This is a genomic window from Vibrio cyclitrophicus, assembly GCF_024347435.1.
Classification (GTDB): Bacteria; Pseudomonadota; Gammaproteobacteria; order Enterobacterales; family Vibrionaceae; genus Vibrio; species Vibrio cyclitrophicus.
In genome coordinates, this window is the sequence record NZ_AP025481.1 from 57,672 (window position 1) to 115,342 (window position 57,671).

The following is a 57,671-nucleotide window of genomic DNA, read 5'->3' on the forward strand; positions in this document are numbered from 1 at the left end:
ATGGATGAGCGCACCTGCTTGGTTCAAGAAAGTCGCAGTAAACGAGATGCCAAATTTCACTGGTGTGATCGCAAGGCCTTTCTTCAAAATAGGGCTTTGCTTGTTGAACTCGGCAATGTTTTTACGACGTGCGTGATAGTCACTGCTGCGTTCAAGCTGTTCAGTTATCTCAGGTAAAAAGTTGTCTTCAACGGTTTGGTAGTAATGGGTCACGTTACGGCCTTCTTCGCCGTAGTAGTTCGCCTTACGTACTTCCAAAGGATCTTTTTTCAGGTAACGCGCAATCTCGTCCATGATGTGTTCGATGGTCATCATGCCTTGCGGACCACCAAAGCCACGGTAAGCGGTATTCGATGCCGTGTTGGTTTTGCATCGATGACCGACCACAGTTGCATCACCTAAGTAATAGGCGTTGTCTGAGTGGAACATTGCTCGGTCGACGATAGAACTTGATAAATCTGGCGAGTAACCACAGTTACCTGCAACGGTAATGTCGGCACCTTGAATCATACCATTGTCGTCAAAACCGACCGTATATTGGTTGTAGAACGGGTGGCGTTTACCGGTTTGCTGCATGTCTTCATTGCGCAGCAAACGCATTTTGGTTGGTCGGCCTGTAAGGTGGGCAATAACCGCAGCCATACATGCTGGAGAGGCCGCTTGAGTCTCTTTACCACCGAAACCACCACCCATACGACGCATATCAATCACGACTTTGTGCATCGGCACGCCAATCACTTCCGCAACCAACTTTTGAACTTCGGTCGGGTTTTGAGTCGAGGTGTACACGATCATGCCGCCGTCTTCGGTTGGCATCACGCTACTGATTTGAGTTTCTAGGTAGAAGTGCTCTTGGCCGCCGATCTCTAGATCACCTGAGATCACATGTTTCGCTTTTGCCAGCGCGGCTTTCGAGTCACCACGTTGTTGAGTGTGGCTTTCTGTTACGAAGTGCTCTTTCTCTAGCGCTTCTTTTACATCAAGAATGGCGGGTAGCTCTTCGTATTCAATAATGGCTGCATGTGCGGCTTTGCGTGCCGTCTCTAAATCGTTGGCTGCCACGGCAATCACAGGTTGGCCGTAGTATTCTACTTTGCCATCAGCGAGCAGTGGGTCACCCGGTAGGATGGCACCGATATCCAGTTCACCCGGTACGTCCTTGGCTTGAATGGCAATCGCCACGCCTTCGAATTCGTAACACGGAGATAGGTCTATTTTGGTGATGTTGCCGTGCGCTTGCGTGCTCAGGCGTGCGTATACGTGCAGCTGATTCGGGAACTCTAGGCGATCATCAATGTACACCGCTTCGCCTGTGACTTGCTTGGCTGCACTGTCGTGTTTAACGCTTTTACCTACGCCAGTTTTTAGGTCTTGTTTTGCAATGGTAACCATCTCTTCGTGGGTCATCGCATTGCTCTTGTGACCAGAGGAATTTGATTTAGACATAAGACGTTACCCTTGTTTCGATTTGGTTGTTTTTGTTCTGTCGTTCAATGAAGTAACGGCGCAACATATTGGCCGCCGACAATGAACGGTATTCTTGGCTGGCACGGAAATCAGATAGCGGCTCAAAGTCGTTATACAGTTCCTGCATCGCTAACTTAATATTAGCGTCTGTCCACGGTTTACCTAATAACGTATTTTCACAACGCGCCGCGCGCTTAGGTGTTGCAGCCATACCACCGAAGGCGATACGAGCGTAAGAAACCTTGCCATCTTCGATTTGAATATCAAACGCACCACACACCGCAGAGATGTCATCGTCTAAACGTTTAGACAGTTTGTAAGCTCGAAAGCTGTCGTTGCTTGTTTTAGGAATGATGATCTGTTCAATGAACTCACTCTCTTTCTGCGCTGTCACTTTGTAGCTGATGAAGTAATCTTCAATCGGCATTGTGCGAGACTCGTCACCGCAACGAAGTTTGATCTTCGCGTTCAGGGCAATCAGCAGAGGAGGGGTGTCACCGATAGGTGAAGCATTGGCTACATTGCCGCCGATGGTGCCTTGGTTGCGTACTTGCAGTGAAGCAAAGCGATGCAACAGTTCACCAAAATCTGGGTAGTGCTTTTTCAGTAGTGAGTAAGAATCACTGATAGGCAGGTTGGCACCAATGATTAAATCGGTGTCGGTCTCTTCACATACCTTCATGTCTTCAACAAGGTTCACGCTGATCAGTGTTTCAATCTCGCGATGGAATTGCGTCACTTCCAGTGCTAAATCCGTACCGCCAGCAACCAGCTTAGCGTTCGGATGCGCTTGAAAAAGCTTGGCCAGTTCATCGGTGCTTTTCGGGGAAAAAGCGGTGAGGTGACCAAGGCGTAAGTTGGCTTCGGTGTCTTGAATACTTTCTAGCTTCTTGATGGTGTTGCGTTCAAGCTCAGCAAATTGGTCGATCAAAGGCTGGTCTGTTGAAAGTGACATCGCAGCATCAACAATTGGTCGGTAGCCAGTACAGCGACATAAGTTACCCGCCAGTGATTCCATGACGTCTTCTTTACTTGCATCGGGTTTGTTCTTGCCTAGTGCAAACATCGACATGATGAAGCCCGGTGTGCAGTAACCACACTGTGAACCGTGAAAATCTACCACCGCCTTCTGTACTGGGTGCAAAGAGCGATCTCGGTTTTGTAGATCTTCTACCGTGATCAGTTGCTTGCCATGCAGCGCTGAAACGAAAGTTAGGCAAGAGTTCACCGAGCGGTATTGCAGCTGTCCATTAACCACTTCACCCAGAACTACCGTACATGCACCACAGTCACCCGACCCACAACCTTCTTTTGTACCCGTTTTATTAACTTTGGTACGAAGGTAGTTGAGCACTGTCATATTTGGCGACAGATTATCTTCACGTCTTATTTCCTGATTGAGCAAAAAAGTAATCAAGAGACCTCCTTGTAAATCGACATATTTCCATGTGTATTCTTTTTGACTTCTAGGTCAATAATTATCCATCCTGACCTAAGGGTCAACTATTTATTTACAAAAACGCAACAATATGGCGCTTTGGTGGATTGTGTACAATTTAATTTCTATTGTAGTGACTTGTTTTATATGGACTTGACTGGTTATTTAGAAGTTTTTTTGTGAAGGTTGGGTTTTGACTATGTATACAAATTAAGAGGAGTTTTTGTGATGTGAAGTATCGTTACTATTCAACTTTTCTGAAGTGTTGAGGTAATCGAGAGCAAAATTTCCGGGCAAAGCTGCGTTGATTTTATAAGGTAAAAAGAGGGATTCAGGTATAAAGAAGAGAAGTGAACACAATTGGTTCACTTCTGTCGATTTATAAAAATTGTTGTTTAAAGGACTATGATTTCTTCTTAAGCAGATCGGAGAATACCACATGTAGATCACTAGAAGCTGTGCTGCTGTCTAGGTTGAGTTTAGAACGAATATGGCTTAGATGTTCTTGCATTAACTCGACGGCTTGTTGTTCGTTGCCTGACTCTATTGCATCCAGTAAGCCGGAGTGTTCGTCTAAAGAACAGTTTGAGTGGTTGCCCGTTTCGTATTGAGCGATCAGCAGTGAGGTTTGCGATACTAAACTGCGTTGGAAAGCCAGCAGTGGAGCGTTTTCGGCCATTTCAGCCAGTTTGATGTGGAACTCTCCAGACAAACGTAAGCCAGAGCCGTAATCACCTTGGTCGAAAGCACAGTTCTCTTTCGCGACCAATTTTCTGCACTCTTCGATTTGAGCTTTGGTCGCGTTTTTAACGGCTAGCTCGGTGATAGCAATTTCCATTACTTCACGTGCTTTAAATATCTGTTTGGCTTCGTCTACTGTTGGAGCCGCAATCACAGCTCCTCGGTTAGGGCGGATCACCACAACTTGCTCCAAAGAGAGTCGTAGTAAGGCACGACGGATAATAGTACGGCTAACGCCAAAGATTTCTGCGAGGGCTTCTTCGCTTAATTTGGTGGCTGGTGGCAGCCTTTGTTCTAGTATCGCGTCGAAGATATGGCAGTAAACAACATCGTCTTGAGTCTGGCCTGATACTTTTGTATTTATACCTTTGGAGACAGAGTTTTTGAGAGCTGTCATAGAGATAAGGGCCCTTGTTTAGTCGAGTAGGGTGGGTTGAGCATGATTCGTGAGTGTTACCTTACATTGTATACACTTATCTATACAATGCCACTGGCTGAAAGTGCGATGTACGCTTATTTGTTAACGACTTATAACATTCAGTTTCGTACAAATCGGTGCAATATTGAACTATGTACTTTTTAAAAAGTGAGTTTTGGTTTAAAGCTTAGTGCGCATCTGGTCGAAGCTAAGTGTGTATGTAATTAAAGCTAAATGCGCGTTCTGTTTAAAGCTATACTCGATTATCGCCGCAGCTGTATGCCACGATCTGACTGATTTCGCTCAGGCTACGACCTGACTGTTGCTGCCATTCGTTGAAGGCTTTACTCGCTGCCAGTTGTGCTCGCTTGGTGTTACGACCGCTATCAACCACGTCTGTGCTGCGTAGGTGTGCTTCAACATCTGATGACAAGATGAAGGTATCTTTACCCATTTGGCGCAGAGTGTAGGCTCCAGTATTACCACCTAATCGCTTGCCGTGTTTTTTCAGGTAATCCCACAGCTCGGTGATACGTTCTGATGGCCAGTCGGCAACCATTTGCGAGAAGGAATCCGCTTCACGCTTGGCATTGTGGATCATCATGGCGTTGGCAGGTATGGTCATTACCTTGGTGAGGTGGCGAATAATGCGCGGGTCTTGCGCTTTCTGTTCCCACATCTCATTCGGCAGCATCAGCATCTTTTCAATATCGAACTCAAAGAATACTTCTTCAAATTGTGGCCACTTCTTTCTCACCACATTCCACGAAATACCACACTGGAAGACCTTTTCGGTAAAAGCGGCCAGCCAACGGTCATCAGTGATTTGTGATAACTCGGCTTGTGAAAGGGGCGCACGGACAATCTTTTCGAGTTCGGCCGCTCCGCCTTTACGGTGAGCCGCACGTTGATAAATGGTGTCGAATTTTTCTTGGGTCATTGAAGGTTCCAAACTAAAGCGATTCTTTATGATATGGGGACTAATTTCTATATGAAAAGGAGCTTAAGCTTCTGTCGCCAATTGAGCGAGAAAACCACGCATGTAGTCGGTGCGCTTGTTGGCTTCTAATTTGGCAGATTCTGTATTCATTGTTTCAGCCAGCTTGAATAGCTTCACGTAAAAGTGGTCGACGCTGTAATGTTTGTCATCCAAGTCACGTTGCTTCGCAAACGGGTCTTGGTGGTTATAGAGTTCTGCGTTAAAGCTCTGGCCCACATACAGGCAGCGAGCAATACCAATCGCACCGAGAGAATCTAGTCGATCGGCATCTTGGACGATTTGAGCTTCCAAGGTTTCTGGAGTGATGTTGGCACTGTAGCTGTGCGTGACAATAGCATGATGGACCTCATCCAAATAGGACGCAGGATAGTCGATAGATTTGAGGAAAGAAATCGCCTTGTCTGCTGCCATTTGCGAGCTTTGGGCTCTGTCCGGGTGGTTCTTAGGAAAGGTGAAGCAATCATGAAGGTAAGCGGCGGGTAGAACGACTTCAAGCTTGGCCTGTTCTTGGACACACAACGCCTTAGCGGTTTTGACTACGCGCTTGATGTGGCTGATGTCGTGAGCTGCATCTTGTGTCATCTCTCGCTGTGCAAAATCAAGCAGTTGGTCTTCAAACTTTTCCTTCACGCGTCTCTTTCTCCATATGTAGATGTTAGCAATCTGGCTTATTACTTAGGATATATTCCACCTCGACTGTAACAGTTTCAAGCGCGAGTTTTTATCTTTTATAAAAGGAGTACCCACAAAAAAACCGACTTTGTGAGTCGGCTTGATAGAGAGGCTTGTCTATGTATTTTAGGACGAGACAGGTAAAGCGTTATCAACGGTAATCAGAACTTAAGCAGCGGCTTGTTGAAGCTGTGCTAACACATGATGCAGGGAAGGGCTGATCGTGTGACCAAGGGCTTTGACTTCTTCGCAAGGCTCAACCAGATCTGGGATCTGGAAACTGATCATGTTTGCAGCCATCGACGCGCGAATACCGTTGTTTGAATCTTCAAACGCTAGGCAGGTTTCAGGTGCAACACCGAGGCGTTCTGCCGCTAGCAGGTAGATCTCTGGATGAGGCTTACCGTGAGTTACTTCGCAGCCTGTGCTTAACGAGGTGAAGTAAGAATCTAGGCCAGCCAACTCAAGCTTCTTTTTTGCAATATCAAGCTGAGTCGAGGTCGCCACCGCGATTGGAATGTCGTTTGATTTGAGCCATTCAAGAAGCTCAATCACGCCGTCTTTTACAGGGATCGCTTGGTTCTTAACAATCGCACTATAACGAGTTCGCCATTCGTTGTTTAACGCAGGATAATCTAAGCCTTCACCGTAACCATTTCTAAAGATCTGTTCGATGGTTTTTGCGTTACAGCCAATAATGCCTAGGTAGACATCTTGCAAAAACGGAACACCTTGCGCGTGACATGCTTCTTCAAAAACCTGCATACAAAGTCGCTCGGTGTCGAGCAGTAGTCCATCCATATCAAAAATAGCAGCTTGAAAATTCATATCCGTGGTTCTTTATCTATTGTCGTCGTGAGAATGAGTATTTTGACATAGTGTCTAAGGATAGGCGAGTCAGCGTTGAGTTAGAATCGGAAGTATTGGGTGTGCAATATGCTTCTGAATGACTTGAAATCTCATTAATTCAAGCTGAAATAATATCGTTCAGTTATGAGCCTAATCTTTTATAGGTCATCGAGATCTAACAGATACAATTATGACTGTTATACATAACAAATCGAGGTCGGGTGTTTGTTTTACTATTACATTTCATAAACTTACAGGCTTGTTAGCGTGACCATAATCTTATAAAAAACAATTTGCGGTAGCCTTCAATGATAGTGTGACCAAGCAATAAGTAAATGGCTGAGCTTAGAGACAAAATATCATTAGTCCATATTTTTAGCAGGGTTGCTTATGTTGTATTTTGAGTTTCTATTTTTATTAGTCGTACTTTATATCGGGTCTCGGTATGGTGGTATTGGCTTAGGTGTTGTTTCTGGTATTGGTTTGGTTATCGAGGTGTTTGTCTTCAAGATGCCACCAACGTCTCCACCTGTCACTGTCATGTTGATCATCCTCGCAGTTGTGACTTGTGCTTCGATTTTAGAAGCGGCGGGAGGCTTGAAATACATGCTGCAAGTTGCGGAAAGGGTACTGAGAAAGAACCCGAAACGCGTCACCTTGATAGCACCGTTCGTGACTTACTCGATGACTTTCTTATTGGGTACTGGCCACGCGGTTTACTCTATTATGCCAATCATCGGCGATGTGGCATTGAAGAACGGTATTCGTCCTGAGCGTCCAATGGCAGCTGCGTCGGTAGCATCTCAGTTGGCGATTACGGCATCACCAATCTCTGCGGCTGTGGTGTACTACCTCGCGCAGCTATCTGATATTCAACACTCTATTACTCTGCTTTCTATTTTGATGGTGACGGTTCCTGCAACATTGTTTGGTACGTTCTTGCTTTCTTTGTATAGCTTAAAACGCGGTAAAGAATTGAGCGACGATCCTGAATACCAAGCACGCCTAAAAGATCCTGAGTGGAAAAAACGCATTGAAAGCACCACCGCGACCTCTTTGGATGAAGTTCTGCCAACTTCGGCTCGTAATGCGGTTTTGATTTTCCTATTGTCGATTGTCGTGATTGTCATCGTGGCAATGGTGCCAGAGATCCGAACCATCGTAGACGGCGACAAGCCAATCAAGATGTCAGTGATCATCCAGATGATGATGCTCTGTTTCGGCGGTATCATTTTGCTGGCAACTAAAACTGATCCGCGTGATGTGCCAAACGGCGTGGTATTCAAATCGGGTATGGTGGCGGCGATTGCTATCTTCGGTATCGCATGGATGTCGGATACTTACTTCCAATATGCAATGCCTCAATTTAAGTCGGGCATCGTGGAAATGGTGACTAACTACCCATGGACGTTCGCACTAGCGCTATTCATTGTATCGGTTGTGGTGAACTCTCAAGCAGCAACTGCACGTATGATGCTACCTGTTGGCCTTGGCTTAGGGCTAGACCCAGCACTGCTTATCGGCTTGATGCCAGCAGTTTACGGCTACTTCTTTATCCCGAACTACCCATCAGACATCGCAACAGTGAACTTCGATGTCTCTGGCACAACCAAGATTGGTAAGTGGTACTTCAACCACTCATTCATGTCGGTTGGTTTAATCGGTGTAGTAGGCGCATGTTGTTTAGGCTACGCATTGGCTCAGATTTTTATCGCTTAATTAAACTAGCGATAACGAGATAAGAAACGAAAAACAGCGCCTATTGAGGCGCTGTTTTTGTTTAATCTGTCTTGGGCATTAGCTTTGATACGAGCTCTAAACCAATATTAACGTGGCTCAAAAGCCAAAGACTGAATCGCTTCTTCAATGGTCAGGAAGTGGATCTTCATCAGACACACTTCTGCCTTCTGGAACTCGTGATTTCGAATAAGTTTAGTCACGCTTTCAACCGAATATTGGTTTGCTCGTTTCGCTAGAGACAGTTGATTTGAGTTTGATTGAAGCGAGTAGCTATCGCCTTCAGAATCAATGAGATAATCATCTTCGCCCAAGATCATGTCTGAGCATTCTGCCTGAAAATCGTTCTCGGATGCGACGTAAATAAGCTCATCGTCACCGTCGAGTTTTACCAAAGATGGCCAACTGATCATTACTGCCTCTAAATCATGGATGTTGAAATTTGAGTACCGACTATAAACACTTTCCGCTGTTGGATCACCTATTCCTCCTAACGATTTAAAACGTTACTTACTTAGAGAACGACCCAACGGCGCGAAATAACCTTGGAGTGCTTGATAAATCTCTTTGCGATGCGTGAGGTCTGGATAGAGAGGGAGCATATCCGTTTTGGTCGTACCATCGACTAAATAAGAGTTTTCGATCTCTGAGCAAGATTCTATGGTAGCTTCAAAGGCGCGCGCCATCATCTCTGTAGGTAGTGAGAAGTAACGGGTAGACATTGCTTTGTCTGCAATAACACTACGTGCAACGTAATCGTGTTTATCCAGGTTGTTGTCGCTTAGCAGGGTAGCATCGAAGAGAGACATCAAATACTCGTTTAATGGATGAGGCCGTACTTTTCTATCGTGCAACCAACAATCGGTGGCAAACAAGATCTGCTTACGAGGACCTGAGGTATCGCCAATCTCAAATGCTTTCTCAGCTATATAGTGATCAAAGGCATGCCAGAACTCATGCGCTAGCGCACCAGCGCCGGCGTTCTTGGCTAGGGCGAGTTCTCTTTGATTTGGGGCGTAGTGTGCTTGTACACCTTTTCTACCACCACTGCCGAATGCTAAACCTAACGTGCCTCGAAGGCCAATTGCTTCAGGTGGTAGAGCCAAGATATAGGCCAAATCTGCTAAAGAATCGAATATCAGATTTGCAGCCAATTCTTTCTCTTCTTTCGTCACCCAAGCTCCGACACGAATGCTGCCCATACCAAAGGTCTGTTTGATGTCCATAAAAGACACCTGATCGCCATGTCGGTAGTCTGGGCCTTTACGAGTCTTGTATTTAAAGTGGGTTAGCTTCAAAGGGGGCCTTGGAAACAGAAATAGGGTTGAATGAGATGCTATTTTGGGGTTGCATGATGTTTAGTTGCACCCTTTTGGAGCCACTTTGAGCTGCATCTCTTGTGATTAAAGGAAGTTAGCACTTTTGACTGCAAATTACCGATCAAAATGAGTTAGATTAAATTCAAAAGCCTCCCATGAGGTTGGGTTACCTTCGCGAGTCAGAGGAAACAAAGACTCGTGTGGTTTTGCATAACTTAAACGATGCAGTCTTTGAGTGACGTGGTAGCTATCCAATCCTGATATTGTGACCAAGTCTAACGCTTCTAAATCGAGGTAGCCATCCGGCATCATGGCGCGCTTTGGTGCGTGAATCGTAATAACTTCACCAATCAACATCTGAGTTTGATTACTTTCTATTGTAATTTTCTCTTTGAAGGTTAAGCCTATTTTCAGTGGGCTTTCCAAGACAAACGGGGCTGGAAATACATCGTCGTAATATGGCGTGAGACCGACCGCATTGAATTCTGAGATTGGTTTAGGATAGCGAGCCGAAGTTTGATGCGCTTTTCTAACAAATTCTGCACCAATGCTATTAATGGTGAAGTGCTTCGTTTCTAGAATATTCTCTAATGTGTGGCGTCTACTTTCACTGGGGCGCACGATAAAGCCAAACAATGGTGGATTCGATCCTAAATGAACGACCGAGCTGATAACCGCAAGGTTATCTAAGCCTTCTTTATCGCAGGTACCAATAAGGTTAGCGCTTTTGAACCCCGACAGAGAGTTAATCAAGCGAGTCCGATGCCTTTGATCCATTGTTTGCAGATCATGCTTTGCAAGGGTGACGTCCTTCATGTTTTCTCTAGTTTTCATTTTTATCACAACTTTGCTCACTAACGGATCAATATGTACGCAGCACTACTCTCTATCGATCAACAGGTTTTCATTAAATAGCGATTTAGAGTGACGCTAGTGACAATTACGCGAGGTCATTACTCGTTATGTGGTGTTTCTCTTTCCGCAGCGATAACTCTTTGCATAGATTTACGCACTTTGACTTCTCTTTACATCCCAGAAACTAAAGTAAAGTTATAGTCTATGAGAGTGCAGAAAAATGAAAACAGTTCGTAATGTCATTTGGGTAATGGTTGCCACGATGTCAGTATTTTGGTTTGCGATGGAACCGCAACTCTTCGCTTCAAATAACGTATTTGAATGGCGCTCGGCCATGATTCAGTATTCGGGTATTTTGTCTCTGATGTTGATGTCGATAGCCATGCTGTTAGCGATGCGTTTTCCTATGATCGAGAATTGGCTTAACGGTATGGACAAAGCGTATCGCGTGCATAAGTGGCTTGGTATCGGTGGGGTGTCTCTAGGTGTCGCGCATTGGCTGTGGTACCAAGTCCCTAAGTGGTTGGTTATGTCTGGAGTGCTGGAGAAACCGATTCATCATGACGGTTTAGGCCCTCAAGGTGTTTTGTCTGGTTGGGAAGCTTGGGCCAATGAATTACGTGGTTTTGCTCAGAACATCGGGGAGTGGGGGTTCTATTTATTGCTTGTTTTACTTGTTGCCTCGTTATGGGCGGCAATCAAGTACAAACCATTTAAACTGTCACATCGCCTTATGTCGTTGGCGTATCTATTGCTCGCCTTTCATTCGGTGTTACTTATCAAACGAGCGTATTGGGGTGAGCCTATTTATTACCTAACTTTGGCTTTTGCTGTGATGGGTTCTATTGCGGCGGTATACAGCTTATTAGGTTTTGTTGGGCGTCGTAATCGCCATTCTTCCACTGTAGTTTCGACTCGCTATTTCCCCCAAGCATCAGTAATGGAATTGATATTAAAGCCGAATGTATCTTGGCAAGGCCATAAAGCTGGACAGTTCGCGTATTTATGCTTTGGCAATGAAGACCCGCATCCATTTACCATCGTTTCAGGTAGTGAAGAGTCAGAACTCCGTTTCTTGATCAAAGAGCTAGGCGATTTTACTACAGATTTGTATGGTCGAGTTAATATTGGTGACAGTGTCACAATTGAGGGGCCTTATGGGCGTCTTGAGTTTGACCTAAGTAAGCCACAAATTTGGGTTGCTGGTGGAGTCGGGATCGCTTCATTTTTTGCGACACTAGAAGCTCTCAAAATAAAGACGAGTCATCCTCGGATTGAATTGTTTTATTGCACTCGCGGCGTTGATGAAAACTTAGTCGATGAACTATGGCATCTCGCACATCAAGTAGGCGTGAAGTTGAACGTGATAGATACTGCTCATTCACCACGGTTAAACGCAGAGCAAATTTTGAACCGATGTGGTGATCTAAATGATTACGAACTCTATTTCTGTGGGCCTGAGTTATTCTCAAAATCACTGAAAAAAGAGCTCGATGCGTATCAATTTAATATTGAAAAAAATTACCATGAAGAATTATTTGTGATGCGTTGATCAGATGAAATACGCGTCTTTAATTCGGAGTAAGATAGCTTCTTGGGGCTGAGGCTGATAACAGCAGCCACGCGGAAAGTCTAAAAATGTACGAACTCGCTCAATTTGCTATTGCAGCAGTTTGCTATTGAGCGATACCATATAAGGCTATTTATTTGGTAAAGATTCAATTATGTCAGATGAAAAACTCGCACTAGAGTGGATGCGTCAACAAGCTCATAAAGTTGACCCATATGTTATCAATCCGTCGTTTGATGAATGTGTTGAGCTGCTCGACCCTGCTTTCAAGAAAGGCAAGAGTGTTGCTCAGCTAAAATATCTGCTATCAGAAGCGGATCGCCGAGCAGGTGCTGCCGAGCGTAAACATGCCGCCTTAAAGTATGCCAAAGAGAAAAGTCCAAATGCAGGTCAAATCTTGCGCCTGCAAAGCAAACTTCAACAAGTCCAATTAGCATTAAAGCTAGCGACTGGCGATAACAATATGACTATCTCGCAGTTCTGTTCTGAATACGATGTCTCTAAACGTGACGGTAATACGGCATGGAATGAAAAGCTAGTTGAGCAGGGTAAAAGAAAGTAACGGCTTCAACGAATCTATACCTTTTTCAACCACGGCTAGAAAGGCTAACCTAGCTTCGAAAACATCTCCCACTGTTGGTGAGAATGTTCTGCATTTAAAAAGCCTGAAAATTTCACCTCAGGCTTTGCCTCTGCTTTTCCTAATTGATGTTCACTTAATTGTTACCTTCGCTTCAATGGAAGACTTTAATACGCTTAGGCTCAATCATAGGCTCGTTTTTATTCGTTGAGCTATGTGCGCGATACACTATTTTTAGCCCATTAATCAATTTCACTTGTGACAAAGTTATCAGAATCATGCATTTTCGGTAACGTTCCCGAAATTATCGATCTATCATCCACCCAGATACAAAAGTGAAGTAATCAACACGACTGATTTCTATTTCTTCTTCGATATAGAGCTTATACATCAAAATTATAAGCCGAAATGCGCTTACGAATTATTTTGGGAACGTTTGCAAATAATCCAAAACAATTAACGTGAGAACATAAGAATGAAACTACACACTTTAGCGGTTGCTGTAACAATGGGGCTAATGACTACATCGGTATTAGCAAGTGAAGACGTTGCAGCATTAGAGCAACGTATTAATGAATTAGAACAAAGAGTTGCACAAACGGAGCAGGTTTCTACCGAAGCCAATGAAAAGGCTTCTTCGTTTGAGTTTCACGGCTATGCGCGCTCTGGGTTATTGATCAACGACGACCTAAACGGCGCGACAGGTACTGGTCCTTACATGACAGCGGCGGGTGCGATTGGTGCGCCTATTGGACGACTTGGTGTGGAAGATGATCATTACGTTGAAGCGAACTTGATTCACAAGCGTTTTGCGGATGATGGTTCTAGTGCCTTGTTTCGTATCATGTTAGCCGACAGTACTGAAACAAATAACGAATGGACAGCCAGTGAAAGCCAGTTGAATGTACGACAAGTGTATTCAGAACTGAACCGTCTGAGCATGTTCTCTGAATCCGAAGCGTTTTCTGAAGCAACGTTTTGGGCGGGTAAACGATTCGATCGTGACAATTTTGATATTCACTTTTTCGATTCGGATATTGTCTTCTTATCAGGTACTGGTGCGGGCGTTTACGACGTTCAGATGAGCGAAAACTGGAAAGCGAATTTCTCTATTTATGGCCGAGATTTTGGTGAGATTGATAGTTCATCGACAGATGTAGAAAACTACATTGCAACGATGAATAACCGTATTGGCCAATGGCAAGTTATGTTGAGTGGCATGACTTCAGCAGACAACGATAGTCGCCTAAATGGTGCTGCTGAAAGCGGTGTACATGCAATGTTTACGTACCATGGAGACAACTTCTTTGGTTTGAGCGAAGGCTTCTCTAAAACGGGCATGTTAGTGGGTAGCGGCCTAGGTGCAGAGCTAAAAGGCATCGGTTCCAATGGTGACCTGCTGGATGACGCAAAAGCCGTTCGCCTGTTTAGCTACGGCGTCACTCGTATTGGCGACAACTGGCGTTTAGCGCCTGCATTGATGGCAGAGCATAGCCAAGACCGTCTGAAGAAGAATGACGAGTTCACATGGGCTTCTTTAAACTTTCGATTAGCTCAAGAGCTCTCAGAAAACTTTGAGATGGTTTACGAAGGTTCATTGCAGTACATGGATTTAGACAACTCGACAGAGCAAGCGAGCGGAGGTTTCTACAAAGCGACAGTTGCACCAACACTGAAGCTTTCAACCAGCACTGGTTTTTTTGACCGACCAGAACTACGTTTCGCTGTAAGCTATGTAGATTGGAGTGAAGACCTGAATGGTTACTCGATCAGCACTGAGGCAGATGCAGCAACGATGGGAGAGGGCGGCGAGGTTCTGTTTGCACTGCAGATGGAAACTTGGTTCTAATTGCTTGATATATCGTTGAGATAGAGATCGTCAATCATGATGTGATATTTGCATCATTAAATGCCAACCTTATCATTTTAACTTGTAGGTTGGCATTTTGGCATCTGTGTTTAGATGTTTGACTAGTTAATACTCTGGCTCTTTTTGCTAGCTGTTGAACTGATTAACTAGCAAGATTCTCGGTCAATGGTGGTGAAGGTCAGCACCATTTTACTCATTTCAAAGCCTTTTTTCTCAATACGGTCGAGCAACAGTTTGGCTCCATTTTCTCCCGCTTTATCAAACGCATAGTTAAACGTAGACAGCGTTGGTGTGCATACGGAAGCGAGTTCATCGTCACCCACACCGAGCACCAATACATCTTTCCCTGGAATGAACCCTGCTTCCTGAATCGCTCTGATCGCACCGATTGCGATACGGTCAGTGGCACAGAACAGGCCGTCGAGCTTCTTGTGCTCTTTGAGAGACTGCTTAGCCAGCTGGTAGCCGGAATCTATGGTGAAGTCGCCTCGCGCGTGAAATTGCAGTGTGAGGTCGTTGAATTGGAGCGATTGAGTAAATCCTTCCGATCTCATCTTGTCGACCGCGATGTCATCGCCTTGAACGCCAATGAACCCCATATTCTTACAACCTTTCGCGATTAGGCGATTACCCGCTTCGAACCCTACACGTGCATCATCGTGCACAATGCTTGGGATGTTAAACATAGATCCGTCTTGACCAACCAATACCACCGGCACAGCAGAGCTTTGAATGGCTTTAACTAATTGCTTGTCTAGATGAGTCGCGTATAGGATGATGCCTTCTACTCGCTTTTGGTTAAATATCTGAATATATTCAAGTTCTTTGTGGTGTGTTTGGTGTGTGCTCGCTAATAAAACATGCTTGCCCGCTTGCTCTAAGACTGCGGTTAAACCGTCGACACCTTGAGAGGTAGCGTGGGAAGAAACCCTAGGGACAATCACACCAACGAGATTGGTTTTCTGAGATTTCAAGTCTTTAGCGACTTGGTTTGGGAGATAGCCACACTCTTCGACCGCTTTACGCACCTTCACTTTGGTCGCGTCTTTTACACCATATTCATCGTTGATTACTCTAGAAACCGTCGACTTGGAAACTCCAGCGAGACGAGCAACATCATGAAGACTAGCCATTATTCATTATCCATTTGTAATTTTAGTTTTGGGATTGTTTGCAAACCTGGAATAACATTTCCTGTTTGTAAGGCGATTTTAACCTTGTCACTTCATCCTAGGGAGATAATTTAAAGATCATTCTCACATTATGGAGCCATTATCTTTGATCATTTGTTATTTATAGGCAAAAATTTGTTTTGCAAACGTTCCCGAAAATTCAAAAGCTCAAATGATAATCCAATGGGGTATGTAATGAATTATCCAAAAATAGCAAAAGAGCTGCTTTCTCTATTAGGTGGTAAAAGTAATATCACCGCACTTGCACACTGTGCGACTCGTCTGCGTCTTGCGGTTGCAGACCAAGACAAAATTGATGAACAGGCGATTGATAACCTAGAAGGGGTTAAGGGCCAGTTTAAAGTGGCAGGTCAATATCAGATCATCTTTGGCTCAGGCATCGTAAACCAAGTTTATGCTGAGTTGGCTAAGCTGACTGAAATGACGGAAATGTCGACCAACGATGTAGCGTCTGCAGGTGCTGACAACCAAAATATCCTGCAACGCGCAGTGAAAGGTCTGTCTGATATTTTTGTACCAATCATTCCGGCGATTGTTGCTGGTGGTCTTTTGATGGGTATCTACAACTTATTGACGGCTCAAGGCTTGTTCATTGATGGCAAATCTTTAATCGACGCTAATCCGGGTTTGACCGACTTAGCAAACATGATCAATACATTTGCTAATGCTCCTTTTGTCTACCTACCTATTTTATTAGCATTTTCAGCGAGTAAGAAGTTTGGTGGTAACCCATACCTTGGCGCGGCTCTAGGTATGTTGATGGTTCACCCAGACTTGCTTAACGGCTGGGGCTTCGGTGGCGCATCGGTTTCGGGCAGTATTCCAGTTTGGAACATTTTAGGTTTCGAAATCGAGAAAGTGGGCTATCAAGGTTCAGTACTGCCCGTTCTTGTTTCTGCGTTTATTCTAGCGAAAGTTGAGCTTGGCCTACGTAAAGTTATTCCTTCGGTTCTGGATAACTTGCTAACGCCGCTACTGGCTATTTTCGTGACTGGCCTTCTGACATTTACGGTTGTGGGTCCATTTACACGTGATATCGGTTTCTTACTGGGTGACGGTCTTAACTGGCTATACAACAGCGCTGGCTTCATTGGTGGTGCGGTATTTGGTTTAATTTATGCGCCGTTCGTTATTACTGGTATGCACCATAGCTTTATTGCTATTGAAACTCAGCTGCTTGCGGATATCGCAACGACTGGCGGTACGTTCATCTTCCCTATCGCGGCGATGTCTAACGTGTCACAAGGTGCAGCGGCACTGGCGGTTGGTTTCATGAGTAAAGATAAGAAAATGAAAGGTATCGCGATTCCTTCTGGTGTGACCGGTTTGCTTGGTATTACTGAACCTGCAATGTTCGGTGTGAACTTGAAGCTTCGCTATCCATTCATTGCTGCGGTCTGTGCAGCTGCGGTTTCAAGCGCGTTTATCACTATGTTCAATGTGAAAGCACAAGCACTGGGTGCGGCGGGTATTCCGGGCATCATCTCAATATCACCAGAAAAAATTGGCTACTACGTGGTAGGTATGATTATCGCGTTCGTGACTGCCTTTGCTCTGACCGTTGTTTTAGGTCTGCGTGAGCGCAGCAAGCAAAACATTAAAGCAACAGCTTAACGTTTCTCCCTAGAAGTGAAGCCCCCTTTTTCACTTCATTTCCTAAGCTTTGGGGTGCTAGCTAGGTGATTTGGCTTAGCTAGCCTTTTTATATTTTTATATGACAGCGTGAAGTGTCACCTTGCTTTCGGTTGCTACTGCTTTCGATGGCCATCGCTTTCGGTTGTCATGATTTTCAGTTTTAAGGTAAGAAAGATGAATCAAGTTTGGGTAACTGGAGACGCTGTCGTCGACCTCATTCCGGAGACTGACTCGACATTATTGAAATGTCCGGGCGGTGCGCCTGCCAATGTCGCGGTAGCGATTTCTCGCCTTTTAGGCAAAAGCGCATTTTTCGGCCGAGTGGGTAACGACCCGTTTGGCACTTTTATGGAAGTGAATCTGCAAAAGGAAGGTGTGAATACCGAGCGTTTGGTGAAGGACCCTGAACAACGCACATCAACCGTGGTGGTAGATCTTGATGACCAAGGCGAGCGCAGTTTTACGTTTATGGTTAAGCCAAGTGCCGACCAGTTTATGTCTGTTGAAGACATTCCCGAATTTAAGAAAAACGAGTGGTTACACGTCTGCTCAATCTCTTTAGCTAATGAACCAAGCCGAAGCAGTACCTTTGAAGCTATCCGACGCATGAAAGCCGCGGGCGGTTACATCAGTTTCGATCCAAACCTTCGTGATGAAGTATGGCAAAACCCATCTGAAATTAAGTCTGTGGTCATGAAAGCGGTTGAATTGGCTGATGTGGTTAAATTCTCAGAAGAAGAGCTGGATTTCTTAACCGATTCAACTTCTATCGAACAAGGTTTAGCTAACATTGCAGATCTTAACAACAGGCTTGTTTTGGTTACGCAGGGCGCGAAAGGCGTTTGGCGAGTATTTGAAAACCAAGGTGTGTTGATTTCAGGTTGCTCAGTGACGCCTGTGGATACCACGGGTGCAGGCGATGCTTTTGTTGGCGGTTTGCTTGCAAAGCTTTCTCAACATGAAGAGTGGAATAATCAACGAGTCGTTGATTCTGCAATTCAGTGGGCGAATGGTTGCGGTGCATTGGCAATCACGCAAAAAGGCGCGATGACCGCACTTCCCACGCAAGAGGCTCTCACTCAGTTTATTCAAAAAGACTCTTCAAATACGAATGCCGTAGAGGAGAGTGTATGAGTTTGAATTCGAACTGGACAGTAGAGCAAAGGTACTGTCGCGTAGAGCAGATTTCTCAAGACAGTATGGATGCGATGGTAAAACAGCGTAAGCAAGATTCTGGATACCCTAGTTACCATATTGCTCCCAAATTTGGCTTGCTGAATGACCCAAATGGTTTGTGTTACTTCAACGGCGAGCATCATATTTTTTACCAATGGACGCCGGTTGGCCCTGTTCATGGCATGAAGTATTGGTATCACCTGTCTACAAAAGATTTTGTTCACTTCGAAGACCATGGCATTGGACTGCATCCAGATCAAGACTACGATTCTCATGGGGTTTATTCTGGTGGAGCTCTCGTTGAAAACGACGAAGCTATTTTATTCTTCACGGGAAATCATCGTGATGAAAACTGGGAAAGGTCCTCAACTCAGTGTGTTGCAAAGATGTCCGTCAAAGGGCAAATAGAAAAGCATGGTGTGGTTATCGAAAATGAACACTACACAGAACATTTCCGCGACCCAAAAGTGTGGAAGGACGGTGACGATTACTTGATGGTTGTTGGGGCTCAGACCCAAGAAAAACGTGGTTCAATGGCGCTGTACAGAAGTCGTGATCTCATGAACTGGCAGCATAAAGGTTCTATTCAAACTCGTTACAACAATCTTGGCTATATGTGGGAATGCCCTGACTTTTTCGAGATAGATACCCAGTCAGTGATGTTGTTTTCTCCACAAGGTGTCTCTAGCGATAATCCGTACGATTTTAAAAATATTTACTCAGTGGCTTACATTGTTGGTGATTGTTTGAATTTAGATTCGATGGAATTTGAAAACCATCAAGATATCGCGCAGCCTGATTACGGATTTGATTTTTACGCACCTCAGACTTACTTAGACGATTCCGGTCGCCGGATCTTGATTGCTTGGGTAGGCCTTCCTGATATCGACGCTCCATCTGTAGCGCACCAATGGGCGGGTATGTTGTCATTACCTCGTGAGTTGAAAATCCAAGATGGTTATCTTGTTCAATCTGCTTTACCTGAATCGAAAGCGCTGCAGGGTGAGGCTGTGGTGGTTGAGAACACTCTTGAACTGAATACAACCAGCTTCATGATTGAGATCGAAACAGGTGCGGACAAGTTTGAGTTTACGCTTGCCAACGCCGCGGGCGAGAATATCGTGTTCAGTGCCACAGAGACGGAATTCATGCTTGATCGCAGTAAGATGTCTCAACTTTACGCGGAAGAGTTTGGCTGTGTGAGAAAAGCGCCGAGGTTAAGTGTTGAGCAAACTATCGAAGTTTATGTCGATAAATCGGTGATCGAAATTTTTATCAATGGCGGTAAACATACAATGACCAGTCGTTTCTTCATCGATGATTTGAAGTTGTTGTCGATTGCCGGTGACATGGAAGCCGTTTATCACTCGATGAGTTCAATTAAAGGGTTGGATGAATAGTCCTCTTTCATTTCAGTTACAAAAGCCGCTGTTTACCAGCGGCCTTTTTAAGCTTGTGAACTTCATATTTTAAGCGAGTTGACCGGCTTCATCCTCTTCAACCACATCGGTTTCCAAGCTTGCTTCTGCTAACCATTTTTGTATTGAAGGGCTGTTAAGCACGCGTTGTTGATACTGTGATGCCTTTTCGGAAAGTTGTATTCCATAGGTTTCTACACGTAAAGCCACAGGTGCAAACATCGCATCGGCAATCGACCATTCACCAAACAACCATTCCTCTGGGTATTGTTCCATTTGTGCAGACCATATTGCATCGATACGAGCGATGTCTTTCAGTGCATCTTCACTCAAAACGAGCTTTCTTTTAGCTCGGCAGTTCATCGGCATTTCATTTCTGACGGCAAAAAACCCAGAATGCATCTCTGCAGAAATTGCTCGGGCATGGGCGCGATCTGCAACTGAATTAGGCCATGCCGCGCCGTTCAAATGTGCGTCGTTGACGTATTCAAGAATGGCCAACGAATCCCAGACGGCAATATCACCATCGACTAAGGTTGGAACTTTGGCCGTTGGTGTAACGGCAGCCAACGTATCGTAGAAATCAGAGGTAAAAAGTTTAAGCTTGATGATGTCTGTATTCAGGTTGTAGTTATCAAATATCAGCCATGCTCGTAATGACCAAGTTGAGTAATTCTGGTTTCCAATATAAAGCTGCATAGGTGCTTCCTTGCGTTTGGTGAGTATGTTTTGAGCTTAGGGGATTGTATTGCGGAGCACTAACGGATAATTTTGATGGAATACATTAATAAAAGCGATGGGTGGTGAGTTCAATATGGATATTGATGCGTTGCGAGGCTTTCTCGCTTTTGTGGAAACCAGCAGCTTCACGCGAGCCGCGAAACAGATCAACCGCACCCAATCGGCATTCAGTGCTCAGATGCGTAAGTTGGAAGAAGAACTTAATGTAACTCTTTTTCAAAAAGAAGGACGCAATCTTGTGCTCACTGAAGCGGGCTTAGCGCTACGTTCTCACGCGGAGCAATTAGTTGCCCTCCACAATTCGGCCCTGAAACAGGTAAAGCGATATGGGGACAAACAGCCGCTTCGGTTAGGTTGCCCAGAAGATTACAACGACACCATTCTTCCGAAAGTGATTCGACTGTTGCAGCAAGCAGAACCCACCTGTTCTATTCAAGTATTCAGCCTACCAAGTATTACGCTCAGAGAGTGGCTAGATGATGGCCGATTAGATGCAGCGATTGTCACCCGAGCGCCTGACAGCGAAGAGGGATATTGGCTGACTCATGATGTCGGAGTTTGGATTAGTAGCCCTGAGTTTGCGTTTGATGACGTTAGGCCAGTTCCATTGGCGCTGTTTCAGACTGATTGTAAGTATCACGCGGCGGCGGTGAACGGTTTAACCAAGCAAGGTACGTCTTACCAACTGTTGGCATGCAGTAATACTGCTTCGGCGCAGCGTGCGATCGTGAAGGCCGGTTTAGCTATTGGGGCGATGGGTAAGCTCAGTGTTACCCCTGATTTGAAGATCCTTGAAGACATGCCTCCACTGCCTTCGGTGGACATTGTGCTTATTCTCGCCAGTAAACCTCACCCAGTATTGGATAAAGAAGTGCTCAATCAACTTGTCGAGTTGGGAACTAATTAGATTTCTTCTTTGATGGCCTGACATGCCGAGATAAGACCCGACTATTTTCTTGCTTTACCTCAGTCAGTTTTCGCCATGACCATAAACGTACCCGTGCCTCTTTTGCGCTGGTTTCGAGATCTATGACAGGATTGAGGTAAGGAGAGTTAGGTTCAAATTTATGCATCATCATTTCCATCGGCGTCATCTTCCAGGGCTCAAATAATAATGGCGTCGGAACCTCTGAGAGTTCTGGAACCCATTTTCGAATAAAATCACCATCGGGGTCGTGTTCTTGTGCTTGCTTCGTTGGGTTATAAATTCTTATGGTATTGATTCCAGTTACTCCAGCTTGCATTTGAAACTGCGGATAATGAATACCGGGTTCGAAATCGAGGAAGAGTTGCGCTAAATGAGTCACGCCATTTCGCCAGTCCATATTCATGTGGTGAGTGAGAAAGCTCACTAACATCGAACGCATCCGAAAGTTGATATACCCCGTGTGATGCAAACAACGCATGCAGGCATCGACCAATGGCACTCCCGTTAAACCGAGTTTCCATGCTTTTAATCGTGTTGGGTCGTTTACCGTTTCATTGTACAACAGCGCCTCATAGGCGAAATTTACACAGCGAAATTCCATGTCACATTCCGATTCAAACTTCTGTATGAAATGACAGTGCCAATGAAGCCTTGAAGAGAGAGCGATGAGGCTACGACGAAAGCCTGCGACCTGCCAGTGTTCCAACAGATGTTGATAAACTTCACGCAGCGAAATGTTACCCCAAGCCAAATACGGGGACAGGCGAGTGCAAGCATGTCTCGATGCTTCTGGGCTTGAGATACTACGGTAGTAATCGCGACCTCGTCGCTGAAAGAAGTCATGCAAGGTTGCCCATGCCAACGTACTGCCGCCCGTTTGTATACCATTGCTTTTGGTTAACCAGGCTTCTGGAGGCACTATTGCTAACCCAAGCTCATTAGCATCCAGAGTATGCAATGATTCTGTTGTCAATTTGGTTTGGATTATGGGGGCGCGCATGACACTGTTCCAGTGTTTATCCCAACCGATTCGGTCTTTCGCCCCTCTGACGACAGCGCCCTGAGCAGACTCTTGCCAACAGATGTTGTGTTCTTGAAACCAGTCAGAAATTTGCTTGTCACGATCGAAAGTACAATTTAAGCCTACCTCTTGATGGGAGAATACATTTTGGATGTGGTAACGAGATTGGACCGCTTCGAAGCAGTCGATAGCGTTACCATAGAGTATTGATACTTGATGTCCATGCTCGCTCAATGACAGGTTCATGCATTGGAGCGATTGCCAAATAAATCTCCAGTGCCGTTCTGAATAATGCGCATTGTCTAACAGCATGGGCTCAAAGATGTAAAGTAATACCGTTGGGTGTTGCTCTGATAAAGCCTGCTGCAATGGCTCGTGATCGGTAAGGCGTAAATCTCGTTTTAGCCACACTATGTTAATTGTTTGCATCTGAACCCTCTGTCGTTTTGAAGCATTACGTAGCAGAGGTCAAAATTTCTCACTAGATGTGCAATTTTTTATTGCAAAGAAAAGCCACAAATAAGAGTGTCGGGTACTTATTGTTTATTAATAATCCCTAAGCTCTTCAGTTTTCGATAAATAGTGTTGCGGCTGATGCCGAGTATTCGTGATGTCTTGCTGATATTTCCTTGGTTGGCTTGATAGGTTTGTAGCAAAGTATCTTCAACGGTGCTTTTTAAATCTGACTTTGGCGTACTTTCGATGGTGTTAAGCGCCATGGGCTTATGATGATTATCTTCTGTCAGCGATGTCAGCTGTTGAGCAAGATGGCTCGGTACATGTTCTAGTGTGAGTTGTGCTTCCTCACCGGCGAGTAGGGCAGCGACTTTAAGTAAGTTGTCTAACTCGCGGATATTGCCAGGCCAAGAATAGGCGCATAACAAACTCATCAAATGTGGGCAGATTGCTTGTTGGTTTTCAGCGTATTTATTATGAATGTTTTCGATTAAGGCTTGTTTGTCTTGTCTGTGTTGTAGGCTTGGTAAAGTGAAGGCTAAGCCGTTCAAGCGATAATAAAGATCTTGTCGAAATTCTCCGGTTGTGACTAGCTGCTCTAAGTTTTTATGAGTCGCGGCGATGATCTGACAATCTACTTGATAGCTTTGGTTTGAACCCACAGGCACTACAGATTTGTCTTGCAGAACATGCAGCAATCGACACTGAGCTTCCAAAGGCATGTCGGCAATTTCATCTAGAAACAGGATTCCCTTATCTGCTTGGCGGATCTTACCTTGGAATCCTTTGTGGCTTGCGCCAGTAAACGCGCCTGGTGCGTAACCAAACAGTTCGGATTCGATAAGATCTTTCGGTAGCGCACCGCAATTCACTGCAACTAAGGGCGACGATTTACGCTGGCTTTGCTTGTGTAATGCTTTAACAAATTCGCCTTTTCCAACGCCCGTCTCTCCTAAGATTAGGAGGCTGATCCCTTTGTCGATTACCTTATTGGCTTGCTGCCAAGCATGTTCAATTTGTTGCTCGCCATGGTGCAAATCGCACGATGCCGAAATAGAGCGAGTGCGTTTTGCGGTTGGCTGCTTGAGATGCTGTTTTTCAAATACGAATGGCGTATCTAATGAGGTTCGGTTGAAAAGAGTGTCGATGCATTCACCAACGATCGAGGTTTGATCCAGTAGTTGAGAGGCAACCTGATTGTGCGCTAGTACTTCGCCAGCTTCGTTTGCTATCACAATTCCTTGCCAACCACTGTGCAGCAACGATTTCTCACATGCGAGGTCAATACGAGTCGAGCCTTGTGGGATATGGCTCAAAAGTTGGTTTTCAATAAGCTGAACCATATTTTGTACCAGCAATTGCACCGAACTGTCGTGCTGTTGCTGCTCGCTGGTAATGTCTAATACGCCAACCATTTGACCTTGATGATTGAACACCGGACTTGCTGAACAACTGATAAATCGATGCTGGTGGATGAAGTGCTGTTCGCCAATGATAGTTACTGGCTTGGCTTCTACAATCGCAGTACCTATTGCGTTAGTGCCTTTAAGTTGTTCCTGCCAACACGCTCCTGAGCTGAGTGCTATAGAAGTTAGTTTCTCTTTAAACCGCTCTTGTCCCCAGCTCGCCAGAATCACCCCTTCTATATCCGTCAGAATTAAGCGGCTGTCAGTACGAGCAAACATCTGATTGAACAAAGGCAGGGCATTACGTTCGACAATGTGGATCAAGTCAGATGATTGGTGACGTCGCTGCTTAAGAATGGATTGCGGCAGGCGAATGTCTTCGGGAAGTCGTCTCTGTTTTAGGCCTGCTTCTGTGCTGCGATGCCAAGAGGATGAAAGCCAATCTGATGTGTTTGCTTGTTGAAGGTGCATGACTGTTCCATGTCGTAACAGTGAGGGTGTACCAAATTGGAACAGTTGAACACTGGAGTGGTCTCCATACGTCCGTTCAATGCCAACTCACTTTAGGTTGTAAACGTTTGGTAATCATAGTTTTACATTTTGTTAACAACAAGGTTTGAAGTTCTGGCGTGTGATTTGCGTTGTTACTGTTGTAAAGAAAACATGAAGTATCAGTGTTTTAAACAGGAAGTATAAATATGGTGACTCTCTTCTCACGAGAAAGCGCCGTGTATTTTCAACAACACAAGTTCAATAAAACAAATACAACATTGAATAATAAAATCAAAGAAGGATCGAACTATGATTTACGCACAGCCGGGTAGTGATAACGCAGTGGTGAACTTTAAAGCTCAATACGATAACTTTATTGGTGGTGAGTGGGTTAAGCCTGTGAGTGGCGAATATTTTGATAATATTTCTCCTGTTAACGGTCAGGCTTACTGTCAAGTGGCACGTTCAACAGAGGCGGATATTAGCTTAGCATTGGATGCCGCGCATGCTGCTCGTGCAAGTTGGGCTGCGACTAGCGTGATGGAACGCTCAAACATCCTGCTTAAAATTGCCGATCGTATTGAAGCGAACCTAGAAGAAATTGCAGTCGCGGAGACGTGGGAAAACGGCAAGCCAGTTCGTGAAACGCTAGCGGCAGATATTCCTTTGGTTGTTGACCACTTTCGCTACTTTGCAGGTTGTATTCGAGCGCAAGAAGGCTGTGCAGCAGAGTTAGATTCAAACACAGCAAGCTACCACTTCCCAGAACCGATTGGTGTGGTGGGGCAGATTATTCCTTGGAACTTCCCGATTCTAATGGCGGCTTGGAAGTTAGCACCTGCGCTAGCGGCGGGTTGTTGTGTCGTGATGAAGCCAGCTGAGCAAACACCCACATCAATTTTGGTGATGATGGAGAAGATCGCCGATCTTCTACCTGCAGGTGTGGTCAACATTGTTAATGGTTTTGGTAGCGAAGCGGGTCAAGCACTGGCAACCAGTGATCGTTTGGCTAAATTGGCGTTTACTGGCTCAACTGAAGTTGGACATCATATTCTGAAATGTGCGGCTGAAAGCTTGATTCCTTCAACGGTTGAGCTTGGTGGTAAATCTCCAAATATCTATTTCCCAGATATCTTCAATCATGAAGACGATTACCTAGATAAGTGTGTCGAAGGCATGCTGCTTGCGTTCTTCAACCAAGGTGAAGTATGTACGTGTCCGTCGCGTGTTCTTATCCATGAATCGGTGTACGACAAGTTCATCGCCAAGGTGATCGAGCGTGCGCAAACCATCAAGCAAGGTAACCCATTGGATACCGATACTCAGGTGGGTGCGCAAGCTTCAAAAGAGCAGTTTGATAAGATTCTGAGCTATCTTGAGATAGGTCGCCAAGAGGGCGCTAAAGTGCTAACTGGTGGTGAAATTGCGCAACAACCTGATGATTTGGGGGACGGTTATTATATTCAACCAACCATGCTCGAAGGCAACAACAAGATGCGTGTCTTCCAAGAAGAGATCTTCGGCCCTGTTATCGCGGTAACCACTTTTAAAGACGAAGCGGAAGCACTAGAAATTGCCAATGATACCGAATATGGCTTGGGTGCAGGTGTGTGGACTCGAGATGCAAATCTAGCGTATCGCATGGGACGCAACATCGAAGCAGGTCGTATTTGGGTGAACTGCTACCACGCTTACCCAGCACACGCGGCGTTTGGTGGTTACAAGAAGTCGGGTATCGGTCGTGAGACGCACAAGATGATGCTCGATCATTACCAAAATACGAAGAATCTGTTGATTAGCTACGATACTAATCCGTTGGGCTTCTTCTAATACTGGTTTGTTTTAAAAGTATGAGAATGAATCATGGGTACAAAGAATAATTAACAACGCAGTTGGCTTATATTAAGAAAAACAAAAAGTGAAAGCAAAACGCCTAACTCATTTGAGTTGGGCGTTTTTATGCTTGAATCGTTCTAGCTTTGCGAAAAGAAGATCTCTGGCTTGTGGACAGGGCCATAGTTGCCTTCTAACTGAGTGAGCTCCAAACCTTGCTTTCCGATCAGAGTACCGACCAACTGGCGGTTAAACGGGTAGCTGTCGGGGTTGTTAATATATTCTTCAACATCAATCCATTTAGCTTCTGCAATTTCATCAGTGTCTTGAATCGAAATCTCTTGGGTTTGCGCGATAAGGTGACAAATAAAGTAGAGGTTCGATTTACCGAATTGATACGGGTGCCTTGTCGCCATGCCAACCACAGAAACGAATGTGGCTTCGATACCTGTCTCTTCCAATGTTTCTCGAATTACTGATTCTTCAATGCCTTCGCCCAACTCAATATGACCGCCAGGTAACTTGTAGCCAGTCATACCGTGCTCTTTGATCATCAGCACTTGGTTGTGTTCGTTAGTGATCAATGCGCCTGCACCCAAAGTGTGGGTGGGGATGAAAGGCACAAACTCTACAATCTCAGATTTATGGATCAGCGTAATCTCGTCTTCTAGACAGTTGTGAAATACAAAGCCAAGTTCAGTCGCCACCGGAATAAGGTGCGACAATGAAATAGGCAAGCTAATCCAAATGATGCCTTTGTTGTTCTGATTTGAAAATTCGGTGATCTCGCTGAGTTCGGCATTGAATGAATCAGCATCGTGAGGGGCTGTTGCTGGGTCAATGATGATGCCGTTAAATTTGTCGAGCGTAAATTCCACGGGTGATCCTTTATTATTTTTGATTTATTGGGAGTCGAGTATAGGTGGAGCTTATCTTATCTCAAGAGCTTATAAAACCTGCTCTGATTGTAGTATTTTTAAGAACACGGCAGTGGTGGAAAAGTGATGGAGAGTTTAAAGCGGGCGGCTTGAAAAAATTGCGCTAGAAACAAAAACTGCGCTTGGAAGCTAAAGCGCAGTTTTAGAGTCGGGTCTATTTGGGTTCGACGCTAACGAATATAGTTTGCATCAATACTCACGTACCAGTGCTGAAGCTTGCCGTCAGATTTTTTGATCCATAAATCGTTGGTGTAGCTCTCGATCTTGCCGTTAACCGTTAAATTGAACGTGTTTTCGTCGAATTCGCCAAGCTTCACGAACTGGTCTGTGGTAACTAAAAACGGGTCCATGTCGTCCACGCCAACCACATCTGAAATCACATAGTAGTGGTATGTCAGCGGCTTGCTCGCGTCATTCGGGTTGCTGCGGTACGCCACAAGCTTGAATGGTTCCGTTAATGGAACATCAAGCGTTTGCTTGTCCATGGTCGCTGGAATCGGGATAAACAGCCAAGCGGTAAACAGACCGCTCAATAAAACCATCAGGAAGAAAAGAGTCTTAATTGCTTTCATAGCAACCTTCAAAATAGGTGATGTTGAAGACGCTATGGTAACAGGTTTGATTTGCTGATTGTAAGAGTATGAATAAGTGAAGGCGACACCTGTCTGTTAGGAAGTTTGAATGAATTGACACACTGTTCATAAACCTTGGTTTACATTTATTTGTGCGAGTAATGAACAGTCATAAAAAAGCCCACACCTTACGGTTGCAAGGTGTGGGTTAAATAACGGTGATTACTTGTTTAGGTAAGCGGCATGGAACTCAATATGTTCATCAATAAAGCTAGAGATGAAGTAGTAGCTGTGGTCGTAACCTGGCTGCATACGTAGCTCTAAATCGGCATTGGTTACCTTAGCCGCTTCGACTAATTGCTCAGGCTTAAGCTGCTCAATCAGGAAGTTATCGGCTTCACCTTGGTCAACCAACATTGGCAGCTTAGTGCCTTTGGTTTTTAGAAGCTCAGAGGCATCGTATTGCTTCCATTCTTCAATATCTAAGCCTAGATATTGGTTGAATGCTTTTTGTCCCCAAGGGCATTGCATTGGGTTGGTGATTGGGCTGAATGCCGAGATAGAACGGTAGCTATCTTCGTTTTTGATACCAATCGTTAGGGCACCGTGTCCGCCCATGCTGTGACCAGAAATCGATTTCACCGAAGTCACAGGGAAGAAAGATTCAATCAATGCTGGAAGCTCTGTTACCACGTAATCGTACATGTGGTAATGGCTGTCCCATGGTGCTTGAGTGGCATTCACATAGAAGCCTGCACCTTGGCCGAGATCGTAGCTTTCATTGTCGGCAACACCTTCGCCACGTGGGCTTGTGTCTGGGGCAACAATGGCAATGCCTTGCTCAGCCGTAGCTTTGAACGCGCCGGCTTTTTGCATGAAGTTTTCATCGGTACAGGTTAAGCCTGATAACCAATACAAAACAGGAACTGGGTTTTCTTTGCTTGCGTTAGGCGGCAAGAAAATCGCAAAACGCATGTTGCAGTCAAGCGTTGCAGAAAAGTGGGTGTATTGTTTGTGCCAACCACCAGCAACCTTTGCTTGGCTAATGTTTTCGATTGTCATCTATTGTGCTCCGTTAGGTTGATGGTTTTGGGGAATAACATGTCTATATTATCTAAAGTTTCACCACCCACCGGGCAGGAGGTGGTGAAGACAGTTTCGCTCTGATGGTTAAGTCAGAACTGTGGTCTCGACACCTAAGTGCCGAGACCGAGGGGTGTTACTTATCCATGTGTAGAACAGTACGGATAGATTCACCTTTGTGCATTAGGTCGAATGCTTCGTTTACGTCTTGCAGACCCATTGTGTGAGTGATGAACTCTTGAAGACCAAACTCACCTGCCATGTAACGGTTAACGATTTCTGGAAGCTCAGAGCGGCCTTTAACACCACCGAAAGCAGAACCACGCCATACACGACCAGTTACTAGTTGGAATGGACGAGTTGAGATCTCTTGACCTGCACCCGCAACACCAATGATTACTGATTCGCCCCAACCTTTGTGGCAGCACTCAAGTGCTTGACGCATTACGTTTACGTTACCGATACACTCGAAAGAGTACTCAACACCACCGTCTGTCATCTCAACGATAACGTCTTGGATTGGCTTGTCGAATTTAGTTGGGTTGATGCAGTCGGTCGCGCCAAGCTGTTTAGCTAGCTCGAATTTGCTCTCGTTGATATCAACACCGATGATGCGGTCAGCACCAGCCATGCGAGCACCAATGATTGCAGAAAGACCGATACCACCAAGGCCGAATACAGCAACGTTGTCGCCTTTTTCAACTTTAGCTGTGTTCAGTACCGCGCCCATACCCGTTGTTACACCACAACCTAGAAGACAAACTTCTTCAAGTGGTGCTTCTTTGCTTACTTTCGCTAGAGAGATTTCTGGAAGTACCGTGTACTCAGAGAAAGTCGAGCAACCCATGTAATGGAAGATTGTTTCGCCATTGATAGAGAAGCGGCTTGTACCGTCTGGCATTAGGCCTTTGCCTTGCGTTTCACGAACCGCTTGGCACAGGTTAGTTTTACCAGATTTACAGAACTTACATTCGCCACATTCAGCTGTGTAAAGTGGGATAACGTGGTCGCCAATCTCAACACTTGTAACGCCTTCGCCGATCATCTCAACGATACCGCCACCTTCGTGACCAAGGATTGAAGGGAAGATACCTTCTGGATCGTCACCTGATAATGTGAATGCGTCAGTGTGACAAACACCAGTAGCAACGATGCGAACTAGAACCTCACCAGCTTTAGGAAGTTGTACATCAACTTCTTCCATTTTTAGTGGCTCGCCAGCTGCCCATGCAACCATTGCTTTTGATTTGATATGAGTTTGACCAGGTTTAATTTCGATTGTCATTGGATGCTTCCTATATATGTCAGTACAGCGGATAACTGTGCAATTAGCTTCAACCCGTTAAGAGTAGTTGAGCTTAATTGTTTCCGCTCTCTCGTTTTGTTGGAGCTAGTATAGGTGTGAGTGCATGTTTTGATAATCCTCTTAAATAGAAAATGATTATTACGTATTTGTAATAGTTAGTATGAAGATCTGCTCTGTGTTCCCAGTAATTACTTTATTCAGATCGAGTCGGGTTTTGATGGAGGGCTACTTATCCAAATAGTCTGAATGCATAGTTATCATTGATGTTTTAGTGGTTGTGTTATGCCAGCTTATATATTAATAACTGATTCCTACGATAGAGTTATCAATACTTATAATCGTTACTAACTAATTGAATTTTAAGGATTGAAGCAAGGTCGCATAAGTGCTCTGTCTGCAACGTTTTGTAAGATATCCGAAACAATAATGTCATTTTTCTCACCTAATCTCCTCGCCAAATTTTTAGTTCTAACTTTTTGGGAAGAGAAAATGAAAAAGAGTACATTGACCGTACTGTCAGGCTTGATAGCAGCCACACTGGTTGGTTGCAATTCGAATTCGCCAAGTGATAGTTCACCAGGTGATGACAACGGTAATCTAGAGAGCGCAGTACAAGTCGCATTCATGCCAGATATCCACTTCCATGATGTTTACGGTAAATTTGAAGACGGTTCGTTCGCAGGACTCTACAACTCGGATAGTCGTGAGTATGCGACAATTCGAACGATGGAATCTCAAATGAACTCTACTCGTCTTTTCAATGAAAACTACTTTGCGATGATAGCGGCACTTGATGATGTGGTTGCGCGTGGTGTGAAGTATGTGGCCTTGCCAGGTGACTTTAGTGATGACGGGCAGCCAGTCCATATGCGTGGTTTGGTTAGTATTTTTGACCATTACCGTGATACACACGGCCTTGAATTTTTCGCAGCACCTGGTAACCACGATCCAGTGCGTCCATTTACAATTCCCGCAGGTAAATCTGATTACCTAGGAGAAGGTGGTAAAGAACAACGCATCTTCAGCCTTGGTAAAGAAGAGTGTGTTGGTTATGACGATGAGTGGACAACTATTCCAGGCCAAGGTGACAGCTTAGACACGATTTGTACTGAAGAAGTACGTGAGTGGGGCTATGAAGAGATCATGAGTATCCTTGGTACTCACGGCTTCTACCCTCAACAAGATTACCTCTACTTTGAAACCCCTTACAGCACCGACCAAGCTCGAACTAATTACAGCTATGATTTAGCGAAAGAAGAAGCGGCCTTTGATAAACGCATGTATGAGATCTGTTACGAAGGCACAGGTGGCAGTTACAAAGAAAATGGTTACACAAGTTGTTCTGAAGTGCCGGATACCAGTTACTTAGTAGAGCCAGTGAAAGGACTTTGGTTGTTGGCGATCGACGCGAACGTTTATCGCCCGAAAGAAAACTCGTCTGATAATTCTGTCGATGGTGGCACGTTTGACGGTTCAAGCAACGCTGGTTACAACATGATGCTGACTCACAAAGAGCATGTGATCGATTGGATCTCTGATGTGGTAAAGGCGGCGAAAGAGCAGAACAAGACGCTGGTTTCCTTCTCGCACTTCCCGATGACCGATTTCTATAACGGCGCTTCTGAAGAGATTGAAGACTTGTTTGGTGAAGGTAGCCACCAACTTGCACGTGAGCCTGACGACAATACCAGCCGCGCATTGGCAGCGACTGGCTTAAATATCCACGTTGGCGGTCACATGCACTTTAACGATACAGGTAAGAAGAGCTTCAATATTGATGGCGTTCAGCACACCCTTTTTAATATCCAAGCACCATCGCTAGCGGGTTATGTTCCTGCATATAAGCTCTTAAATATTCGCCCAGATAATCAGATCGAAGTTGAGACAGTAATTATCGACCAAGTGGCACGTTACAACGAGTTATTCAGTCACTATGAAGAAGAGCATGAGTACCTTACTCAAGCTGCAGTCGGAGACCCAGAAGCACAAGCGAAAATCTGGAACAAAGACATTTTGGATTCAGAAAACTACTACGAACTGACTGATTGGCACATCCGTGAACTAACGCGTCTGCGTTTCCTTCCGGGTGACTGGCCGCTAGAGATGCGCGCTATGATCATGGAAATGAACGGTGAAGAGATGATGATTATGTCTCAGCTACAAACCAACTTCACGGTCTGTCAGCTAGCGAACAAACTCGGCTACGACGTAGGTACTTGTGTTGAAAATGGTGTGGATGACTACGAGCAATTCCAACGAGATTGGGAGACAGCTAAGGTTGTTGCTCAAAAGCTGGCTTCTTTAGAAGGACTAGAATTAGCTGATTTTGCAGAGTGGAGCGGTGAGCTACTAGCGACAGATTTCTACCGACTACGTAATGCAGACGAACTGGCATTCCGTGATATCGGTGAAACACAACTTCGCCAATACGAGTTGCTAAGCCGAGAGCTTTCAGAATTTGATGGTACGGTGGATTCTGAACTGGGTGACCTTGGCCAATATACCGTGGGAGAGGTATTCCGCTCTCGTTTTGGTAGCTTGTTTGTCATTCTTGAAAAATTCGCAACAGGCCAAGCGAGTGACCACTTCTTGATTGATATCGACCAGCAAACACTGACCGATCTGAAAGGTGAAGTGAAGCGCGATATTCTTAGAGGCTCTACGACAGTAAACTAAACGTTGCAGCTTTGCTTTTTTAAAGACTAAGTGTCTTGATATCTCGATTAAAAAGAGCCTGTTAGCCATGAGTTAGCGGGTTCTTTTGTTTTTAAATGAATGAGTGGGTTGGGACTTATTCATTGGTTTTCTGGTTAAGCTCTCTTAGGGTATGTCATAATAATTACTTACTGAAAAACACATGAATTAGACATAAAACTACAATATTCTAGCCGCCGAATTTAATGTTGTGGACCTAAACATGCTTTTATCTCTCCCACCGCCAGTGATGCTGTCACTCGCCATCGTGCTTGAAGTTGTCGCGACTTCTCTATTGCCTAAAACGCAACAGCTTACTTATTTACCGGCTACTGCCGCAGTATTGGCTAGCTACGGCTGTGCCTTTTATCTGTTGTCTTTAACAGTGCAAACCATGTCTTTGGGTGTGGCGTATGCGATTTGGTGTGGGGCAGGGATCGTGCTGGTCGCAGCTCTGTCTTGGCTGGTCTACGGACAAAAACTCGATATCTTCGCGATCATTGGCATCGCTTTGATTTTATCTGGCGTAGTGATTATCAACCTGTTTTCATCGTCTGTGAGCCACTGAGCAAGGTCTAGCTCGCGTTTCTTGTGTTTTGAGCATGGATCGAACCATTTGGTGGAGCGTTGCATACCTCTCCCTTTCTAAGGTAAATAGTACTCGATTACATGTCAGTGGATTCCTGTATCAGCGTCAGCTTTTTGGGGTTAAAATGCCTTTTGGTATATGCGATAAAGTTGTAAATACTTCCGGCCTTGCTGCAGTGACTCCCCAACTTAAACTAAAAGACTTACTATGAATTTTGATATCAATGCACTGAAACACCACCAACTGGTCGAAGATGGTCAACTAGAGGGGTGTTACATTCATCAGCCTGTTAAAGGCAGTCAACAAGATGACAAAGCCGTGTTAGCAGAGCGTGTAGCGCTGGAAAATATGGGATATAAGGTGGTGCAAGTTCAAGCGAAAGGCGGGACAACAACGTTTGCCGAGGCGATGCAAAAGTTTGCGAAGAAGACGGGGCACCAGACCAAAGAGTAAGCGAATGGGGTAGGGGGTTATAAAACTCGCTTACCCCTATCGAACCTCTCAATCGGTGTTATTCATGTTGACAAAGCTCTGTCCAACAATGGTTTAGGTCAAAAATCAAACCGATACTGCTTATCCACGATGGCACCCCCTCCAAGCATGCATCGAAAAGAGTCGATAATCATGATGAGGAGCACACCATGCTTGTTGTGCTCAGAGCAGGCTTTCAGTGGGGTGCGTCTAGTGCTAATGCTATTTGTAGCTCTGTGCATCATCATCTTCAAGATTGGTGTTACAGCTTATCAACCGTCATATGCGCTCGCATGGGAATTGTTCTAGATAATGGTTCTATTGCGTGAATATCTAAATTTGCCACAGATGCGTATTTTTCTTTTATCTTCCTGACATTAAAAGGAGTACATAGCTGATCTTCATAGCGAGTTGGACGTATAGGCCAACTAAAAAGGAAGAAAATAATATGGCTACAGTCTATGTAAGCATCGGAAGCAACATTAACCGCGAACATCACATCACAGAATCTCTTAAGGCATTAAGTCACCTCTTTGCACCCCTACACATTTCTAATTTCTACGATTGCGAGCCTGTTGGTTTTGAAGGGGATAATTTCCTAAATCTAGTCGTTGGATTCGAATGTGACTTCTCTGTCGCAGAACTGGTTAAGGTTCTACATCAAATTGAAATAGAGAATGATCGTAAGCGTCAGACTAAAGCGTATGCTTCACGTACGATGGATATCGATATACTTCTTTATGGCAATCAAGTGGGCATGATCGACGGGGTAGAACTGCCTAGAGGCGAAATCACCGAATACGCTTTTGTGCTCAGGCCGTTAGTCGATATTGCCGCGCAAACACTTCACCCCACTCTAGACATTTCGTTTCAACAGATCTGGAAAAATTTTGACCAGTTAAGTCAGAAAACTAAACCCATCCCTTTTGATCTCAGTTTCATTAAGCCCTTGCAACGACTGCAAAATGAATGACTGAAATTGTAATCGCTCGCGTTCTAATGATCTTTTCTTAAAACATGCACGTAACTGACTTCACTTTCTAAGGATTGGACACTGTTATGAATCACAACGCTATCATTACCATCACAAATCTCAGATTAAGAACCTTCATCGGCTTTAACGAAGAAGAAAAAACCAAGCAGCAAGACATCGTCATCAATGCAGAAATCCATTACCCCGCTAATAAACTTTGTCTCTCTGATGATGTGGACAATGCTCTCAACTACAAAAATATCTGCAAAAAAATTATTCAACACGTCGAATCAGGAAGATTTCTGCTTCTTGAAAAGTTAACAAGCGACGTACTCGGCATTTGTATCGACCATCCATGGGTTCAATACGCTCAAGTGAGAATTGACAAGCCTCATGCTCTGCGTTTTGCCGACTCTGTTTCGCTCACCCTGAGCTATGAAGCAGATAACGACAATAATTCATAAGGAGTGAGTCATGTTAAATACGGAAGCCGAAAAAGTAAGAGAAGCTTTGCTCGAAAAAGGACTTGAAACCCCGATGATACCGAGCGAAATGAATCCTGATCAGAAGTACAACCGCATTAAAGGACTTTTAACGGAAGTTGTCAGTACGCTTGGGTTGGATCTAACCGATGACAGTCTCGCTGAAACACCCCATCGCATTGCAAAGATGTACGTTCATGAGATATTTTCAGGTCTAGATTATGATAACTTTCCAAAAATCAGTGTGATAGACAACAAAATGTCGGTTGATGAAATGGTCAAGGTATCGAATATAGATTTAACTTCGACGTGCGAACATCACTTCATTACCATCGATGGTTTAGCAGAAGTGGCCTATATCCCTGAAAACAAGATTCTTGGGCTGTCTAAAATAAACCGCATTGTACGATTCTTTGCTCAGCGCCCTCAGGTCCAAGAGCGCCTTACCCAGCAAATTTTGGTCGCGATACAGACTCTAGTTGAAACAGAAAACGTGGCCGTGACGATTAAAGCAACCCATTATTGCGTTAAATCTAGAGGTGTCATGGACGCCAACTCTGAAACTTCAACAACCGCTCTCGGTGGTATCTTCAAAACTAACCCTCAAACCAGAGCTGAGTTTTTACGATGAGTGAAACCATACTAATAACTGGCGTTGGAAAACGTCTAGGCTTCGCTTTGGCGCAGCAACTTCTAGCGGAAGGGTACAAAGTGGTTGGCACCTACCGCAGCCACTATCCCCAATTACAGCTATTGCGAGACAACGGGGCAGACTTGCAACAGGTAGACTTTTATCAACAAAGTAGCTTAGAGGGCTTTCTTGACTACGTTAGTCAAGAATACAAGGTAATTCGAGCTATCATACACAACGCTTCCGACTGGAAGCCTGAGAACAAGAAAGATCCAAGTGAAAATGCATCACAAATCATGCACCAGATGATGACGATTCACGCCACCGCGCCTTATCTGATCAACTTAACACTCAAAGACCAACTGATGTCTGACGATCACACTTCAGACATCATTCACATCAGTGACTACGTTGCGGAAAAAGGCAGTAAAAAACACATTGCCTACGCTGCTAGTAAAGCAGCGCTCAACAACCTGACGCTATCGTTTTCTGCAATGCTGGCTCCCAAGGTGAAAGTAAATACCGTTTCTCCAGCTATGATTAAGTTTAATGAAAATGACGATGAGGCGTACAAAACCAAAGCTCTGAAAAAAGCTCTGATTCCGGCCGAGGCAGGCTTTGAAGAAGTGATAGATGGTATTAAGTTTGTTCTGGCTAGTCATTATATGACAGGAAGGACTTTGCACCTTGATGGCGGCAGGCATTTGAAGTGACCCCTTTGTAGTAAGAGCTTGTGGAAGCACAGTCAATGGAACTATCTAAACCGCTTCTGATCCAATTATTGTTAGTGCTAATTTTTATTTATAGGCTGTTAATTCAGGCATTCAATCCCAGAGCTAATATGAAGATGAATAGGGTACTACGCTCACTTTATCCTTATACGGTGTATTCGAATAATTAGGATAATTATAAGCGAGCGTATGACTACTCATCTTCGTTCTTAACAAGAACCACATGTTTGGGCTGGTGACTTTTGTATTGCTAGTGGCTACATCCCATAGCGGAACTTTTTACCTATATTGACCATATCGCGATGCACTGGAGCTAGTGCATTAGCGTAGGCAGCTAGTAGCTTCATGGTATATTCGCTGCGGTCATGCAGATGCAGGTCGGTACATTCGTGTTCAGTTGTCAGAATATCTTCGCAGTTACGAAACATCAGATGATCAGGCAGAAAACACACATGATTGTTTTTATTACCCGTCATCCGTAATTCACTGATCGGGTAGACACCATTTACGCTCGCTGAAACGCTCACCAGCAGCGCTGCTTTATGAGCCAGTTCCTGGTCAGTGGTCAGCATCAAAAAGTTCTTTAATGCCGGCGTTGCCATTCCATGCCATTCTGGGGTAATAAAAATGAACGCGTCCGATTTCTTAAGGATTTGAGCGACAGGTTTCCATTGTTTCCACTCCTCACTGTCTTGCCATATTCCTTCATTCCAAAACGGTAGATTCAGTTGGTGTAAATCGAGAACAGTTGCCTTATCAAAATGAGGCTCAGCCAGTGTTTGTAGGTAATAGGCAACATTTAGGCTCTGAGAATGCGCTCTTTGACTTCCTGATACGATTGTAATATTCATATTAATTCCTTTTTACGGTCTGAAATTGTGTTAGTTGATTGGTTTGATGGTGAGCGAGGCGTAGCCAGCACAATTGAAAATAGAATTACAGAGGCACCAAGTAATTGGGGCCAAGTCAGTGTTTGATTTAGGATTAGATATCCAAGAAAACAGGCAGAAACACTGCTTAGAAATCCGAGAAAAGAGACGGTCACCGGAGGCAGTTTCTCGATACCGCGAAACCACAGAAAGTAACCCAAAACGGCACCAATCAGGCTTAGGTATCCATAGCCTAGGTAGTTGATTGACGTAAGTTGGTTTGGAACGCCTTCTAGCCAAAGCGAGACTGGTAGCAAAATGATGCCGCCAAATAACAATTGCCAACCTGTAAACCCAAGCATCGTCATGCCCGTAGGACGTCCCCATTTTTTTGTCAGCACCACGCCTAAAGCCATGCTCAGCGTTCCAAGTATGGCGGTAGCCACACCTTCAATATTGATTTCGGCTGAGCTGTTAAGCACTAGCAGGCCTACGCCGAGAATTCCCAACACACTAGCGGTCAGTCGTTGTGAAGAGAAGTTGGCACTCAATAGGTACCAACTCATGATCATTACAATCACCGGCTGAATAGACATCACCATCGATGCCATGCCACCCGGTAGGTAGGTTGCCGCGAAAAATAAGCAATAGAAAAATAGCCCGATGTTCAGAAAACCTAGCACTGCCATACGGAGCCACCACAATCCAGTTAGCCCCGTTCGGCTAATAAGCACAAGCAATATACCAGCAGGAAGCGAACGGATTGTTGAAGCAATAAGCGGACTTTCTGGAGGTAGCGCTTCCGTTGTGACTATATAGGTACTGCCCCAGATAATAGGTGCAATTGCGGTTAACGCTATTGTCTTAACTTGTTGAATCCTGTTCATAACTCTCCTTAACTGACTGGTTATTACTTTAATAAAAGTATCTTTTACAAAAGATACTTTTATTAAAGTAATGGAAGCCTAATCTTTAATCAAGTATATTTTTGAAAAGATATTTACTTGAGAGATAAAAATGACATCAGATAAAGTTGATAAAATTCTTGCTCAATGGCTTGCAGTCAGGCCGGATCTGGATTGCTCAGCAATGGGTGTTGTCGGGCGATTACGTCGAACCAGTGGTATATGGAAGAAGAATTTGGAGTCGGTTTTTCAAGAACATGGGCTGAGTAGTATTGAGTTTGATATTTTGGCTACTATGCGCCGCAGCGATACTGTGGTCACTCCTACTGAGCTGTATCAAACTCTGATGCTTTCGTCTGGTGCGGTCAGTACACGTATTGAACAGTTGGTAAAACGTGGTTTTGTCCAACGTATTGCCAGTGAAGAAGACAGACGCAGCTGTAAAGTTACCCTGACTCAAAAGGGAGTTGAGTTGGTGGACACAGCATTAAATGCACATGTTGCTAATATGGATAACATGCTGAGCGTACTTAGTAGCCAAGAACAAGATCAGTTGGCAAGTTTGTTGAGAAAGATACTGTTGGAAAGGCAATAACGAACAGTCGCTTTTTAGGTTTTCAATATTCCTTTACTCGTTTACTGGCTGTTAATGATGGCTTGCGATACTAAAAATTAACCGGAACGCTGTAATTAGAGCTGAAGAGCTAGCAAGTTTCTGTCCAGAATCTTCTCAGGTTGAACTTTTACCGTGGCACTTTCTAGCTCAAAAGTGCCCAACTCTGCGTTACGTTGTCTACTCCCACTTATTCCAGATAGTGGAGTCTGACTTACAAATAGTAACCTCATTAAGTGGATATATTCCCCAAGATTACCTCCGACTAAGCAACCAACTTCAGCCCGCTACTGCGAAGTTAGTAAGTATAAATTCTGTTTATAGTAAATGTAATCACCACCAACTATTTAGACCAAAACCGAACCTATAGAATAGTGGAACACACTTATATGGACCGTTTTCATTAATGGCCAAGTCGACGGGTTCTGTTTGTCATTTTGGTTGCAACTCCCTTTTCTATTTCGAAACACACCAACTCTGTCCTGGACACCTAATCAATTGTTAAATGAGTGATGACACGTTAAATGCGGATATGAATCGGGGCATCGAAAATCTACAAGTGAAATTGGTCTAAGTTAAACGAAATCCAAGACAATATTGAGTTTTGTGGCTGAGTTGAATGACAAGAAAGGTTCGGGCGCCACTTAATTACTAATTACGTGAACGCTCTAGCTTTTATTGCGGATGGTTCAAGTGTGGGCTTGTTGCATGTGTGCAATACGCCGAAAAATTCTCTCGAAACATCCTAAGGAATCTATAAAATGAAGATGACGCAAGTCGCTCTCAATGTTGTGGTTGCATGTGCCACTCTCTCCCCCTTTTGGGTCAATAGTGCTGGCTTAAGCATGTCTCAAATAGCGACAACCAAAAGCGTTGCAACAGCAGGGGCCGCCAACGTTACAAACAGTTCTGACTCTTCTGCAACAATCTCAAACGCCGCTGCACTTTCTGGCATTGAAGATCGCTCGTATGTTTCGGGCGCTCAGTATATCAATGTATTCAACCAGTTCACTCGTGATGATTCAGGAGAAAGCACTGAAGTCTCAAAGGGATTAATCGCACCTCACGCCTCTTATGCTAAAAGAGTGAATAAGAAAGCGGTACTTGGAATTAGTCTTCATTCCGCGGGTGGCTTAGGTGCTGAATATAGCAATGGTGTCGGCGCTAATCCAATCAATGCCATTTCAGAGAATGCTATTGCTGTCGTCGATATTACAACTGGTGTTTCATATCAAGTTACAGACAAGCTCTCCCTTGGCGGTTCTTTGATTCTTCAATACATGAAGATAGACGTCGTTGGTGGCGTGAACACTCAATGGGAAGAACTTGCTACCGGTGACAGTGTTGCTCCTTCTTTTGCTCTGAGCTCTTACTACACGTTGAGCGACAATACACACTTGGGTCTGCAATATCGCCATAAAACAGACCATGAAATTGATATTGAAACGTCGCTAGATGTGAATCCAACCGCGAATTTGTCTTGGGTTACTAGTATCGACTTGGGGCTTAAGCATGCTCTTTCCAAACAAACCGATGTAATGGTTAACGCTAAGTTTGAAAACTGGGAAGATTATGATGACAAATATACATGGACCTATTCTATAGGCGTTGGCGCGGCGCATAAGATGGATAAATTTACGATTTATGGTGGCGCTAGCTACGACTCTTCTCCAGTGAACGAGAATGAGCGAGACGTACTACTGCCCGTTGACCAGCAATGGCGCATTGGGTTTGGTAGTGAGTATGAGCTTGAATCTGGCAACAAGTTAGGTTTAGCGTATCAATATCAAAACAATGGAACAGCGGATATCACAGCCGACAACGTGACGCTCCAGCCAACAGGAAGTTATGAAGATAACCATATTCACTTTGTGACCCTCTCTTATCGTCACTGATTCGTTAAATAAGCCTAAATACCGAGAGGTATACTTTAAAATCACCCAGAACCAAAGCAGAAGAATATAAGAGTAGAGAGCAGAAGAAGGCTTTGGTTAATCACTAAAATGTGTCGATATTTGTCGGTGGTCGTGGATTTGAGCTATTCAGAGGTATGAACTATAAATCCTGTTTATAGTAAATGTAACCACCACCGACTATTTAGCCAGAAACTGAACCTATAGAATGGTGATACACACTTATGGACGCTTCTCACTAATTAGCCACAATGGATGGGCTGACTATAAGGTTCACTCATGCAAGCACCTCACAATTGTCACGTAATGGCCAAGCCGACCGGCTCTGTCTGTAATCTTGATTGCAGTTACTGTTTCTATCTTGAAAAACACCAACTCTATCCTGAACGTCAAACAAACTGGCGAATGAGTGATGACACGCTAAGTTCCTATATAAAGCAGACCATTGAAGCTCAAAGCAACAACCATGTTCAATTTACTTGGCAGGGCGGTGAACCAACAATGATGGGGCTCGCGTTTTTTGAAAAAGCCATGCAGTTATGTGAACAGTACGGAAAGGGAAAAAAACTTGAACACACCTTTCAAACCAACGGTATTTTGCTTAACGATGCTTGGTGTGAGTTTTTCAAAAAACATCACTTTTTAGTCGGTGTGTCCATTGATGGGCCACAAGATCTACATGATGCTTACCGAGTCACCCGCTCGGGTAAACAAACACATGCTCAAGTTATGCAAGGTATCGAATTGTTAAAAAAGCATGGTGTTGAGTTTAATACGCTTACCGTCGTCAATAATGAAAATGTAAAGCATCCAAAGCGGGTGTATCAGCATTTGAAAGAGATTGGTTCAACGTATATTCAGTTTATTCCGTTGGTCGAACGAGCGAAGCAAACATGTTCTGAAACGGATTTAAAACTTGTCTTACCCGATGAGCCTTTAGCGGAAGTGACGTCATGGTCGGTGCCTTCGCAAGCCTATGGCGAATTTCTTTGTGATATTTTTGATGTATGGGTACGCAAAGATGTGGGCTCCATTTTTGTGAATATGTTTGATAGTACGTTGAGTGCTTGGTGCGGACAGCAGTCTGGAATGTGTCATTTTACTGAACGTTGTGGTCATGCTTTTGCTCTTGAGGCGAACGGGGACTTATACAATTGCGACCATTATGTATACCCTGAACATCGTTTGGGCAATATTCATCATAAATCGATTTCTGAATGCAATAACAGCCAGCAAGCCATTGAATTCGGTCTACAAAAACAAACAACATTGACTCCCGACTGTAAAAAATGCCCATTTCAGTTTGCCTGCAATGGAGGGTGTCCAAAACATCGTTTTGAACGCAGTTCAAGCGGACATCCAGGGCATAACTATTTTTGCCAAGGCTATAAAAAATTCTTCGAGTACAGTGCTCAATACATGAAAGAAATGCGTAGGCTATTATCTGTTGGTCGTTTTGCAGATGAAATCATGTGGGCATTGGCTTATCAAGATGTGAAGCTGACAGCAGTTGTAAGCAAAAGCTCGGTGGCCATTGGTCGTAATCAATCCTGTTCTTGTGGAAGTGGTATAAAATACAAACATTGCTGCGGAGTAAGAAGGTAAACCATGGATTTTGATCTGAATTTGATAAAAGTATTCTTAGAAGTTTACCAGTATCACTCTTATACCAAAGCCTCTGAAACCATAGGTATCACGCAACCAGCGGTGAGTGCATCTATAAAGCGAATGGAACAAGAGATTGGTGAGCCCCTGTTTTATCGAGAGGGGCGGACGATGAAACCGACCGCGATGGCCATTCGTTTAGCCACTCGATTTCGCGTTGGGTTTGATGAAATACAAAATGCCTTGAGTGAGCGTTTTACTTATTCGGTTTATGTGAACGAGGCGCTGGCATTGGATTTGCCCGTTCTACCGTCAATGATGATAGAACATACTCCATTAGATCAGGAAATACTGCTGCACCAACTTAAATCGTTATCTGTCGATTTAGCCGTGGGTATATTTATGGTCAAAGACCACTCCATTGTCACTGAGCCGTTATTCAGCGAATCGACCGTTATTGTGTGCCGTCGTGACCATCCAAGAATTCATGGTCATATTTCACGGAATCAATTCTATGAAGAGGGGCATGTCGCATTAGCTACCCAATGGAAAGGAATGGATGGATTCGAACATATCCGCTTGGAGAGTCCAAAAAGTAGGAATATCCAATGCAAGACCCATTCAATTTCAGCGATGCTGCTTGATGTCACCATCAGCGATAGAGTTGCGATCGTACCTCGACATCTTGCACTCAATTGGCAAGAGCGTTTAAATTTTCAAGTACTGGAAAACCCGATAGAGCATAAGCCATTGGAATACTGTCTGGCTTACCATCGACGCTATCAAAAAACAGAAAACCACATAAAAGTTAGAGAAACCATTCGAGCACACCTAGGATGCGCGGATTAGTACTATAAACCCCACTTATTGCTGATATAAACGCCACGCTCTACCTGCATATCCCCCTTTTGAATAACCTTAGCACTGAAAAACTACATTGGTGCTGAGGCTATTTTCTTTGACCCCTCGCCATTGAGTTTTACATCTCTGATCTATTTTGCTTCGCTAAATGACGGTATACGGATGTCTTTAGCACAACAGGTAGACCGGAGTTAATTCCTGTTCTCAAAGGTGTCCGAATGAAAAAGCTTAGTGCCATCATGATGTCTTGTTTTGCTGCGGGTTCTGTCGCACAAGAGGTCTTACCGTTTCCTAGTCAGCCATCGACCTCGGTGGCCAAACATACTCTTGCTGAATCTACTCATAACAAGCGTCCTATTTCCAACCATTTACCTGAAGATGCTCCTAATATCGTCATCGTGATGATCGATGATGTAGGTCCTGGCCAAACGTCGACTTACGGCGGTCCAATCGATACGCCTACATTAGATGAAATCTCTGGTGAAGGTATTTCCTACAACCGTTTCCACTCGACAGCGATGTGTTCGCCTACACGAGCTTCATTGCTTACTGGTCGAAACCATCACCGTGTTGGCGCAGGTGTTATTGCGGAATATGCTAACGATTGGGATGGTTACGCAGGGGTGATCCCGAAAACCAGTGCGACCTTTCCTGAAGTACTTAAAAACTACGGTTATTCAACCTCTGCTTTTGGTAAATGGCACAACACTCACCCGTTAGATTCCACAGCTGCGGGGCCTTTTGATAATTGGCCTACGGGTTATGGTTTTGAATATTTCTATGGGTTTGTTGGTGCTGGTGCATCTCAATATGAACCGACTATGGTGGAAAACACCACGTTTGTTGATCCAGAAAAAATCCACCGCGAAGGCTATCACATGAGTGAAGATCTTGCGGATCAAGCGATCAAATGGATGCGTCAGCACAAGTCTTTGCAGCCTGACAAACCTTTCATGATGTATTGGTCTAGTGGTGCGGCACACGGCCCTCACCATGTAACCAAAGAATGGGCTGATAAGTACAAGGGCAAATTCGACGCTGGTTGGGATGAATACAGAAAAGACGTATACGAAAAAGCCAAGAAAATGGGCTGGATTCCTGAAAACGCGCAGCTAACACCAAGGCCAGAAAGTATGCCTGCGTGGGACGATGTACCTGAAGATGAAAAAGCATTCCAAGCACGTTTAATGGAAGTGTACGCCGGCTTCATTGAGCATACCGACGCTCAGGTTGGTCGTTTGGTCGATGAAATCGATGAGCTTGGCTACAAAGACAACACTGTCTTCTTCTACTTGTGGGGTGACAATGGCGCGTCATCGGAAGGGCAAAACGGCACGCTTGCTGAATTGCTCGCTCAAAACGCCATTCCAACCACGACAAAGCAACAAATTGAAGCGATGAACAAGGTCGGTTCAATTGATGAGTTAGGCGGTCCTAAATTTGAAAACATGGCGCATGCAGCATGGGCTTGGGCAGGCAGCTCACCTTATAAATCAACCAAGTTAGTTGCGGCTCATTTTGGTGGGACACGTCAACCTCTTGCGGTGCGTTGGCCAGCGAAAATTGAACCCGATGCGACGCCACGCTCGCAATTCCATCACGTTAACGACATCGCGCCTACTATCTACGACATTTTAGACATTACACCACCTAAAGTGGTCAACGGTCATGTTCAAGATGAAATCGATGGTAAAAGCATGACTTATTCGTTTGACGATGCGGATGTGAAAGGGCAGAAGAAAACCCAATACTTTGAGATCTTAGGCAGTCGCGGTATCTATCATGATGGTTGGTTTGCGAGTGCGTTTGGGCCAAGAGCTCCTTGGGTTCAAGGTATGCCCGAAGGTTTTAGAGAGTGGAGTCCTGAGACGGATAAATGGGAGCTATACCACATTGATGAGGACTGGTCTCAAGCGGTTGATCTGGCTGATAAGTACCCTGAAAAACTGGAAGAAATGAAGGCGATTTTCAAGCAAGAAGCGCAGGATAACAAAGCCTTCCCGATTGGTGGATCATTATGGTCTACTGCAGCACACAGCCCGCAAGATGCGCCAGAGAGTAAATATACGCAATGGACGTATCCTGATGAAATCACCAGAATCCCTGAAATTGCAGCACCAAAAGTCGGCAACCGTTCTACGCTCGTCGAGTTTGATGCGGTGGTTACTCCTGATACGAATGGTGTGCTCTACGCGGTCGGTGCATTCTCAGGTGGTATGACGGTGTACGTGAAAGACGGAAAGCTTAACTATGAGTACAACCTGTTTTTGATGGAACACACACATATCCAATCTGAGAAAGTGTTACCAGAAGGTGAAGTGACGATAGAAGTTGAATCTAAAGCCACTAAGCCGGGGCCGTTTACGCCTTTCGATATCACCATCAAGGTGAATGGTGAAACGTTCGCCTCTGGTGTGGTTCCAAAAACAGCGCCTTCGTTCTTCTCATTCAATGATGGGTTTGATATTGGCTCTGATTTAGGCTCGCCAGTATCACAAGCTTATTATGATGAGATGCCGTTCAAATTTGACGGCAAAATCAAAGAAGTTCGTGTTAAGTACCTAGAACAATAAAGTGTATGCCGTCTATTGATACCGATGACAATGGGTATTGATAGGCGGCTTTTTTCGTTCATTCCGGGCTCAGTACTTAAGTGCGTAAGTATATAAGTACACAAGTGCTTAAGTGATTGGAATAGTCCCAATGGCTTTGCCTTAGAGGCGGGATGATAATTTAGGAAATCGTATGAAGATTCATCCAACTACCTTAGTTTACGATGCGTATCCTTCGGTCTACAACATTCTAGAATCGACATTGTTCATGTGGTTCATTGTGGCAGTCACGTTGGGCATCCTTGTATGGACATTGAGCAAGCTATGGTATGTCCATTCTATTCCCAAACATCTTGCTAAAGAGCGTGGTTTGGCTCAGGCCAAGTTGATTTTTTGGCTGTGCATATTGGGCATGTTTTACAAACCGCTCTGGATTATTGCGGTGCTCGCGATTGTGACGGACTGGGATAAATTACAACAGTGGATTAGAGGCGCTTCGCAATGAAAGAGATCATGCTCCCCTACATATTAGTGGTTTGGTTGTTATTCAAATTTAATGTACTCAAACGAACCCCTAAGAATTACTTTGTGTCTGTTGTGATTGGCTTGCTGTTACTGGTGAGTTTGTTTGTCGGCCATCGTTTCTATTCGCCGATTGATTTGACCAATTCAACCACTGTCAAAGCCCCCCATGCTGTGATGTCTCCAACGCTTGGTCAACACATCGACAAAATATACGTTGATCATAATAGCGATGTGAAAAAAGGCGAAGTACTTTACACTCTCAAAGATGATCTGATCTCTGCGTCGATTTCTGAGGTTGATTCTGGTCTGATTGAAATTGATAGAACCATTGAAGCTCAAGAAGTGAAAGTGGCCCAAGCTAAGCGAAACCTATCGCGTAACCAGAACTTAGAGCAACATGTTAGCCTTAAAGAGTTAGAAGAAACTCAAGACAACGTTGAGTTTTTTATGGCTGAGTTGAACGTGTTGCATGCCAAGAAAGATGGTTTGCTCGCTAAGAAACAAAGCTTGATGTTTGACCTTGACCGCCTTACGGTTCGAGCGCCATTTGATGGCATGATCACCCATGTTTTTATTGCTGATGGATCTCGAGTTGGTTCTCTGCATGTGTGGGATACATCGAAGAAGTTTGTCGAAATGCGTATCCCTGATCAAGCGTTTGCCAATATCGAAAAAGGTCAGTTTAGCGAGTTCTTTATTGATACTTTTCCAGGGCAAATTTTCCGCTCTCGAGTTCACAGTAAAGTAAAAGCAACCGGTGAGGCTCAAGGAAATTTACTACCACAAGAGCAGCGAGTTTCGGCACACATTCAAAGGGGCTCTCCAGCAATTGGTCGAACCGTTATTTTAGAAATTGATGAAGAAACGATGAAAAAAATACCGATTGGCGCGACAGGCTCAGCATGGATCAGTGCGTCTAAGCCTTACCCTATACTCGGTTTTATAGACATCATTGGTGGGGCCACTTTACGTCTTGCGTCTGTGAAATCGTATCTATTGGCGATTTAGTGTTTTTTATTAGCTAGCTCTAAATTAATCTACAAAAAGGCGTAAAACATATAAAACTCTTTTACGCCTCTCTCTAACTCAGAAATATCCCAAACGTGTTTCTCTAAACAATACCCTCACACCTCAACACCACCACAAACGCATCCAAATACTGTTCGATAGTCAAATCCGCAGAAACGGGTGGTAATTCTACGGTAATACACGGTAGGTTTCTTTCTTGGCACCAAGTGCCGAATGAGCCTGGGGTTTCGTAATCAACGTCTTCGACGATTGGTAGGTTGAACTGTTTGCCTAACCAAGAGGCGAGTTCTGATTGGTTTGGGTCGTCGACCATGGCGAGAGGTTCGTGGAAAGAGATGACGAACTTGGGTTTGCGTTGCTCAATGAGGTTGATGAGTGACTGCACTTCTGGTTCGAGCTGGTTGGCTTGGCCGGTTTTCACTTTGACATCTCTGACAGGTGTGTGGGAACTCCAGCGATAGACGGTGCCGTTTTCAGTCCAGTTTTGAGTCGGAAAGGCGCGGTTCAAATCGACTTGGTTAGCATTAGCGCGGGTACCTAGCTGATTGCCATCTGGGTTCATCGACAGAATCACATCGTGTCGTAAGTTGGCGGCAGGCAAGCTTCTTAGGGCGCAAGACAAACCCGCGATAGAAGCGGTTTCATCGCCGTGTGTGCCTGCTAAAATCAGCCCGCGAGATTCGCTTTCTATTTGTGCGGGGAAGTAGAGCAAAGGCGCACCTAACACCGATTTTCCATATGACAGCGGCTTTATCGAAAACGCAGCTCTTTCCGTTCTTGGAATTAAACTCACCTTAATCTCCTGATTGATCAAGTACTATCAAATAGTAAAACCAATCGTAGTAAATAACTGTTCACCCTAGCTTGTTAAAAATCTCGATAACGTCGTTAGATTTTTTGATTGTAGAATAACTACTTATCGAAAAAAGCCGCCTTGTTCTCAAGCTTTTTTCCTGCGCTATTTTTGAACACTTACTTACTTACTGTGATTGCTATAACTACTATTTAGATGACCTCTATTTAATAAACCATAGCGTCAAAACTCGTCAACCGTCACATTGTTAATTTTATTACTTGCTTCAAAGATAGGCTAGGAGAGCAAACAAACATGGATTTTAAAAAACATTCAACGGCTTTACTCATTTCATCTCTATTGACCCCTTTTATCGCAGTGACAGCCGTTGCTGAAACCTTACCTGCTGGTGTTTCATTGGCAAAAGACCAACACTTAGTTCGTGCCAATGATGCAGAAGCGGCGACACTCGATCCTGCGAAAGCTGAAGGCCTGCCTGAAATGCACATTTTACGAGACCTATTTGAAGGTTTAGTGATTCAAGATCGCGATGGCAACATTACTCCTGGTGTTGCGGAATCTTGGGAAACCGAAGACAACCAGACGTTTGTATTCCACCTACGTAAAGATGCTAAATGGTCGAATGGCGATCCGGTGACAGCCGATGATTTCGTGTATGCGATAAGACGTGCGGTAGACCCGAAACTTGCTTCGCCGAATGTTTGGTATCTCAAGCTTACCAAAATCAACAATATTGCTGACGTAGCAGAAGGTAAAAAGCCCGTCGAAGAGCTCGGTATCTCTGCTGTCGATAAACACACGGTGAAGTTCGATCTTGATAGCAAAGTGCCATACTTTGTTGCGATGACGGGTCACACATCTATGATGCCCGTTCATAAGGCAACGCTAGAAAACAGCGATAAGCCGTGGAGCGACCCTAAGCAGTTTGTAGGGAATGGCGCTTTTGTTTTAGATGAGTGGGTGGTTAACGAACGGATTGAACTGAAGAAGAATTCTAACTACTGGGATAGCTCAGATACCAATCTAACCCAAGTGACTTACATTCCGTTCGAAAACCAAAACGCTTCGATTAACCGTTATGCGGTGGGCGAGGTCGATATCACGTCTGACGTACCAACACACATGGCGCAGCAGCTTAAAACCAAATACCAAGATGCGTTTACCGCGGTACCTTTGTTGTGTACCTACTACTACGCGTTCAATACCACGCGTCCACCGTTTGACGATTCACGAGTGCGTAAAGCGGTATCGTATTCAATGATGCGTGATGTGATCACCAATGGTGTCACTCAGGTGGGTAACCTACCTGCTTATACTTTTGCCCATGAGTACACGGCAGGTTTTGATGCGACTCAGCCTGAATACAGCACATGGACTCAAAAGGAACGTGACCAAAAAGCAAAAGAGCTACTGAAAGAAGCGGGGTACGATGCAGCTAATCCATTGGATTTCAAATTGCTCTACAACACCAGTGAGTCGAACAAGTCGATTGCAGTGGCCATCGCTTCAATGTTGAAAGGTAACCTCGGCGCGCAAGTTGAGCTGGAAAACCAAGAGTGGAAGTCTTACCTAGTATCACGTCGCCAAGGTGATTTTGATGTAATGCGAGCGTCTTGGTGTGGTGACTACAATGAAGCGTCGACCTTCTTGAGCCTATTGCGCTCTGAGTCATCGGGTAATTTTGCTCGTTACAACAACGACAAGTACGACTCAGCGATGGACAGCGCATTAGCCGCAACCAATGAGCAAGATCGCCAAAGTTTCTATGATCAAGCCGAGCAGTTACTGGCTGAAGATATGCCTATCGCGCCAATCTATTACTACATGCAGGCCCGCCTAGTGCGACCAAGTGTCGGTGGTTTTGCTAAGAACAACGTTGAAGGGCGCATCTATTCTAAGGATCTTTATATCAAAGAATAGATAATCCTGATGCGAACTCTGATATGACGAAGCGAAGGCATTGAGTATAAAAATAGAAATAAGAAATAGAAGAAAAGGGACGTTGATCATCAATATCTGATCAATGTCCTTCTGATGTTCTTATTATGAAAATACCTGTTTAACCCTATTTCAGGTAGTGACATATTTCAACTGTTACCCACTTTATTTATAATGGATTAACTAAGAAAGGCAGTAACTTAAAGAACTGGATTATCGCTTATGGAGCTATTTGATTTTTTACTAACCCTTATATCAGTTCGTTCCATAGAACAAAATCTCTCAAGGTAGGAGAAATGGTTCAGAGATGTGATTTGTATTAAAAATTGCTATACTCGGCCGCCTGTATTGTTGCGGTGCTATGCAGTTTAGTGCATTTTAATTTGCTTGATGAAAAATTGAAATGAGAGAAGGAAGGTAGAAAGCAACATGTCATGTTTAATAAAAGCAATATGATATGATTTTCTATCCTATTTAAGGAAAAATATGGATAATTTCCCGTTAGATATAAGAACTCTAAGTATAATTTTCATTATATTCTCACTTATCTTTAGTATTGGCTTGTTATTATTCCAGTCAGCTCAGAAACAAGTCCTGGGGCTTTCCCTTTTTTCATCATCTATGTTCGTGATTGGCAGTGGTACCATACTATTAAGCTTGAGAGGCTCTATCTCGGACTTTATGAGTATTATTGTTGGGAATTTAACCATTGCTTATGGTTTTCATTTGGTACTACATAGTTTGACTGTTTTTCGTCGTCATTCACGTCAGATTGTTCAATATAGTCGCATTGCACTGTTTTTGGTTTTAGTAAGTTTTGTTCAATTTACTTATTACGAACAGTCTATTCAAAACCGCATTATTGTTATGAGTCTCTACTTAGCATTCGTAACCGCAAGTTCGGCTATAGTGATACTGAACGGGAAAAGGAATGATCTTTCGTTGGCTGTAAATATGATGGCTTTGCCTTTTATTATTTATAGCTTTTTTATGACTTTTCGAGCTATAAAAACGCATTTTTCATTGAACGAGATGAATAGCCTTATCAGCGCGAACTACTTAAATGAATATACGTATATTTTAAGTATTATTCTTATTGTATCTATGTCCTTCTCAATGCTTTGGTTGATAAACGCGAGGCTCGTACATTCACTTCAATGCCTTTCACAACAGGATCCTCTTACGGCACTAAAGAACCGTCGAGCTCTGGATCAGGCAGTAAAAAAACATCAAGTACAGGTGAATTATAAGCCGGTTTGCATTGTATTACTGGATATCGATAACTTTAAACAAGTGAACGATCAGTTTGGGCATCTTGTAGGTGACGATGCGATTAAAGCTTTAGCGACAACGGTATTGAGGTTAATCGATTTACCTAATACGGTCTTCCGGCTTGGAGGAGATGAAATTCTTATCTGGTTACCCAATTCGAACCTGGAACGAGCCGCTGCGCTTTCAGAAAAGCTACGCTCGGCGATTCAGAAGATCAGACTTGAGCAACAACCATCCCTGAAAATTACGTCAAGTTTTGGTATTAGCTTGCTATCAGAAAATGAAAATTGGAAAGACTGTGTCGCGCGCGCGGACAGAGCTCTTTATCAAGCAAAGCTCAAAGGACGAAATACCATTGTGATTGAAGAGTCACATAACAATTACTCGATACCAACAAAAGCGGTAAGCAACTCCTAGTTTGACTAAGAGTTAGTTCAGTGGATACCTAGCATTCTCACAAATTGTTTTTGTAATGTTTTAACCTTAAAATTTTTTGTTGCTTAGAGCTGTGATGAAAATTGCCAAACTAAGGTTAAAAAATAAAAGCTCGAACGGTAGATTGTGACTTATGTTAGTGCTACGTTATGGACAATTTATAACATATGAGTCATGACACATTAGATTGAGAGACAGCAGCTAACGATGAATAAGATAAAACGATATCCGGTAAATATAGTACTCAGTTACTTAATACTGTCATCATTATGGGTTTTTTTCTCTGATCTTGCGGTTGAATCACTATCAAATGACTTACAAGAACATGCTTTAGCACAGACAATCAAAGGTCTGATCTTTATCGTTCTGACGTCTACTTTATTGTGGATAATGGTTCGGAAAAATAATCGTGATTTAGAGAGCGCCAACGACCTTGATAGTGTAACTGGACTTCATAGCCCATCAGTTTTTTATCGATATTTAAACAAAAGACTGAAAAAATCCCAGGTCACTGATCATTATGTCCTCTTCTTACTCGACATTGATAACTTCAAATCTGTCGCTGACCAGATTGGGTTTGAAAACACTAATTCATTTTTAAAAGATATCGCACGATCTATTGAACTTCCTATTGAGCATCTACCGCTTTCGTCTCGGGTACACTCCGATGGTTTTGCGTGTTTAGTCAAACTCAATGATAAAGAAGATATTGAATCCTACATTGCTCTCGTACATCGTAGATTTAACCAATGTGCTTATCGTTATAATACCAACGCAACTTGCTGTATCGGTGCCGCCCTATTTCCTTCGGATGGTCATAATGCCAAACAACTTATGGCGTCAGCGACCCATGCTTTAACGGAAGCAAAAAAAAGCAAAAATTCGATTGAATTTCATGACCCCAAACTCACAGAGCTTGAACGCCAGCGTCAAGAAATGGTGCAAGAGTTACGTAAAGCGATTGATGACAAAGCGATTGATATTGTTTTTCAGCCGAAATACAACATTGAAAATAGACTCGTCTCAGGTGTGGAAGTGTTATCCCGTTGGACGCATGAACGCTATGGTGTTGTTTCACCTGATATCTTTGTCGCGCTAGCAGAAGAGAATCATTTTTGTCGAGATTTGACCACGTTAGTTCTAGAGAAAACTGCGGTACAACTAAGAGCTTGTGGTTTGCTTGGGAGTGTCCTTAATAGTGTCTCGGTCAATATTTCAGCGGTAGAGCTAAATAGCGTGGATGACATGGACCATCTGGATAATTATCTACGAAAGGACCCCGAATTTGCTCGCTTACTTTGTCTTGAAATCACTGAAACCGCTATTTTAAAAGATATAGATCAGTGTGCAATCGCTGTTCAAAAATTAAAAAAGCATGGGGTATCTTTTTCGATAGATGACTTTGGTGTTGGTTACACTTCTTTTGGTATATTCAGTAAGTTGGATGTTGATGAGATTAAAGTTGATCGCAGTTATATCAATGGGTTAGAAGATGATTATCGTTCTAGAGCCATAACGTCTGGGATCATTGATATAGCTCGAGGATTTGGCATTCATGTGGTGGCTGAAGGGGTTGAAAATGCCCAACAGTTGTCAATTTTAAAAACGTTAAATTGCGAACAAGCCCAAGGTTATTATCTTGGCTATCCGGTGCCGTCCAAACAGTTAAAAGAAAGTATCACTTCTGAAACAGAACCATGTTCAGCAACATAACGAGTTTCTTTTCATATTATATGACAGACACTCAGATGACTGATTATCGAGAAGGATTTGTCGGTCTACCAATAAAAAAATCCCCATTCGCTGACAAAACGAATGGGGATTTTAGCTACTAGGGGGTAGTAATTTTATCTTCTAACTTGTTTCAGGTTTTAGATAGCCACCATAGTCGCAGCTTTCTTCATTGCTTCCTTCGTTGAACACTCAATCACGTTCGCATTCGCAAAGCGGTGAGCGTCTTTCACTTGAATATCGTGAGCCAAGATAACCAGTCTTGCGTTCGCCACATCTAGGTCAGTGATGCGGTTCTGAATACCGTTTTGCCCTTGAGTTTCTACCTTAATCTTAAGGCCTGCTGCTAAACCTGCTTTCTCTAGTGCTTTTGCTGCCATGAAGGTGTGTGCAACACCAGAAGGACAACATGTTACTGCTACGATGTCGTACTCGCCTTCTCCAGCTACAGGAGCCGCTTGAGCTTGTACTGGCGCTTCAGACATGTCTTCATCGGTTTCAACCGCTACAGGTTTCCAGAAGCCAACGATAACGGCTGTGGTTAGTGAGCCAAGTGCAATACCGACGACGTACATTGGAATGTTGCTTGATACTGGTGCCGTAATTAGGCCGCCCCACGGTGCGTGCAATAGAACGTCTGTCATGAAGCCAAACACACAACCAACAATACCGCCGGCAACGATTGAAGGAAGTACGCGCATTGGGTCATTTGCTGCGAATGGGATAGCACCCTCAGATATACCGATAGAACCCATGATTGCTGCTGCTTTACCTGCTTCTTGCTCTTGTTTAGAGAACTTGTTTTTGAATAGGAAAGTCGCCAATGCCATACCTAGAGGTGGCGTACAAATCGCGATGCCTACGCCGCCCATTAGCCACGGTTGTGTGTCTACTTGAGTTTGAGCAAATAGGGTAGCTACTTTGTTGATAGGGCCGCCCATATCAAACGCAGTCATACCGCCAAGGATTGTGCCTAGAACCATCTTAGATGCGCCAGCCATTGAAGCTAAGAACTCGTTCATAGAAGACATGAACAGTTTGATTGGCTCACCGATGCCCCACAATACGATACCTGCAGAGATTAACGTGCCTAAAAGCGGGTAGATGAAGTAAGGTAATCGTTCACCAAGGTAACTTGACTTGATATTAACGGAGGGTGAGAGTCACCTATAGATCAAAGACGTTGGGGTACGGTCTCTTCGCCACAACAGCCGTGATGATTTCACTCAACACCGACATTGCTGATAGACCGCGCTTTTTGCAGGTTTCGATGAGTGTGTGGATACGACTACGGAATTTATCACCTGCATCCGAGGTCGTTCCGAAGCTAATTTTCCTTTGAATGACAAAACCTCTAATACATCGCTCAGCTTCATTATTGGTTAAGGGGATTGATGTTTTCTTGAGGAAAACCCACAAGCTCTCTCTATGTTTAAGCAGTAACTTGCATCGCCCTCGATACCGCTTGACCATCACATCTGTCCCTTTTCTCAACCAATGATCGAACGATTTTTGTAGCCTGTGCATTCGCCGCAAGTACAGTGAATAATCCAATTCACCTTGTTCATAACGATGCCGAGTATGGAAAATGGCGTTCGTCAGCAAACAAAGATGTTTGCCAATATAAGCGGTGTGGCCACCGCCACTATAATCCGCCATTTGCTGAAGATTGCGCTTCACATGTGCCCAACATAACTGATGACGGTCTTCGGCTATCCAGTTATAGCTTGGGCACTGGTCACTGACCACAATACCTGCATAGTCTTCATCGATGACCTTTTTTGCTGAGGAGGTAGAGCGTGAATAGAGTATTTGTTCATAGACAAGGTCATCACTGGCCACTAACCAACACCAACGAAGGCTTGTTTCATCATTTCGGTGATGAGAGGTTTCGTCAGCATGAATCAAAGGCGCTTTCTTTAACGCTTGTTTTATCGCTTGATGCAATGGCGTTAGCATTGAAGCGACCTTCGTTTGCGCTTCGCTAATCGCACCGACCGAAAAGGTTGTGCCAAGCTGTTCTTTGAGTAGAGATTGGATTTTCCGAACGCTGAGGTGATATTGCCCTGCAAGCACGCCAATGTAACTTAATAAGTTCGGCCCTATAATCCCTTGCGATGCATCGTCAGGCTTTTGAGCCTTGACGGTTTCTTTGCAGTGCCTACATTGACCTGAAAATAAACGGTATTCGGTGATATCGACAGTGGGTTTTGGAATATCGAAGACCTGATGGCGATAGTATGGCCCACCTTGAACCTCAATGTCAGATTGAGCGCAACAAGGACAAGTTTCAGGGAAACAGTCAATGATGACATCCGTTTTTTTTAACGGTGAGAGCTTTCGTTGATGCCCTGTGTGGCCTTGTTTAGCTCCTCTCGAATTGCGACCACCAGAGCTTTCAGCTTTTTTCGCTCATGGCGATCTTTAGGATTGTCTGAAGAGGGCGATTTTGAAGAGTTTTTGGAGCTAGTGGTTAGCTTGTCTTCATAATGTCGGAGCTGTTCCCACAGCTCATCAATAAGCACCTTAGCCTCATTCAAATCTGAGACTTCAGGTGGTGCTTCTTGGTATTTAGGTGATTTTTTTCTAGTCATGAAACCATAATGGCTTCCCAGAATGATCACTCAAGACCCAAAGTGGGATCAATTGCGTAAGGTCACACTTTTTATGTCAATAGGGCTTGGTGAACACTTACGAAGTAAGCACCTAGCGCTGTCATGTTCGCAGAAAGCGGGATCTTCTTAAGTTGGAACACCACGCCACCGGCGATAAAGCCTGCCACGATACAGCCAAGGAAGCCGCCGCCCATGTCAGCCATGATGCCAGAAGAAATCATAGCAGGAGCAAGTGCTGGTTTATCTGCAATTGAGTAACCAATAAAGCCGCCAAGAATGATTGGGAAAAGAACAAGGCCTTTGATACCGATATTAGAGATGTCCGCCAGCAAGCCGTCGGCTGGTACTGCGCCTTTACCCGATGCCATTACCGCTAAAGCCAACAGAACACCACCGGCTACGATGAAAGGTAGCATGTGTGATGTACCAAAAAGCAGGTGACCTTTCATAGTACTGAGGATTTTTTTATAGTCGCTACTACTATTCTTATTATTAGAATTGCTACTGGTATTGGTAGCTTGATTTGCTAGGGTGCTCATAATTTTCTACGCCTTATGAATTAATTAAAATATTAAGGATTTGTTGTTCGTCTTTTGCGTTATGGATATTTTGAATAAATTCATCGCTGAATTTTCCAAATAGTTCTTGTAGTACATAAATATGATGGTCAGCACCGTTATCTGGTGATGCAATCATAAAAAATACGGTT

Annotated in this window: 48 protein-coding genes and 2 pseudogenes (2 of these 50 cut by a window edge); 26 read left to right on the forward strand and 24 right to left on the reverse strand. The window is 44.1% G+C overall.

All coding sequences use genetic code 11. The annotated features are described in order from the left end of the window. From xdhB to OCW38_RS15320, 6 genes are all read right to left on the reverse strand, one after another. On the reverse strand, window positions 1-1,446 hold the 5' portion of the coding sequence (gene xdhB, locus OCW38_RS15295; protein ID WP_016766962.1) for a xanthine dehydrogenase molybdopterin binding subunit. 960 nt of this gene lie to the left of the window's left edge; 1,446 of the gene's 2,406 nt are visible here — the first part of the coding sequence; the start codon lies at window positions 1,444-1,446; its stop codon lies off the left edge, out of view. Continuing rightward, window positions 1,439-2,827, reverse strand: a complete 1,389-nt coding sequence (xdhA, locus tag OCW38_RS15300) for a xanthine dehydrogenase small subunit (RefSeq protein ID WP_016766963.1) — start codon at window positions 2,825-2,827, stop codon at window positions 1,439-1,441. The genes xdhB and xdhA overlap by 8 nt, the downstream gene beginning before the upstream one ends. Before the next feature lie 481 nt (window positions 2,828-3,308). After that, entirely contained in the window at window positions 3,309-4,043 is a 735-nt protein-coding gene (locus tag OCW38_RS15305) for a GntR family transcriptional regulator (protein WP_016766964.1), read from the reverse strand. A 274-nt stretch (window positions 4,044-4,317) separates the two neighbouring features. Continuing rightward, window positions 4,318-5,004, reverse strand: a complete 687-nt coding sequence (locus OCW38_RS15310; protein WP_016766965.1) for a DNA-3-methyladenine glycosylase I — start codon at window positions 5,002-5,004, stop codon at window positions 4,318-4,320. A 63-nt stretch (window positions 5,005-5,067) separates the two neighbouring features. After that, window positions 5,068-5,694, reverse strand: coding sequence for an HD domain-containing protein (locus OCW38_RS15315; RefSeq protein ID WP_016766966.1), 627 nt, complete (start codon window positions 5,692-5,694; stop codon window positions 5,068-5,070). Between the two features lie 210 nt (window positions 5,695-5,904). Further along, the gene (locus tag OCW38_RS15320; RefSeq protein WP_010432777.1) at window positions 5,905-6,564 is read right to left on the reverse strand and encodes an HAD family hydrolase; all 660 of its coding nucleotides are present in this window, start codon (window positions 6,562-6,564) and stop codon (window positions 5,905-5,907) included. 411 nt (window positions 6,565-6,975) lie between these two features. Between OCW38_RS15320 and OCW38_RS15325 the strand changes: the two genes are divergently transcribed. Beyond that, a complete protein-coding gene (locus OCW38_RS15325) occupies window positions 6,976-8,304 on the forward strand; it encodes an anaerobic C4-dicarboxylate transporter (protein ID WP_016766967.1) in 1,329 nt (442 codons plus the stop codon). Between the two features lie 107 nt (window positions 8,305-8,411). Here OCW38_RS15325 and OCW38_RS15330 read toward each other — a convergent pair whose 3' ends face one another. The 3 genes from OCW38_RS15330 to OCW38_RS15340 form a co-directional block, all read right to left on the reverse strand. Beyond that, a complete protein-coding gene (locus OCW38_RS15330; protein ID WP_010432783.1) occupies window positions 8,412-8,735 on the reverse strand; it encodes a DUF4144 domain-containing protein in 324 nt (107 codons plus the stop codon). 93 nt (window positions 8,736-8,828) lie between these two features. After that, window positions 8,829-9,620 (reverse strand): CLCA_X family protein, encoded by a 792-nt coding sequence (locus OCW38_RS15335; RefSeq protein ID WP_032544918.1) that lies wholly within the window; start codon window positions 9,618-9,620, stop codon window positions 8,829-8,831. A 135-nt stretch (window positions 9,621-9,755) separates the two neighbouring features. After that, window positions 9,756-10,457, reverse strand: coding sequence for a flavin reductase family protein (locus OCW38_RS15340; protein ID WP_016766969.1), 702 nt, complete (start codon window positions 10,455-10,457; stop codon window positions 9,756-9,758). 259 nt (window positions 10,458-10,716) lie between these two features. On the opposite strand from OCW38_RS15340, the gene OCW38_RS15345 reads away from it, so the two are divergent. The 3 genes from OCW38_RS15345 to OCW38_RS15355 all read left to right on the forward strand — a co-directional run bounded on the left by OCW38_RS15345 (window position 10,717) and on the right by OCW38_RS15355 (window position 14,495). Then, a complete protein-coding gene (locus tag OCW38_RS15345; protein ID WP_016766970.1) occupies window positions 10,717-12,048 on the forward strand; it encodes a ferredoxin reductase family protein in 1,332 nt (443 codons plus the stop codon). A gap of 172 nt (window positions 12,049-12,220) precedes the next feature. Beyond that, window positions 12,221-12,628 (forward strand): hypothetical protein, encoded by a 408-nt coding sequence (locus tag OCW38_RS15350; protein ID WP_010432797.1) that lies wholly within the window; start codon window positions 12,221-12,223, stop codon window positions 12,626-12,628. 493 nt (window positions 12,629-13,121) lie between these two features. Then, window positions 13,122-14,495 (forward strand): carbohydrate porin, encoded by a 1,374-nt coding sequence (locus OCW38_RS15355; protein WP_016766971.1) that lies wholly within the window; start codon window positions 13,122-13,124, stop codon window positions 14,493-14,495. A gap of 167 nt (window positions 14,496-14,662) precedes the next feature. On the opposite strand, the gene OCW38_RS15360 is transcribed toward OCW38_RS15355, so the two are convergent. Next, the gene (locus tag OCW38_RS15360) at window positions 14,663-15,649 is read right to left on the reverse strand and encodes a LacI family DNA-binding transcriptional regulator (protein WP_016766972.1); all 987 of its coding nucleotides are present in this window, start codon (window positions 15,647-15,649) and stop codon (window positions 14,663-14,665) included. A 234-nt stretch (window positions 15,650-15,883) separates the two neighbouring features. Between OCW38_RS15360 and OCW38_RS15365 the strand changes: the two genes are divergently transcribed. From OCW38_RS15365 to OCW38_RS15375, 3 genes are all read left to right on the forward strand, one after another. After that, window positions 15,884-17,323, forward strand: a complete 1,440-nt coding sequence (locus tag OCW38_RS15365; RefSeq protein ID WP_010432806.1) for a sucrose-specific PTS transporter subunit IIBC — start codon at window positions 15,884-15,886, stop codon at window positions 17,321-17,323. A gap of 195 nt (window positions 17,324-17,518) precedes the next feature. Continuing rightward, entirely contained in the window at window positions 17,519-18,478 is a 960-nt protein-coding gene (locus OCW38_RS15370; RefSeq protein WP_016766973.1) for an aminoimidazole riboside kinase, read from the forward strand. After that, window positions 18,475-19,920 carry a sucrose-6-phosphate hydrolase gene (locus OCW38_RS15375; RefSeq protein ID WP_016766974.1) on the forward strand — a complete coding sequence of 482 codons (1,446 nt, stop codon included), beginning with the start codon at window positions 18,475-18,477 and terminating at the stop codon, window positions 19,918-19,920. The genes OCW38_RS15370 and OCW38_RS15375 overlap by 4 nt, the downstream gene beginning before the upstream one ends. A gap of 69 nt (window positions 19,921-19,989) precedes the next feature. Here OCW38_RS15375 and OCW38_RS15380 read toward each other — a convergent pair whose 3' ends face one another. After that, window positions 19,990-20,637 carry a glutathione S-transferase family protein gene (locus OCW38_RS15380; protein WP_016766975.1) on the reverse strand — a complete coding sequence of 216 codons (648 nt, stop codon included), beginning with the start codon at window positions 20,635-20,637 and terminating at the stop codon, window positions 19,990-19,992. 97 nt (window positions 20,638-20,734) lie between these two features. Here OCW38_RS15380 and OCW38_RS15385 point away from each other — a divergent pair, with 97 nt between their 5' ends. Beyond that, window positions 20,735-21,586, forward strand: coding sequence for a LysR family transcriptional regulator (locus OCW38_RS15385; protein WP_016766976.1), 852 nt, complete (start codon window positions 20,735-20,737; stop codon window positions 21,584-21,586). Here the strand turns inward: OCW38_RS15385 and OCW38_RS15390 are convergent. Further along, window positions 21,579-23,057, reverse strand: coding sequence for a cryptochrome/deoxyribodipyrimidine photo-lyase family protein (locus OCW38_RS15390; RefSeq protein WP_016766977.1), 1,479 nt, complete (start codon window positions 23,055-23,057; stop codon window positions 21,579-21,581). The two genes, OCW38_RS15385 and OCW38_RS15390, sit on opposite strands and share 8 nt — an antisense overlap. Before the next feature lie 107 nt (window positions 23,058-23,164). Next, window positions 23,165-24,961 (reverse strand): sigma-54-dependent Fis family transcriptional regulator, encoded by a 1,797-nt coding sequence (locus OCW38_RS15395; protein ID WP_010432822.1) that lies wholly within the window; start codon window positions 24,959-24,961, stop codon window positions 23,165-23,167. Between the two features lie 330 nt (window positions 24,962-25,291). Here OCW38_RS15395 and exaC point away from each other — a divergent pair, with 330 nt between their 5' ends. Beyond that, on the forward strand, window positions 25,292-26,812 hold the full coding sequence (exaC, locus tag OCW38_RS15400; protein ID WP_016766978.1) for an acetaldehyde dehydrogenase ExaC: 1,521 nt from the start codon (window positions 25,292-25,294) through the stop codon (window positions 26,810-26,812). Window positions 26,813-26,955: 143 nt separating this feature from the next. Here the strand turns inward: exaC and OCW38_RS15405 are convergent, their stop codons facing one another. The 4 genes from OCW38_RS15405 to OCW38_RS15420 form a co-directional block, all read right to left on the reverse strand. After that, window positions 26,956-27,693: an NUDIX domain-containing protein gene (locus OCW38_RS15405; protein ID WP_010432825.1), complete on the reverse strand. Its 738-nt coding sequence runs from the start codon at window positions 27,691-27,693 to the stop codon at window positions 26,956-26,958. Between the two features lie 230 nt (window positions 27,694-27,923). Further along, entirely contained in the window at window positions 27,924-28,325 is a 402-nt protein-coding gene (locus OCW38_RS15410) for a hypothetical protein (RefSeq protein ID WP_016766979.1), read from the reverse strand. 222 nt (window positions 28,326-28,547) lie between these two features. After that, window positions 28,548-29,387, reverse strand: coding sequence for an S-formylglutathione hydrolase (fghA, locus tag OCW38_RS15415; RefSeq protein ID WP_016766980.1), 840 nt, complete (start codon window positions 29,385-29,387; stop codon window positions 28,548-28,550). A 157-nt stretch (window positions 29,388-29,544) separates the two neighbouring features. After that, window positions 29,545-30,693, reverse strand: a complete 1,149-nt coding sequence (locus OCW38_RS15420) for an S-(hydroxymethyl)glutathione dehydrogenase/class III alcohol dehydrogenase (protein ID WP_012601124.1) — start codon at window positions 30,691-30,693, stop codon at window positions 29,545-29,547. Between the two features lie 510 nt (window positions 30,694-31,203). On the opposite strand from OCW38_RS15420, the gene OCW38_RS15425 reads away from it, so the two are divergent. The 7 genes from OCW38_RS15425 to folM all read left to right on the forward strand — a co-directional run bounded on the left by OCW38_RS15425 (window position 31,204) and on the right by folM (window position 37,267). Further along, on the forward strand, window positions 31,204-33,390 hold the full coding sequence (locus OCW38_RS15425; RefSeq protein WP_016766981.1) for a metallophosphoesterase family protein: 2,187 nt from the start codon (window positions 31,204-31,206) through the stop codon (window positions 33,388-33,390). Between the two features lie 241 nt (window positions 33,391-33,631). Then, complete coding sequence (locus OCW38_RS15430; protein ID WP_261896212.1) at window positions 33,632-33,976, forward strand: DMT family transporter; 345 nt, start codon at window positions 33,632-33,634, stop codon at window positions 33,974-33,976. 228 nt (window positions 33,977-34,204) lie between these two features. Further along, window positions 34,205-34,450, forward strand: a complete 246-nt coding sequence (locus OCW38_RS15435) for a hypothetical protein (RefSeq protein WP_010432840.1) — start codon at window positions 34,205-34,207, stop codon at window positions 34,448-34,450. 466 nt (window positions 34,451-34,916) lie between these two features. Beyond that, on the forward strand, window positions 34,917-35,441 hold the full coding sequence (gene folK, locus OCW38_RS15440) for a 2-amino-4-hydroxy-6-hydroxymethyldihydropteridine diphosphokinase (RefSeq protein ID WP_016766985.1): 525 nt from the start codon (window positions 34,917-34,919) through the stop codon (window positions 35,439-35,441). Window positions 35,442-35,527: 86 nt separating this feature from the next. Continuing rightward, window positions 35,528-35,905 carry a dihydroneopterin triphosphate 2'-epimerase gene (gene folX, locus OCW38_RS15445; RefSeq protein WP_010432847.1) on the forward strand — a complete coding sequence of 126 codons (378 nt, stop codon included), beginning with the start codon at window positions 35,528-35,530 and terminating at the stop codon, window positions 35,903-35,905. 10 nt (window positions 35,906-35,915) lie between these two features. Further along, complete coding sequence (gene folE, locus OCW38_RS15450; RefSeq protein ID WP_010432850.1) at window positions 35,916-36,554, forward strand: GTP cyclohydrolase I FolE; 639 nt, start codon at window positions 35,916-35,918, stop codon at window positions 36,552-36,554. Continuing rightward, complete coding sequence (gene folM / locus OCW38_RS15455; protein ID WP_065612539.1) at window positions 36,551-37,267, forward strand: dihydromonapterin reductase; 717 nt, start codon at window positions 36,551-36,553, stop codon at window positions 37,265-37,267. The genes folE and folM overlap by 4 nt, the downstream gene beginning before the upstream one ends. Before the next feature lie 275 nt (window positions 37,268-37,542). Here the strand turns inward: folM and OCW38_RS15460 are convergent, their stop codons facing one another. Continuing rightward, window positions 37,543-38,136: an NADPH-dependent FMN reductase gene (locus tag OCW38_RS15460; RefSeq protein WP_016766987.1), complete on the reverse strand. Its 594-nt coding sequence runs from the start codon at window positions 38,134-38,136 to the stop codon at window positions 37,543-37,545. Continuing rightward, a complete protein-coding gene (locus OCW38_RS15465; RefSeq protein WP_261896217.1) occupies window positions 38,133-39,041 on the reverse strand; it encodes a DMT family transporter in 909 nt (302 codons plus the stop codon). The genes OCW38_RS15460 and OCW38_RS15465 overlap by 4 nt, the downstream gene beginning before the upstream one ends. Window positions 39,042-39,171: 130 nt before the next feature. Here OCW38_RS15465 and OCW38_RS15470 point away from each other — a divergent pair, with 130 nt between their 5' ends. The 7 genes from OCW38_RS15470 (at window position 39,172) to OCW38_RS15500 (ending at window position 48,136) form a co-directional block, all read left to right on the forward strand. Further along, a complete protein-coding gene (locus OCW38_RS15470) occupies window positions 39,172-39,654 on the forward strand; it encodes a MarR family winged helix-turn-helix transcriptional regulator (protein ID WP_010432882.1) in 483 nt (160 codons plus the stop codon). A gap of 779 nt (window positions 39,655-40,433) precedes the next feature. After that, window positions 40,434-41,567 carry an OmpP1/FadL family transporter gene (locus tag OCW38_RS15475; protein WP_016766990.1) on the forward strand — a complete coding sequence of 378 codons (1,134 nt, stop codon included), beginning with the start codon at window positions 40,434-40,436 and terminating at the stop codon, window positions 41,565-41,567. A 297-nt stretch (window positions 41,568-41,864) separates the two neighbouring features. Continuing rightward, the gene (locus OCW38_RS15480) at window positions 41,865-43,190 is read left to right on the forward strand and encodes an anaerobic sulfatase maturase (protein WP_016766991.1); all 1,326 of its coding nucleotides are present in this window, start codon (window positions 41,865-41,867) and stop codon (window positions 43,188-43,190) included. A 3-nt stretch (window positions 43,191-43,193) separates the two neighbouring features. Further along, complete coding sequence (locus OCW38_RS15485) at window positions 43,194-44,039, forward strand: LysR family transcriptional regulator (protein WP_010432889.1); 846 nt, start codon at window positions 43,194-43,196, stop codon at window positions 44,037-44,039. A 230-nt stretch (window positions 44,040-44,269) separates the two neighbouring features. Beyond that, window positions 44,270-46,624 carry an arylsulfatase gene (locus OCW38_RS15490; RefSeq protein ID WP_016766992.1) on the forward strand — a complete coding sequence of 785 codons (2,355 nt, stop codon included), beginning with the start codon at window positions 44,270-44,272 and terminating at the stop codon, window positions 46,622-46,624. Between the two features lie 172 nt (window positions 46,625-46,796). Beyond that, window positions 46,797-47,108: a hypothetical protein gene (locus OCW38_RS15495; RefSeq protein WP_010432893.1), complete on the forward strand. Its 312-nt coding sequence runs from the start codon at window positions 46,797-46,799 to the stop codon at window positions 47,106-47,108. Further along, complete coding sequence (locus OCW38_RS15500; protein ID WP_010432896.1) at window positions 47,105-48,136, forward strand: HlyD family secretion protein; 1,032 nt, start codon at window positions 47,105-47,107, stop codon at window positions 48,134-48,136. Before OCW38_RS15495 ends, OCW38_RS15500 begins: the two co-directional genes overlap by 4 nt. A gap of 103 nt (window positions 48,137-48,239) precedes the next feature. Here the strand turns inward: OCW38_RS15500 and mpaA are convergent, their stop codons facing one another. Then, entirely contained in the window at window positions 48,240-48,941 is a 702-nt protein-coding gene (gene mpaA, locus OCW38_RS15505) for a murein tripeptide amidase MpaA (protein ID WP_230554750.1), read from the reverse strand. 324 nt (window positions 48,942-49,265) lie between these two features. On the opposite strand from mpaA, the gene OCW38_RS15510 reads away from it, so the two are divergent. The 3 genes from OCW38_RS15510 (at window position 49,266) to OCW38_RS15520 (ending at window position 54,329) form a co-directional block, all read left to right on the forward strand. Further along, window positions 49,266-50,891 (forward strand): ABC transporter substrate-binding protein, encoded by a 1,626-nt coding sequence (locus OCW38_RS15510; protein ID WP_016766993.1) that lies wholly within the window; start codon window positions 49,266-49,268, stop codon window positions 50,889-50,891. A gap of 504 nt (window positions 50,892-51,395) precedes the next feature. After that, window positions 51,396-52,598, forward strand: coding sequence for a GGDEF domain-containing protein (locus OCW38_RS15515; protein ID WP_010432905.1), 1,203 nt, complete (start codon window positions 51,396-51,398; stop codon window positions 52,596-52,598). Window positions 52,599-52,823: 225 nt separating this feature from the next. After that, window positions 52,824-54,329, forward strand: a complete 1,506-nt coding sequence (locus OCW38_RS15520; protein WP_016766994.1) for a putative bifunctional diguanylate cyclase/phosphodiesterase — start codon at window positions 52,824-52,826, stop codon at window positions 54,327-54,329. Between the two features lie 158 nt (window positions 54,330-54,487). Here the strand turns inward: OCW38_RS15520 and OCW38_RS15525 are convergent. The 4 genes and pseudogenes from OCW38_RS15525 to OCW38_RS15540 all read right to left on the reverse strand — a co-directional run. Continuing rightward, window positions 54,488-55,459 (reverse strand): annotated as a pseudogene (locus OCW38_RS15525) (fructose-specific PTS transporter subunit EIIC); the annotation flags it as partial. A 55-nt stretch (window positions 55,460-55,514) separates the two neighbouring features. Beyond that, window positions 55,515-56,941 (reverse strand): IS66 family transposase gene (gene tnpC / locus OCW38_RS15530; protein WP_261894982.1). Its coding sequence is split into 2 segments (ribosomal slippage): window positions 55,515-56,749 and window positions 56,749-56,941, totalling 1,428 coding nucleotides; the frame shifts between segments, so codons are not numbered across the junction. A gap of 98 nt (window positions 56,942-57,039) precedes the next feature. Further along, window positions 57,040-57,501 (reverse strand): annotated as a pseudogene (locus OCW38_RS15535) (fructose-specific PTS transporter subunit EIIC); the annotation flags it as partial. A gap of 13 nt (window positions 57,502-57,514) precedes the next feature. After that, window positions 57,515-57,671, reverse strand: partial view of a PTS sugar transporter subunit IIA gene (locus OCW38_RS15540; protein WP_016786019.1) — the end only. Its footprint extends 284 nt past the window's final position; only the last 157 of its 441 coding nucleotides appear in the window; its start codon lies beyond the right edge, outside the window; its stop codon occupies window positions 57,515-57,517.

What these genes read in the sequence shown, in the direction of transcription:
- xdhA (WP_016766963.1), bottom strand. Translation starts at nt 2,827, where the DNA reads ATGACAGTGCTCAACTACCTTCGTACCAAAGTTAATAAAACGGGTACA.
- OCW38_RS15305 (WP_016766964.1), bottom strand. Translation starts at nt 4,043, where the DNA reads ATGACAGCTCTCAAAAACTCTGTCTCCAAAGGTATAAATACAAAAGTA.
- OCW38_RS15310 (WP_016766965.1), bottom strand. Translation starts at nt 5,004, where the DNA reads ATGACCCAAGAAAAATTCGACACCATTTATCAACGTGCGGCTCACCGT.
- OCW38_RS15320 (WP_010432777.1), bottom strand. Translation starts at nt 6,564, where the DNA reads ATGAATTTTCAAGCTGCTATTTTTGATATGGATGGACTACTGCTCGAC.
- OCW38_RS15325 (WP_016766967.1), top strand. Translation starts at nt 6,976, where the DNA reads ATGTTGTATTTTGAGTTTCTATTTTTATTAGTCGTACTTTATATCGGG.
- OCW38_RS15330 (WP_010432783.1), bottom strand. Translation starts at nt 8,735, where the DNA reads ATGATCAGTTGGCCATCTTTGGTAAAACTCGACGGTGACGATGAGCTT.
- OCW38_RS15340 (WP_016766969.1), bottom strand. Translation starts at nt 10,457, where the DNA reads ATGAAGGACGTCACCCTTGCAAAGCATGATCTGCAAACAATGGATCAA.
- OCW38_RS15345 (WP_016766970.1), top strand. Translation starts at nt 10,717, where the DNA reads ATGAAAACAGTTCGTAATGTCATTTGGGTAATGGTTGCCACGATGTCA.
- OCW38_RS15350 (WP_010432797.1), top strand. Translation starts at nt 12,221, where the DNA reads ATGTCAGATGAAAAACTCGCACTAGAGTGGATGCGTCAACAAGCTCAT.
- OCW38_RS15355 (WP_016766971.1), top strand. Translation starts at nt 13,122, where the DNA reads ATGAAACTACACACTTTAGCGGTTGCTGTAACAATGGGGCTAATGACT.
- OCW38_RS15360 (WP_016766972.1), bottom strand. Translation starts at nt 15,649, where the DNA reads ATGGCTAGTCTTCATGATGTTGCTCGTCTCGCTGGAGTTTCCAAGTCG.
- OCW38_RS15365 (WP_010432806.1), top strand. Translation starts at nt 15,884, where the DNA reads ATGAATTATCCAAAAATAGCAAAAGAGCTGCTTTCTCTATTAGGTGGT.
- OCW38_RS15370 (WP_016766973.1), top strand. Translation starts at nt 17,519, where the DNA reads ATGAATCAAGTTTGGGTAACTGGAGACGCTGTCGTCGACCTCATTCCG.
- OCW38_RS15375 (WP_016766974.1), top strand. Translation starts at nt 18,475, where the DNA reads ATGAGTTTGAATTCGAACTGGACAGTAGAGCAAAGGTACTGTCGCGTA.
- OCW38_RS15380 (WP_016766975.1), bottom strand. Translation starts at nt 20,637, where the DNA reads ATGCAGCTTTATATTGGAAACCAGAATTACTCAACTTGGTCATTACGA.
- OCW38_RS15385 (WP_016766976.1), top strand. Translation starts at nt 20,735, where the DNA reads ATGGGTGGTGAGTTCAATATGGATATTGATGCGTTGCGAGGCTTTCTC.
- OCW38_RS15390 (WP_016766977.1), bottom strand. Translation starts at nt 23,057, where the DNA reads ATGCAAACAATTAACATAGTGTGGCTAAAACGAGATTTACGCCTTACC.
- OCW38_RS15395 (WP_010432822.1), bottom strand. Translation starts at nt 24,961, where the DNA reads ATGCACCTTCAACAAGCAAACACATCAGATTGGCTTTCATCCTCTTGG.
- exaC (WP_016766978.1), top strand. Translation starts at nt 25,292, where the DNA reads ATGATTTACGCACAGCCGGGTAGTGATAACGCAGTGGTGAACTTTAAA.
- OCW38_RS15410 (WP_016766979.1), bottom strand. Translation starts at nt 28,325, where the DNA reads ATGAAAGCAATTAAGACTCTTTTCTTCCTGATGGTTTTATTGAGCGGT.
- fghA (WP_016766980.1), bottom strand. Translation starts at nt 29,387, where the DNA reads ATGACAATCGAAAACATTAGCCAAGCAAAGGTTGCTGGTGGTTGGCAC.
- OCW38_RS15420 (WP_012601124.1), bottom strand. Translation starts at nt 30,693, where the DNA reads ATGACAATCGAAATTAAACCTGGTCAAACTCATATCAAATCAAAAGCA.
- OCW38_RS15425 (WP_016766981.1), top strand. Translation starts at nt 31,204, where the DNA reads ATGAAAAAGAGTACATTGACCGTACTGTCAGGCTTGATAGCAGCCACA.
- OCW38_RS15430 (WP_261896212.1), top strand. Translation starts at nt 33,632, where the DNA reads ATGCTTTTATCTCTCCCACCGCCAGTGATGCTGTCACTCGCCATCGTG.
- OCW38_RS15435 (WP_010432840.1), top strand. Translation starts at nt 34,205, where the DNA reads ATGAATTTTGATATCAATGCACTGAAACACCACCAACTGGTCGAAGAT.
- folK (WP_016766985.1), top strand. Translation starts at nt 34,917, where the DNA reads ATGGCTACAGTCTATGTAAGCATCGGAAGCAACATTAACCGCGAACAT.
- folX (WP_010432847.1), top strand. Translation starts at nt 35,528, where the DNA reads ATGAATCACAACGCTATCATTACCATCACAAATCTCAGATTAAGAACC.
- folE (WP_010432850.1), top strand. Translation starts at nt 35,916, where the DNA reads ATGTTAAATACGGAAGCCGAAAAAGTAAGAGAAGCTTTGCTCGAAAAA.
- folM (WP_065612539.1), top strand. Translation starts at nt 36,551, where the DNA reads ATGAGTGAAACCATACTAATAACTGGCGTTGGAAAACGTCTAGGCTTC.
- OCW38_RS15460 (WP_016766987.1), bottom strand. Translation starts at nt 38,136, where the DNA reads ATGAATATTACAATCGTATCAGGAAGTCAAAGAGCGCATTCTCAGAGC.
- OCW38_RS15465 (WP_261896217.1), bottom strand. Translation starts at nt 39,041, where the DNA reads ATGAACAGGATTCAACAAGTTAAGACAATAGCGTTAACCGCAATTGCA.
- OCW38_RS15470 (WP_010432882.1), top strand. Translation starts at nt 39,172, where the DNA reads ATGACATCAGATAAAGTTGATAAAATTCTTGCTCAATGGCTTGCAGTC.
- OCW38_RS15475 (WP_016766990.1), top strand. Translation starts at nt 40,434, where the DNA reads ATGAAGATGACGCAAGTCGCTCTCAATGTTGTGGTTGCATGTGCCACT.
- OCW38_RS15480 (WP_016766991.1), top strand. Translation starts at nt 41,865, where the DNA reads ATGCAAGCACCTCACAATTGTCACGTAATGGCCAAGCCGACCGGCTCT.
- OCW38_RS15485 (WP_010432889.1), top strand. Translation starts at nt 43,194, where the DNA reads ATGGATTTTGATCTGAATTTGATAAAAGTATTCTTAGAAGTTTACCAG.
- OCW38_RS15490 (WP_016766992.1), top strand. Translation starts at nt 44,270, where the DNA reads ATGAAAAAGCTTAGTGCCATCATGATGTCTTGTTTTGCTGCGGGTTCT.
- OCW38_RS15495 (WP_010432893.1), top strand. Translation starts at nt 46,797, where the DNA reads ATGAAGATTCATCCAACTACCTTAGTTTACGATGCGTATCCTTCGGTC.
- OCW38_RS15500 (WP_010432896.1), top strand. Translation starts at nt 47,105, where the DNA reads ATGAAAGAGATCATGCTCCCCTACATATTAGTGGTTTGGTTGTTATTC.
- OCW38_RS15510 (WP_016766993.1), top strand. Translation starts at nt 49,266, where the DNA reads ATGGATTTTAAAAAACATTCAACGGCTTTACTCATTTCATCTCTATTG.
- OCW38_RS15515 (WP_010432905.1), top strand. Translation starts at nt 51,396, where the DNA reads ATGGATAATTTCCCGTTAGATATAAGAACTCTAAGTATAATTTTCATT.
- OCW38_RS15520 (WP_016766994.1), top strand. Translation starts at nt 52,824, where the DNA reads ATGAATAAGATAAAACGATATCCGGTAAATATAGTACTCAGTTACTTA.